At 45.0% G+C, this 57671-nt stretch carries 36 protein-coding genes and 3 pseudogenes (1 of these 39 running past the window's edge); 31 read left to right on the forward strand and 8 right to left on the reverse strand.

The window, feature by feature from the left end:
* From NDI34_RS16455 to NDI34_RS16505, 11 genes and pseudogenes are all read left to right on the forward strand, one after another.
* Window positions 1–192: pseudogene (locus NDI34_RS16455) on the forward strand (hypothetical protein); the annotation flags it as partial.
* A gap of 1200 nt (window positions 193–1392) precedes the next feature.
* A complete protein-coding gene (locus NDI34_RS16460; protein ID WP_348233188.1) occupies window positions 1393–2412 on the forward strand; it encodes a hypothetical protein in 1020 nt (339 codons plus the stop codon).
* A gap of 334 nt (window positions 2413–2746) precedes the next feature.
* Window positions 2747–3226 carry a chemotaxis protein CheW gene (locus NDI34_RS16465; RefSeq protein WP_348233189.1) on the forward strand — a complete coding sequence of 160 codons (480 nt, stop codon included), beginning with the start codon at window positions 2747–2749 and terminating at the stop codon, window positions 3224–3226.
* The gene (locus tag NDI34_RS16470; protein WP_348233190.1) at window positions 3204–4553 is read left to right on the forward strand and encodes a CheR family methyltransferase; all 1350 of its coding nucleotides are present in this window, start codon (window positions 3204–3206) and stop codon (window positions 4551–4553) included. Before NDI34_RS16465 ends, NDI34_RS16470 begins: the two co-directional genes overlap by 23 nt.
* Window positions 4543–6141, forward strand: a complete 1599-nt coding sequence (locus NDI34_RS16475) for a methyl-accepting chemotaxis protein (RefSeq protein ID WP_348233191.1) — start codon at window positions 4543–4545, stop codon at window positions 6139–6141. Before NDI34_RS16470 ends, NDI34_RS16475 begins: the two co-directional genes overlap by 11 nt.
* Before the next feature lie 24 nt (window positions 6142–6165).
* Window positions 6166–6915, forward strand: coding sequence for a chemotaxis protein CheW (locus tag NDI34_RS16480; protein WP_348233192.1), 750 nt, complete (start codon window positions 6166–6168; stop codon window positions 6913–6915).
* Between the two features lie 17 nt (window positions 6916–6932).
* Window positions 6933–10007, forward strand: coding sequence for a hybrid sensor histidine kinase/response regulator (locus tag NDI34_RS16485; RefSeq protein ID WP_348233193.1), 3075 nt, complete (start codon window positions 6933–6935; stop codon window positions 10005–10007).
* Window position 10008: 1 nt separating this feature from the next.
* Window positions 10009–11055, forward strand: a complete 1047-nt coding sequence (locus tag NDI34_RS16490; RefSeq protein WP_348233194.1) for a chemotaxis response regulator protein-glutamate methylesterase — start codon at window positions 10009–10011, stop codon at window positions 11053–11055.
* A 9-nt stretch (window positions 11056–11064) separates the two neighbouring features.
* Complete coding sequence (locus tag NDI34_RS16495) at window positions 11065–12591, forward strand: adenylate/guanylate cyclase domain-containing protein (protein ID WP_348233195.1); 1527 nt, start codon at window positions 11065–11067, stop codon at window positions 12589–12591.
* A 350-nt stretch (window positions 12592–12941) separates the two neighbouring features.
* Window positions 12942–16361 carry an amino acid adenylation domain-containing protein gene (locus NDI34_RS16500; protein WP_348233196.1) on the forward strand — a complete coding sequence of 1140 codons (3420 nt, stop codon included), beginning with the start codon at window positions 12942–12944 and terminating at the stop codon, window positions 16359–16361.
* Window positions 16358–21472: an amino acid adenylation domain-containing protein gene (locus tag NDI34_RS16505; protein WP_348233197.1), complete on the forward strand. Its 5115-nt coding sequence runs from the start codon at window positions 16358–16360 to the stop codon at window positions 21470–21472. Before NDI34_RS16500 ends, NDI34_RS16505 begins: the two co-directional genes overlap by 4 nt.
* A gap of 253 nt (window positions 21473–21725) precedes the next feature.
* Here the strand turns inward: NDI34_RS16505 and NDI34_RS16510 are convergent.
* Window positions 21726–21781: pseudogene (locus NDI34_RS16510) on the reverse strand (hypothetical protein); the annotation flags it as partial.
* A 374-nt stretch (window positions 21782–22155) separates the two neighbouring features.
* Here NDI34_RS16510 and NDI34_RS16515 point away from each other — a divergent pair.
* The 10 genes from NDI34_RS16515 (at window position 22156) to NDI34_RS16560 (ending at window position 38516) form a co-directional block, all read left to right on the forward strand.
* Window positions 22156–24417 (forward strand): NHLP family bacteriocin export ABC transporter peptidase/permease/ATPase subunit, encoded by a 2262-nt coding sequence (locus tag NDI34_RS16515; RefSeq protein WP_348233198.1) that lies wholly within the window; start codon window positions 22156–22158, stop codon window positions 24415–24417.
* Window positions 24407–27097: an NHLP bacteriocin export ABC transporter permease/ATPase subunit gene (locus NDI34_RS16520; RefSeq protein ID WP_348233199.1), complete on the forward strand. Its 2691-nt coding sequence runs from the start codon at window positions 24407–24409 to the stop codon at window positions 27095–27097. Before NDI34_RS16515 ends, NDI34_RS16520 begins: the two co-directional genes overlap by 11 nt.
* A gap of 358 nt (window positions 27098–27455) precedes the next feature.
* Window positions 27456–31241 (forward strand): amino acid adenylation domain-containing protein, encoded by a 3786-nt coding sequence (locus NDI34_RS16525; protein WP_348233200.1) that lies wholly within the window; start codon window positions 27456–27458, stop codon window positions 31239–31241.
* Between the two features lie 124 nt (window positions 31242–31365).
* Window positions 31366–32421, forward strand: coding sequence for a hypothetical protein (locus NDI34_RS16530; RefSeq protein WP_348233201.1), 1056 nt, complete (start codon window positions 31366–31368; stop codon window positions 32419–32421).
* Window positions 32422–32471: 50 nt separating this feature from the next.
* Window positions 32472–32849 (forward strand): ectoine synthase, encoded by a 378-nt coding sequence (locus NDI34_RS16535; protein WP_348233202.1) that lies wholly within the window; start codon window positions 32472–32474, stop codon window positions 32847–32849.
* A 78-nt stretch (window positions 32850–32927) separates the two neighbouring features.
* Window positions 32928–34097: a hypothetical protein gene (locus tag NDI34_RS16540; protein WP_348233203.1), complete on the forward strand. Its 1170-nt coding sequence runs from the start codon at window positions 32928–32930 to the stop codon at window positions 34095–34097.
* Between the two features lie 43 nt (window positions 34098–34140).
* Window positions 34141–35292 carry an ATP-grasp domain-containing protein gene (locus NDI34_RS16545; RefSeq protein ID WP_348233204.1) on the forward strand — a complete coding sequence of 384 codons (1152 nt, stop codon included), beginning with the start codon at window positions 34141–34143 and terminating at the stop codon, window positions 35290–35292.
* 126 nt (window positions 35293–35418) lie between these two features.
* Window positions 35419–36450, forward strand: a complete 1032-nt coding sequence (locus NDI34_RS16550) for a cyclic nucleotide-binding domain-containing protein (protein WP_348233205.1) — start codon at window positions 35419–35421, stop codon at window positions 36448–36450.
* Window positions 36451–36456: 6 nt separating this feature from the next.
* On the forward strand, window positions 36457–38076 hold the full coding sequence (locus tag NDI34_RS16555; protein ID WP_348233206.1) for an NHLP bacteriocin system secretion protein: 1620 nt from the start codon (window positions 36457–36459) through the stop codon (window positions 38074–38076).
* 212 nt (window positions 38077–38288) lie between these two features.
* The gene (locus tag NDI34_RS16560) at window positions 38289–38516 is read left to right on the forward strand and encodes a hypothetical protein (protein WP_348233207.1); all 228 of its coding nucleotides are present in this window, start codon (window positions 38289–38291) and stop codon (window positions 38514–38516) included.
* A 116-nt stretch (window positions 38517–38632) separates the two neighbouring features.
* On the opposite strand, the gene NDI34_RS16565 is transcribed toward NDI34_RS16560, so the two are convergent.
* The 4 genes from NDI34_RS16565 to NDI34_RS16580 all read right to left on the reverse strand — a co-directional run bounded on the left by NDI34_RS16565 (window position 38633) and on the right by NDI34_RS16580 (window position 43315).
* Window positions 38633–38947 carry a hypothetical protein gene (locus NDI34_RS16565; RefSeq protein WP_348233208.1) on the reverse strand — a complete coding sequence of 105 codons (315 nt, stop codon included), beginning with the start codon at window positions 38945–38947 and terminating at the stop codon, window positions 38633–38635.
* Between the two features lie 252 nt (window positions 38948–39199).
* A complete protein-coding gene (locus tag NDI34_RS16570) occupies window positions 39200–40066 on the reverse strand; it encodes a tyrosine-type recombinase/integrase (RefSeq protein ID WP_348233209.1) in 867 nt (288 codons plus the stop codon).
* Window positions 40067–40156: 90 nt separating this feature from the next.
* On the reverse strand, window positions 40157–41008 hold the full coding sequence (locus NDI34_RS16575) for a site-specific integrase (protein WP_348233210.1): 852 nt from the start codon (window positions 41006–41008) through the stop codon (window positions 40157–40159).
* A gap of 549 nt (window positions 41009–41557) precedes the next feature.
* The gene (locus tag NDI34_RS16580; protein WP_348233211.1) at window positions 41558–43315 is read right to left on the reverse strand and encodes a site-specific integrase; all 1758 of its coding nucleotides are present in this window, start codon (window positions 43313–43315) and stop codon (window positions 41558–41560) included.
* A gap of 795 nt (window positions 43316–44110) precedes the next feature.
* On the opposite strand from NDI34_RS16580, the gene NDI34_RS16585 reads away from it, so the two are divergent.
* The 6 genes from NDI34_RS16585 to NDI34_RS16610 all read left to right on the forward strand — a co-directional run bounded on the left by NDI34_RS16585 (window position 44111) and on the right by NDI34_RS16610 (window position 52429).
* Window positions 44111–44701: a ParA family protein gene (locus NDI34_RS16585; RefSeq protein WP_348233212.1), complete on the forward strand. Its 591-nt coding sequence runs from the start codon at window positions 44111–44113 to the stop codon at window positions 44699–44701.
* Entirely contained in the window at window positions 44698–44946 is a 249-nt protein-coding gene (locus tag NDI34_RS16590; protein ID WP_348233213.1) for a hypothetical protein, read from the forward strand. Before NDI34_RS16585 ends, NDI34_RS16590 begins: the two co-directional genes overlap by 4 nt.
* Before the next feature lie 833 nt (window positions 44947–45779).
* Window positions 45780–45878: a hypothetical protein gene (locus tag NDI34_RS16595; RefSeq protein WP_348233214.1), complete on the forward strand. Its 99-nt coding sequence runs from the start codon at window positions 45780–45782 to the stop codon at window positions 45876–45878.
* 156 nt (window positions 45879–46034) lie between these two features.
* Window positions 46035–47630, forward strand: a complete 1596-nt coding sequence (locus tag NDI34_RS16600) for a helix-turn-helix transcriptional regulator (protein WP_348233215.1) — start codon at window positions 46035–46037, stop codon at window positions 47628–47630.
* Between the two features lie 359 nt (window positions 47631–47989).
* Window positions 47990–48148 (forward strand): hypothetical protein, encoded by a 159-nt coding sequence (locus tag NDI34_RS16605; RefSeq protein WP_348233216.1) that lies wholly within the window; start codon window positions 47990–47992, stop codon window positions 48146–48148.
* A 492-nt stretch (window positions 48149–48640) separates the two neighbouring features.
* A complete protein-coding gene (locus NDI34_RS16610) occupies window positions 48641–52429 on the forward strand; it encodes a plasmid replication protein, CyRepA1 family (protein WP_348233217.1) in 3789 nt (1262 codons plus the stop codon).
* 114 nt (window positions 52430–52543) lie between these two features.
* Here NDI34_RS16610 and NDI34_RS16615 read toward each other — a convergent pair whose 3' ends face one another.
* Complete coding sequence (locus NDI34_RS16615; protein ID WP_348233218.1) at window positions 52544–52699, reverse strand: hypothetical protein; 156 nt, start codon at window positions 52697–52699, stop codon at window positions 52544–52546.
* A 10-nt stretch (window positions 52700–52709) separates the two neighbouring features.
* Window positions 52710–52895, reverse strand: coding sequence for a transposase family protein (locus tag NDI34_RS16620; protein ID WP_348233219.1), 186 nt, complete (start codon window positions 52893–52895; stop codon window positions 52710–52712).
* Window positions 52896–53102: 207 nt separating this feature from the next.
* Between NDI34_RS16620 and NDI34_RS16625 the strand changes: the two genes are divergently transcribed.
* The 4 genes from NDI34_RS16625 (at window position 53103) to NDI34_RS16640 (ending at window position 57181) form a co-directional block, all read left to right on the forward strand.
* Entirely contained in the window at window positions 53103–54071 is a 969-nt protein-coding gene (locus tag NDI34_RS16625; protein ID WP_348233220.1) for a site-specific integrase, read from the forward strand.
* Between the two features lie 76 nt (window positions 54072–54147).
* On the forward strand, window positions 54148–54357 hold the full coding sequence (locus tag NDI34_RS16630; protein ID WP_348233221.1) for a hypothetical protein: 210 nt from the start codon (window positions 54148–54150) through the stop codon (window positions 54355–54357).
* 205 nt (window positions 54358–54562) lie between these two features.
* A complete protein-coding gene (locus tag NDI34_RS16635; protein ID WP_348233222.1) occupies window positions 54563–55525 on the forward strand; it encodes a XamI family restriction endonuclease in 963 nt (320 codons plus the stop codon).
* Window positions 55526–55537: 12 nt separating this feature from the next.
* Window positions 55538–57181 carry an SAM-dependent DNA methyltransferase gene (locus tag NDI34_RS16640; RefSeq protein WP_348233223.1) on the forward strand — a complete coding sequence of 548 codons (1644 nt, stop codon included), beginning with the start codon at window positions 55538–55540 and terminating at the stop codon, window positions 57179–57181.
* 402 nt (window positions 57182–57583) lie between these two features.
* On the opposite strand, the pseudogene NDI34_RS16645 reads toward NDI34_RS16640, so the two are convergent.
* Window positions 57584–57671: pseudogene (locus NDI34_RS16645) on the reverse strand (group II intron maturase-specific domain-containing protein); its annotated part runs 533 nt beyond the window's last position; the annotation flags it as partial.

The following is a 57671-nucleotide window of genomic DNA, read 5'->3' on the forward strand; positions in this document are numbered from 1 at the left end:
AGCTACGACGAACGGCTAGAAAAAGGACATCATCGTATCGAAAAAAGACAAGTTTGGAGCGTCCCAGTTTCTCAACTACTACCTTTGCATCAAAAATCTGATTGGCTGGGTCTTCAGACCGTCGTCATGGTGGTGCGGGTTCCACAAGTGCCGAACCCGCACCACTCACTTGTGAAGTCCAGTTTTATTTGACCAGTTTGGAAAGTAACCCTTGTAAGCTGGGACAGGCTATTCGACGATTTTGGGGCGTTGAGAATGGCCTGCATTGGACAATGGATGTCACCTTCAGAGAAAATGCGCGCCCATGTCCGAACTGGACATGCACCTCATAATCTTGCATTATTACAACGGATTACCTGAACGCTCTAAACCGAAAGCAATCTTTTCGCCGTAGTAATCGCCAAAAATCTCATCGAGCCACAATGGATAATAATTACATGCTTACTATTCTTGCTGGAAGTTTATCCCAACATGATGATATCTCTAAATCCCCTTGTCAATAGCATTTGAGACGCGCTCACCCTGTGCAAATTGTCTGGTTGGTATTGTAAAGGCATCAACGACAGCAAGGTGTAGACTCGCTTGCTAGGCGTGGGCAAGAATTGTTTCCATTTTTCTTGCTTTTCTAAATGTTTTTCACGCCCTTTTCTCTCATTTTTTTGCTGTCAACGCAAATCCAAGAGAATTCCTATATTTAGCCTTGGGAGCATGTAGCTTGTCACTCCCCTAGCGCTCGCCTGGCTCTTTGACTATGTAATATCACTATTCACAATGGGATTTTGGCAACTTTTTCCTACTGAGAAGAATTTGGGGTTCGGTGTCATTTTCTTGCACCAATCATTTGTGCATTAGTAGTTTATCCTGATTGGTGCAAGATATGAGTTAATCCTACAATGACCAAAATGTTTCTGTGGCTTTACAAGGGTAGGCATTGGCTGCATAAAGGTAGTATGCTTCCGCCTGCTTATACTGATATTACGTTAATCTACGCATATCCTATTAAGTACCTATATCTCATTTCCGTATATATACGGTTTCTTTAGTAATTAGTAAATTTTACGCTGCTAAGAGAACACTTCTAGGTGGCTGTATAAAATTAATTTTTTGCTCTATTCCTTGAAATTATAATCTCTATAAAAAATCTTTCAGCCTACCCTGAAAAATTCTCCATAGATAAAAAAAGCTTTTGAAATTGCTTATTTATAAGTAATTCTAACCGTCATTAAGATTTTGTCAGTTAAGGCAGTCCAAGCATAACCTATTCCCCCTGTATCCGACGACACGGGAAGAAGTACATATAATTTGCTACATCTTGTTCTTGTTTGCAAGTTTATAAACAGGGAGCTGGTAATAAAATAATTTTTGCAAGCGTAGTTTTGGAGTTAACCTGACATGAGTTCGTTAAATTCTCAAAATTTGAAGTTGCCAGATCGTTCTGAGGAAAATCTTGAACAAGTTCCCAGTACATTTGCTTCGGCGATTGCCAGAGTCAAAGACTTTGCTCTTCAAGAGTTCGAGCGAGAAATTGCGCGCTCGCAGCTTTACTATCACACCTGCGAGCATATTAGTGGCGTACAGCGTCGAGCGAAGATTATTTTTCAAGCAATCCGCCCTGATTGGGAAGTCTCCATAAAAGACAATGCTGCGCCCGACTATATTGCACGAATGCAACTACTGCTAGATATCTGTGCAACTGCCCATGATATGCTGCAAATATTTGTTCATCAAACTCAACCTCACCAGTCCAGGCGACGTGAGACTGGTGTAAGTGAGACTGCAACAATTGAAAAGTTGTTTGAATACATTAACACCTTAAATCAACAGCAATGCGAACAGCATGTGAATAATCCTGCTCGGTTCACAGATGCAGATTTATTGGTTATTCGAGACGCAATTGAAGCCACAATCTGCATATACGAGCCATCTGAACAAACGATTTATCAACCTGCTCTTTATGACGCCAGCAAACCTATATCACCTATAGCTAGAATTATTGCCTTAGCGGATATTGGAGCATTGGGAATGGAAGGAGTAGCAGCTTATGAACAAGAAGGTAGTCTTTTGTTCTTAGAGGAAAATCCAGATGTCATCCCCATCTTATTCAATCAAGAAATTAAAACTTTGGCGTCGGATAATCCAGAACTTTATGAGAACATTCGGCAACGTCTTCTGAAGCGTGCTCGCTTCCAAGTTAGCTTCGCCAAGTCACGACTGAATCGATATACCTATGAGATTGAAGGTTTGCCAGGAGACACCAGTAAAGCTTTAATTTATAACACATTTAAATGTTTAAATATGACGACAATTCAAGAAATTGAATTAACAACTCCTACAGCCGAAAATACACCACTTGAAGTATTAATTGCTTTCTTCAAGCTGGAGCATTACATCAGTAGAATAATGGAGATGTAGAGTAAGGCTATCTGGCTTTTACTCTGCAAAACAGCCTAGCGAATAAATGTGTAAAGGTAGCGCCTAAAATTTTGTCTAAAATCAGTAAAGATTTCTAAAGGATGCGCTACCTCAATAGACGAGCGGGGAACCTTAAGAAAAGAAGTTACTCCAAGGAGATATGAGAACAACTTTTAGCAAGGGCATGAGGGGAGAGCGTTAGGATTATTTAATGTTTTTAGCAAAATTTGGGAAGTTTATGAACCTTCATCTCTTGCATTACTTTCCTGATTATCAGCCTAAGTGAAATTACTGACATTTATACCTAGTCTTTGAGGAATTAAAAGGCATCACCATGTTAATGTTACTCTTCTATATTGGAAAAAATTCGTATGCCATCGAGAGTTCTCGCGTGGTGGAAGTAATTCCTGGAGTTCCTCTGAGGAAAATTCATCATGTACCGGATTATGTAGCAGGGTTATTTAACTACCGGGGTAAAATCGCACCTGTTATTGACCTTTGTCATCTGATTCAGGGGAAACCAAGCCGCTTTCAATTGAGTACGCGGATTATTATGGTTAGTTCTTCGGGTAAGGATAATAGCCTACAATTCCTCGGCTTGATGGCGGAACGGGTTATCAAGACATTGGATAAGCCAGAAACTGAATTAGTAAATTCCGATGCTCGAATGAACGTAGCGCCTTATTTGGGCGGAATGATTTTAGATCAAAACGGGATGATTCAGCGAATTCATCTGGAGCAGCTATTCGCAGATGCAAGACGTGTTTATTTATCAGCAGCGGGAGCACCAAATGATGACATTAGCAAAAATTGAAGCCTTGTTGAGTAAAAAAATTGGGATTGCGGCTAATATCATCGGCGAGCGCAAAATTGCTAAAGCAGCTCAAAATCGTCAAATTGCTTGTGGTTTGGCCGATTTAGATACTTATTTCAAAATTTTACAAACTTCAAATCAGGAATTAGAAGAACTCATTGAACAAATTGTTGTTCCAGAAACCTGGTTTTTTCGCGATCGCAAACCCTTCGATCTGCTGATCAACTACGTCCAATCTGAGTGGTTAAAGAAATCAGGTTCAACTAAGCTGCGCCTGTTAAGCGTACCTTGCTCCAGTGGCGAAGAGCCTTATTCAATGGCGATCGCGCTAATCGAGGCAGGTTTGTCTGTAAATCGGTTCAGCATTGATGCAATCGATATTAGCAAACACGCGATCGCCAAAGCGCAGCGAGCGATTTATGGTAAGAACTCATTCCGAGGCGAGGACTGGATTCACCGGGATCGTTACTTTCAGCAAACTGTAGCGGGCTATGAAGTCATTGCACCCGTTCGGAGTACAGTGAATTTCCGGCAGGGCAATCTTTTAGATGTGTTTTCCGCTGCCCAAAGCAAGTATGACATTATCTTCTGTCGTAATCTATTAATTTATTTGGAACCCACTGCCTGTACTCAAGTTTTCAATACCCTGGATCGTCTCTTACTGCCTAACGGATTACTTTTCGTTGGAGCAGCTGAAACCGGAAAAGTCCCCAGCGATCGCTTTATGTCGATTCGGCAATCTTTTACATTTGCTTACCGCAAATCTGAAGCCATTCAATTGCAGCCGCCAGTGATAGAGACCTCAGTATCTACTGACTTAAAGCAAAGCTTACAATTCAACAAAAACCGTGTAACTCCAATTGAACAGCCCAACTCTTTAGTAGGAAACGCTACATTTACCAGGAGCGTTATCCGTCGCCCTGCTTCTCAATTGCCTTATAACCCAATTCAATCAACATCTGAAAAAAACCATATAAAAATTAATTCTGGGCTTGAATTGGCCAAACAGTTAGCCGATGTCGGACAAGTAGAAAAGGCGATTAACTATTGTCAAGACTATTTAACTCGCGACTTTACTAATAGTGAAGCATATACCTTACTAGGTACGTTATATCAAGCAAAAAGTGAAAACTTTCAAGCCGAACGATGTTTCCAGAAAGCACTTTACCTGAATCCTAATTGCTACGAAGCCCTAATGCATCTATCTCTTTTGAAAGAGCATCGCGGCGATATTACGGGTGCAGAAATACTTCAGCAGCGAATACAGAAAGTACAGCAAACTTCCCATTCATCCGAAAAACAAGGAGGCAGTCATTATGTTAAGTAATGTGTTCAAAGATCAATCTCTTCAAGGTCGCATTAAGACTGCTTTCAATTTCATGGGAGCATTGGTTCTTATCGTAGGGCTAGTTGGCTTAATTTCTACCTTCCGCTTAAGCGGCAACGTCGATACATTAAGCAATAATAGTTTGCCGAGCCTGGTTGGATTGTGGAAAGTAAACGAAGGACAAACCCAGGTTGAATCGTCAGAACGAGCTTTATTGGTTGCCGGATTAACAGCGCAGGAACGACAAGCTGAGTTAGAGCGAATCAAAAAAGCTTGGAGTCAAATCGATGAAGGGTTTAAGCAGTATGAAGCAACTCCTAGAACGGAAGAAGAGAATAGAAACTATAAAAAGCTTCAGAGCAACTGGGATAGATGGAAGAGCGATCATGAAGATTTTCTCAAGCTTAACCAGCAATTTGAAAGTTTAGGAATTCTGCATCCCTATGCCAGAGAAGTGGAGTTGTTCGGTCAAAATCAAACTAACTCTATAGAAATAGCAAATGCTCGAAAAGCTGCTGGTATTTTTGAGCAGCTACGTGATCGCGCCAAGGCAAATCGTGCCTCCTTTGAAACCGCAACAGCAGCACTTCTAGAAGCCCTGAGAATTAATGAAGATACTGCTATTGCAGCAGAAAAAAATGCAGCTCAAGCGATTAGCCAGTCGCAGTTTTGGACAACAGTCGCTATGCTGCTCGGGCCTGTGGTAGCAATTCTTTTAGGACGTTTTCTCAGTAATGCGTTAATTCATAGCTTGCAACAGTCAGTTGTGCAAATCACAACCTCAGCAACTCAAATTGCCGCATCTGGTAAAGAATTGGAAGCAACGGTTGCTGAACAGCTTGCTTCCACCAATGAAGTCACTGCCACTGCACAGGAAATTGCTGCAACCTCCAGAAATTTGGTAAAGACAATGGAGCAAGTTGCTGGTATGGCTCAAACAACTGCAACCTCTGCAAACGACAGTCAGGATGAGCTGGCAGAGATGGAAAATGTTATGAGGCAACTGGCAGATGCAACAACTTCTATCTCCTCAAAACTAGGAGTGATGAATAAAAAAGCCGGGAACATCAACAATGTCGTAACCACCATCACAAAGGTCGCAGACCAAACCAGCCTCCTGTCGCTGAATGCGGCGATTGAAGCAGAAAAAGCGGGAGAGTATGGTGCGGGCTTTGCAGTCGTTGCACGAGAAATTCGACGACTTGCCAATCAAACGGCAGTCGCCACGCTGGAAATTGAGCAAATTGTAAAAGATATGCAATCGGCAGTTACGGTTGGTGTGATGGAAATGGATAAATTCAATAACTCGGTAGGCAGTAGCGTAGATCGAGTCAGCAAAATTAGCGACCAAATTGCGAAAGTCATCAATCAAGTGCAAAGTTTGCCGCCTCGATTTGAACACGTCAGCCAAAGCATTGAAGACCAATCAGAGGGGGCGCAGCAAATTAGCGAGGCAATGGAGCAACTCGGTCAAGCTTCCCATCAAACAGTGGATGCTCTCCGCGAAACGAATAGTGCCTTGGAACAACTGGATGATGCAGCCCAAGGATTACGCAAAGAAATTTCCCGCTCTAAGGCGTATCGGTAAAGGCTATTGACCAACAAAACAGTTATGAATAACCCTTTAACCGAAGCATTAGCTGTAGAAAGCCTTTTAACTGACGAGCGTCCCGCCCTAAATGACTGCTGGAACCAAATTGGGGTCATGGGCGATCGCTCGTGCGGTCAACTGGCAACTGTAATGCATTGCTATGACTGCCCAGTTTATGCAGAAGCTGGCGATAGTTTGCTAGAACGCGAACCACCGCTGAATTATCTAGACGAGTGGCTCAATATTCTGGGAGAAATACCCGTCGAGCAAGAGGACGTAGAAGGCGATGGAATAGTCATCCGCACAGCAGAAGCTATTTCTGTGATGATCTTTCGCCTTGGGCATGAGCGATTAGCCCTTCCAGTCCGAATTCTGCAAGAAGTCACCCCTCCTTGTGTCATTCAACCCCTGCCCCATCGCAGTAACGAATTATTTTTGGGACTGGTAAATATTCGGGGGGAAACTTTGCTTTGCGCTTCCCTGAGCCATCTGTTGAATTTAGAACCGACTAAAGAGACTTCCTCCACTGCTACATCCATCAATGCAAAACGAATGATGATGGCGGGGCAGGGAAACGATAAGTGGGTCTTTCCGGTTGATGAAGTTCATGGAGTTTACCGCTTCCACCTAAATGAATTACGAGATGCCCCTGTTGTAATTACTAAAGCCACTGAAGCTTACACCCAAGGAATTATTCATTGGCAGGGCAATAAAGTCAATTATCTCGATTCTGAATTGTTGTTCTACACCCTCAATCACAAAATTTTGTAGCAGGTCATGGAGCGGATATGAGCGATCACTCCAAGTTGGAGCTATTTCGTCAGGAAGTTGAAACACAGGTCAGCATCCTCAAGGAAGTGCTTCCCATACTAAAAACGCAACCCTTGTCTATGCTCGAACTTGGGCAAGCAATTCAAGCAGTTCACTCGGTCTGGGGAACTGCCCGGATTGTAAAGATGGAGGCGACTTCCAATCTGGCACAACTCATTAAGGAGTGTTTAATTGCCGCTCAAAACAAGACCGTTACGCTTGGCGATGAGCAAATTGATGTCTTACTTCATGCTGGCGATTTGCTTTTGGGTATGAGCAGAGCGGTAGAGGGGGAGCTTGAGCGTTGGATGACAGAGCATTCCTGGGATTTGGCAACGACCCAAAAAACTATTTCGATCGTCTTGTCCTCTGGAGCTACCATGATGGCAGTTCCTCCAATTCAGGCGAGTGAAGTAAGTACTGAGGTGTCTTCATTTAGTCAAGAGACAATTGTGCAGGCGACATCTTCTGAGTCTGTGCCGAAGACAACTTTACTTGTCCCTTCTGATAAGGGAGGACACGAGGAGATCGCGATCGCTAATCCCTCCAACCCAACTATTACAACAACACCTACAGCACCCTCTGTTGTGACAGCGACGCTTAATACTGTTATCACAACAACACCTACAGCACCCTCTGTTGTGACAGCGACACTGAATGGCGATGACTCCATGATGGAGTTGTTTCGTCTGGAAGCAGAAGCACAAGTCGCTATCTTGAATGAGGGACTGCTGGCATTAGAAAGCAATTCTCAATCTACACAGGCATTGGAAACATTAATGCGGGCCGCCCACTCGATTAAGGGGGCTGCCCGCATTGTTGGGCTTGATGCGTTAGTCAATCTAGCTCATGTGATGGAGGACTGTTTTGTTGCAGCACAGAACAAGACAGTCGTACTGAGTCCCGATTGTGTGGATGTACTGCTTCAAGGCGTGGATTTGCTGCAAGGTATCGGTCAAGTAAGCGATGCAGAGTTACCTCGTTGGTTAGCAGAACATAATTCGGAATTTGAAATAACAATAGCGGCGATCACTGCTATTTTGACCCCTGGAGCTGCACCTAAACTTGGCAAGGGGGAAGTCATACAGGGAGAAGCCGAGAATGTAGTTTCTGTGCCCCGTGTTTCAGTCGTTCCCACAATCTCTGAATCATCCCTAGCAGAAATTCCTAACGGCTCTAGCATTCACCCAACCTCTGAGCCTACCGTTATTGTCGTAAATCAACCTGAATCATCGCCATCAGGTGTTATGGTGCAGGAACGTCCAGAGCGGATACCATCTTCTAGTTCTGCATCTGAACAGGCGACTACTCAAGATCGGGTAGTGCGCGTCAGTGCTGAGAACTTGAATCGAATTATGGGTCTAGCAGGGGAGTCACTCATTGAAGCAAACTGGCTACAACCCTATGCAGACTCCATGATGTCTTTAAAACGGCGTATGGTTGAGCTTTCTAGAACCCTAGAACAGTTGCAGGATTCCCTTGAACGCGGGGTCGTTTATCAGCAAGAAGGAAAAGAGTACCTGGAAGAGGCAAGAAACCAAGAACAGGAATGTCTTGATTTTCTAGGCGATCGCTTGGGAGAACTGGAGCTATATGCCCAACGGACTGCTAACCTTAGCGATCGCCTCTATCGCGAAGTTATTACCTCGCATATGCGTCCCTTTGCGGATGGCGTACAAGGCTTTCCGCGCATGATCCGTGACTTGGCACGCAAGTTGAATAAGCAAGTTAGGTTAGAAATTGTCGGTAAAGCAACATCGGTCGATCGCGACATTCTCAAAAAGCTGGAAGCTCCGCTGACTCATATCCTGCGAAATGCAACGGATCACGGAATCGAACTTCCAGACCAACGGACTGCTGCTGGAAAACCACCTGAAGGTATGATTCGGCTAGAGGCATTTCATCGGGGCGGAATGCTAGCGATTACCATTTCTGACGATGGGCGAGGGATAAATCCCGAGCAGTTGCGTCAAAAGGTGGTTAACAAAAACTTGGCAACTTCAGAAATGGCAGTGCAACTTACCGATGCTGAACTGATGGAGTTTCTGTTTTTACCTGGATTTTCAACGGCTAAACAGGTAACGGAAATTTCTGGGCGGGGTGTGGGTCTGGATATTGCTAAAAGTATGGCACAGGAAGTAGGCGGGACGGTGCGTGCTATGTCCCAACCAGGCAAAGGAACGAGTTTCCACTTCCAGCTTCCGCTCACGCTGTCGGTTGTTCGCACGCTGTTGGTGGAAATTTCTGGCAAGCCGTATGCGGTTCCCCTAGCCCGCATCGACCAGATCGTTACTGTGGAGCGATCTGATATTTCAGATGTGGAAAATCGCCAATACTTCACGATGAACCAGCAAAATATTGGTTTAATCACCGCCCATCAAGTTTTAGAATTACCTGAGCCACCGCCCAATCCAGGTTCGCTGTCTGTAGTTGTGATTAGCGATCAATCCAATCCGTATGGTTTAGTGGTGGACAAGTTTTTAGGCGAGCGCGATTTAGTAGTTCGACCGCTAGATCCCCGCTTAGGCAAAGTCCCCGATATCAGCGCCACATCTCTGATGGGAGATGGATCGCCGATTCTTATCGTTGATGTATCAGATATGGTGCGATCTATCGATGCTATCCTCAACGCCGGACGATTAGCAAAGGTTGGAGTTGATGCAGCGGAAGTTATCGCAGACAAGCGCAAGAAAGTTTTGGTTGTGGATGACTCGATCACCGTGCGGGAAATGGAACGTAAGCTGCTGGAAAATCGCGGCTATAGCGTGGATGTTGCTGTAAATGGGATGGAGGGATGGAATGCAGTTCGGACTAACCACTACGACTTAGTGATCAGCGACATTGATATGCCACGTATGAATGGCATTGAACTGGTGAAGCAAATGAAGAACCATCCCCGTTTGCATTCCACTCCTGTGATTATTGTGTCCTATCGCGATCGCGAGGAGGATCGGATTCAAGGCTTAGAAGCAGGTGCCGATTACTACCTAACGAAAAGTAGTTTTCATGATGCAACTCTAATTGATGCTGTCGTGAACTTAATTGGGCGTTGATATGAGAATTGCAATTGTTAATGATTTGGCGATCGCAACTGCTGCAATCCGACAAGTTTTGCAGGCTGTTCCTGACTACCAGGTGATTTGGACTGCGCGGGATGGCGCTCAAGCAGTTGCCAAGTGCGCTCAAGATACTCCGGATATCATCTTGATGGATATGCTCATGCCTGTAATGGATGGTGTGGAAGCAACCCGTCAGATTATGAAACACTCTCCCTGCGGGATTCTTATTGTTACAGCCAGCGCTGAGAAAAATGTCGCCAAAGTTTATGAAGCAATGGGACACGGTGCATTAGATGCGGTTGATACACCCGTTTTGAGTGGGGCAGACAGCGCTAAGACAGCAAACAATCTACTCGCTAAACTTGCCAGAATTCGCAAACTGTTAAAACAGCCTTCTTCAAGCATTCAGCCAAAAAACTCTACTTCGTTGTTCCAATTGGAGGGACGGAGTGGACTTTCATCTAGTGTATCTACTGTCCCGTTAGTGGCAATTGGCTCGTCTACAGGTGGCCCGAAAGCATTGGCAGCCATTCTTTCCCAGCTACCTGCTAGTTTTGGTGCAGCGATCGCCATCGTGCAACACGTAGATGCTCAGTTTTCTAGTGGATTCGTTGATTGGTTGAGACAACAAACAGTATTGCCCATAAGAATTGCGCTTGCGGGCGATCGCTTGGAAAAGGGAACAATTTTAGTTGCAGGTACCAACGATCATTTGTATTTAAAACCGGACTTGACTCTTGGCTACACTAAAGAGCCGATTGATTATTCTTATCGTCCATCAGTTGACGTATTTTTTAAGAGTCTTGCTGAACGTTGGACGCGCAAGGGAACTGCTGTGCTGCTGACTGGGATGGGTCGGGATGGTGCTGAAGGATTAAGTGCATTGAAACTTCGAGGTTGGCATACGATTGCCCAAGACAAGGATAGTTGTGTTGTATATGGAATGCCTAAAGCAGCAGTAGAGTTGAATGCTGCTGTAGAGGTTTTACCACCAGACGCGATCGCTACCAGCCTCCGCCAAAATATGACGCTGAATCGCTAATTCACACTTATGACAACTTTGAGCGACGAGCAAATAACGGTTTTATTAATTGACGATCAATCCATCATTGGCGAAGCCATTCGTCGGATGTTAGCGCCCGAACAAGACATTATATTCCACTACTGTAGCGATCCCACTCAAGCCTTTGATGTTGCCTCAGAGTGTCAGCCAACTGTCATCCTGCAAGACCTGGTTATGCCCCAGATGGACGGCTTGCTGTTAGTTCGGTTTCTACGTTCTAAAGACACTTCTACCTGCAATACTCCGCTAATTGTATTATCCAGTAAAGAAGACCCTATTATTAAAGCCAAGGCATTTGAACTGGGCGCAAATGACTACTTAGTGAAACTTCCAGATCGTATGGAATTGATAGCCCGCATTCGCTATCATTCAAAAGCTTATTTAAATTTCCTTAAGCGGCAGGAAGCTGAAGGACTTTTTAAAGCTGAGATTTTGCGTCAAGCAGCATACATTGAGCAGGTGGGTAAGGTGACAACTGCTGCTTCAGAGGTGGAGCGAGATGCTTTTCAAGCGGATGCACTAACAGAGGTTGCTAAACGTAGCGACGAATTAGGACAACTGGCACGAGTCTTTACTCATATGGTCAAAACCGTCAAAGCACGGGAGAAGGAATTGACTCAAGCAAATCAACAGTTGGAACAACTTCTGACAGCATATGGTCGCTTCGTTCCCCATGAATATTTGCGCTTTCTGCGGAAGAAAAGCATTACTGATGTGCAATTAGGAGATCACGTCAGTAAAGTTATGGCGGTGATGTTTTCTGACATCCGCTCTTTTACTACGCTGTCTGAAAAAATGACTCCTAAAGAAAATTTTGCGTTTGTCAATACTTATTTGCAGCAAGTTAGTCCAGAAATTCGTACCAATCATGGCTTGATTGTCAAATTTCTGGGAGACGGTATGATGGCAGTTTTCCCGGATGGAGCCGATGATGCTTTGGCAGCTGGTGTTGCTATGTTTAGAGTTGTTGAACAATTCAACAAGGGACGAAATCAGGTAGGAGAGCAACCAATTCAAATTGGCATCGGTATTCATGTTGGTCACATGATGCTAGGCATGGTCGGCGAAGAAGGTCGGATGCAGGGAGATGCTTTTTCCGACAATGTTAACTTAACGGCACGGTTGGAAGGGTTAACTAAGTTTTACGGTGTTTCTCTTCTGATTTCTCAGCAAGCGCTAGAACACTCAACGAACGCCGATGAATACAAATTGCGCTTTTTAGATCGGGCGATTGTGAAGGGACGAAATGAGCCGATTGCCGTTTATGAAGTGCTGGATGCAGAACATGAAGATGTCAGAATATTGAAGTTAAAAACAAAACTAGATTTTGAACAAGGAGTGGAATTATATCGCCAGAAAGATAAGCTAGAAGCTGCGAGAGACTGTTTTGAGAAGGTGATTGCCGTAAACCCTTCCGATAAAACTGCACTACTTTATTTGGAGAGAATTCAGCAATTGATGGCGCGGGGCGTTCCTGATAACTGGAATGGTGTTTGGAGTTTTACAGAAAAGTAATTTGTTTGGGTTAATTAGGTGTTATGTAAACTTTCTGTGAAGTTTGCCACCAAACTCGTAGAATTACGGGTGTCTTATCAGGTTTGAACATCCTATATTAAAAGTGCTTTACATCTATCTAAAGATATACTTTTTTGAAGTAACGGGACTGCTTGGTTAGAGCGAATGCATTGTAAAGGCTAAAAACACTACGTTTTAGCTCCCAAATCATTGATTGCTTTAATACCTTAAATTATGGCATTTATTTTTAGCGCAGCTGTATCAATCATCCTAAATTGAGGCGCTTCGCTTCAAACGTGGACGCTTTCAATAGCAACCCTCTTCTTAGAATCCAACTTTGAGTAAATTAAATGATTAAGCATTTTAATAATTCAAAAATCTCCGTTGCTAATTCAGAACAGCAATTTGACGGCAAACAGACTTCAACAGAGGCAGAACGGCATAAATTCTTAGTCGAGTGGAATCACACCACAAAAGAATATCCCCAGGATAAGTGTATCCATCAGTTATTTGAGGAACAGGTAGAGCTAACTCCTAATGCTGTAGTAGTGTTATTTGAAGGGGAACAACTGACCTATCGAGAACTGAACGCAAGGGCAAATCAGTTGGCACACTACCTCAAAACGTTGGGCGTTGGACCAGAAGTTTTGGTGGGAATTTGTGTGGAGCGCTCCATCGAGATGATCGTGGGACTTCTGGGTATCCTCAAAGCCGGTGGAGCCTACTTACCACTTGACGCAGAGTATCCCCAAGAACGTTTACAATTTATGCTCCAAGATGCTCAAGTTTCAGTGTTACTCACCCAGGAGCGACTGATTAACAAACTGCCTGAGCATCAAGCAAAGCTTGTTTATGTGGATACTGACTGGCATCTGATTGCGAAATCACGTCAGGATAATCCAATCACTGACACACAAACCACTAATTTAGCTTATGTCATTTATACGTCTGGCTCGACAGGGAAACCGAAAGGAGTTACTGTTCCCCACCGAGCAGTAACTCGCCTGGTACTCAATACAAATTACATTAACTTACAACCTCTAGATGTCGTTGCTTTTGCTTCAAACGTTTCATTTGATGCGGCTACATTTGAAATTTGGGGAACCTTACTTAATGGAGCCTCGCTCGCTGTCATTACCAAAGATGTAGCACTTTCTCCGTGTGATTTTGCGGCTCAAATCCACGAGCTAGGCATCACCGTCTTATTCTTAACGACTGCCTTGTTCAATTTGCTAGTCAGAGAAGTCCCATCGGCACTTCAATCGGTGCAACACCTTCTATTTGGAGGAGAAGCGCCCGATCCTAAATGGGTTAAACAGCTACTCAAAAAGGGTTCACCTCAGCGAGTGGTTCACGTTTATGGGCCTACCGAAAATACAACATTTACTACCTGGTATTTGGTACAGGATGTCCCAGAAGAAGCTACAACTATTCCTATCGGTCGTCCCATTGCTAACACCCAAGTTTACATCTTAGACGAGTATCTACAACCCGTACCCGTTGGTGCAACAGGAGAATTGCATATTGGGGGTGCAGGATTGGCGCGAGGCTACCTCAACTGCCCTGAGTTGACCAATGAGAAATTCATTCCGAATCCATTTGACAACTCAAAATTGTATAAAACAGGAGATTTAGCCCGTTATCTTCCAAATGGCAACATTGAATACCTCGGTCGCATTGACAACCAAGTAAAAATACGCGGTTTCCGTATCGAACTCGGCGAAATTGAGGCAGTGTTGAGACAACACCCAGCGGTTTTAGGAACTGTGGTTGTCATGCGACAAGATGTTTCAGACCGCAAATATTTGGTAGCTTACATTGTCCCCAAGGAATCCACGGCGATTACTCGCAGTGACCTGCGTGGTTTTCTCAAAGAGAAACTGCCCAATTACATGATTCCAGGAGTCTTCGTGATGTTAGATGCCCTGCCATTAACATCGAATGGCAAGGTAGACCGTCGGGCGCTACCTGAAGATGCTGAAAAGATGGCTCTAAAGGAATCAGAAATAGAACTATCTAATTTAAACATAGACATCCCCACTTACACTAAACAGGGAGATACAGTGTTAGAAAACACACGCTTGGAAAGCATTAGCTCAACCTTACGTTCTTTGATGGCAAAGTTGCTACAAATAGACATCAATGAAATAGATGCCTCTGCCACGTTTTTAGATCTAGGGACTGATTCACTCCTGCTTTTAGAAGCTGTGCGAAGCATTCAAAGCCACTTTGGAGTTCAGGTGAAAGTCCAACAGTTTTTTGAAGAGTTGGAAACTATTGATGCTTTGGCTACCTATATTGAGCAAAATATGTCCTTTGAACCGGAACAAAAAAACTATCAAGAAAACGAGTTATATCCGATTAGGGTAACCCCAGCAAATTTAGAATCTAGTAAAACGTCCCCAAAATTAGCTCAAACCAAAGTTTTGAATGTACCCATAGCTGTTCCCGAAGACAGAGCAATGAATAGGCTCAATGAGAACGTAGAGCCGGAGACGAGCGTAGAAAGAATTATCTCGCAGCAGCTTCAATTAATGTCTCAACAGCTAGAACTTTTACGCAATGAGCGGCCACGCAAGGAGCGATCGCATGACGAAAAAACTACAGTAACTGAGTTCGCCTCCCCCAAGTCATTCCATCAATCAGCCACGGTTACTCATTCATCTCCAGTGTGTTCTTACAATGAATGGGACCCACTTGAAGAGGTTATTGTTGGCATTGTCGATGGGGCGATGGTTCCCTCCTGGCATACCATCCATCGCGCTACTGTGCTTCCCGGTCAAGAGAAACAAATGGAGAGCTTAGCCAAGCGGACACAGAAACAGCCGCTTCCTTATCCAGAGTGGCTCGTTCAGGCTGCTAGCAAGTGTGTTGAGGAATTTGCTCATATTCTTGAATCGGAAGGAGTGATTGTCCGTCGTCCAGATATTGTTGATTACTCTGCCTCTTTTCGCACACCAGATTGGGAAGTCATGAATGGCTTTTGTTCAGCCAATCCCCGCGATGTTTTCTTAGTCATTGGTAATGAAATTATTGAGGCTCCAATGGCCGATCGCACTCGTTATTTCGAGTCGTGGGCTTATCGCTCTCTACTTAAAGAGTACCTAAAGGGAGGAGCCAAGTGGGTCGCAGCCCCCAAACCGCAGCTACTCGATGCCCAGTATGACCCAGATTATAAAGCTCCTGCTCCAGGTGAGGAAAGGCGCTTTGTAATCACTGAGTTTGAGCCAACGTTTGATGCCGCAGACTTCGTGCGTTTTGGACGGGATATTTTTGTTCAGAAAAGCCATGTCACCAATAGCTTTGGGATTGAATGGGTGCGGCGACATCTAGGCGATGAATACCGAGTTCACGAGGTTCAGTCACTCTGTCCGCAAGCCTTGCATATTGACACCACTCTAGTTCCTCTCGCTCCAGGGAAGGTGTTAGTAAATCCCCTGTTTATAGATGTCGATAGTTTGCCTGATTACTTCAAATCTTGGGATATTTTGCTTGCACCTAAACCCAATCGAACGCCGATGGCACTGTATGACACAAAGGTGATCAGTCAGTGGGTGAATATGAACGTACTCAGTCTCGATGAAGAACGAGTGATTGTCGAGAAGTCTCAAGAATACATGATTCAAGCATTAAAAGACTGGGGATTCAAACCCATTCCTTGTGAATTTGAAAGTTACTATCCTTTCATGGGTTCTTTCCATTGCGCGACACTGGATGTCCGCAGGCGTGGCGTACTCCGTTCCTATGAGATGGAGGAAGGCGCACTATGAACCTCAATCAATTTTTAGCTGAACTTGCCCAACGCGGTATCAAATTGTGGTTAGAGAACGATACATTGCGTTTTCGCGCTCCCAAAGGAGTAATGACATCGGAAGATCGGGATTTACTGGTATTACATAAAGCAAAAATTATCTCGTTGCTGTCTCAGAACAAGACAAGCGCAAAAGATACTGCCCAAACAATTGTAACTGTCTCAGAAAAACGGGAGATACCTCTGTCTTTTCCTCAAGAACAACTGTGGTTTTTGAGCCAGTTAGACCCAAATAACGTTTCTTACAACGAACTATTCGCTCTACGATTCTTGGGCGTACTGAACATCGTTACACTAGAGCAAAGCCTGAACAAAATCGTCGCTCGCCACGCAGCTTTACGAACCAACTTTGCGACGGTTAACGGGCAACCCGTTCAGGTCATTGCTGAAAGCTTGATTTTGACAGTGCCAGTCATAGACTTAAGCAATCTACCTGCTAGTAACAGAGAAATAGAAGTCCAGCGATTAGCAACGGAACAAGCCCAAAAACCCTTTAACTTAGTTAGCGACCCCTTAATCCAAGCGACTGTACTTAAGCTAACAGAAACAGAACATATATTCTTGCTGAGAACTCACCACATTGTCTGGGATGGTTGGTCATTAGGCATCATGTGGCGGGAGTTAGCAGCTTTCTACAATGACTTATCCCAAGAATTACCTCCACTGCCGGCTGAGTATCCAGACTTTGCGGTTTGGCAGAGGCAATACTTGACAGGTGAGGTGCTAGATTCCCTACAAACTTATTGGAAAGAACAACTATTAGATGCACCACCTCTATTAGAACTGCCCACTGATCGAGCGCGAGGGGTTACACAAACCTTTCGGGGAAAACATTATAGATTTGTTATTTCTAAGCCTCTTACGGAGGCTCTGATCGGTTTCAGCCGGCGGCAAAAAGTGACACTGTTTATGACGCTCTTATCCGCGTTTCAAACATTACTCTACCGTTATACAGGGCAAACCGATCTTTGTGTAGGTTCGCCCATTGCGAATCGCGATCGCGCCGAATTTAAGGATTTAATTGGATATTTTGTTAATACGCTAGTATTACGCACTTGTTTGGCAGGAAACCCAAGCTTTGAAGATTTACTGTCTAGGGTGCGAAGAGTAATGCTCGGAGCATACGCTAATCGTGAGCTACCGTTTGAGAAATTAGTAGAGATATTGCAGCCAGAACGCTCTTTGAGTTATACGCCACTATTCCAAGTGATGTTGATGCTGCTCAATGAGTTGCCCGATATCCAGATGGAAGGCTTAAAGGTAAGTCCATTAGCGGTAGAAACTGGCATAGTGCCGTTTGATTTAACTTTATGTATAGAGACCACCCCTTCTGGATTAATTGGGGAATGGGAATACAATACTGACCTGTTTGACGATACCACTATTGCTCGGATGGCTGGTCATTTCCAAACTTTGCTGGAGGGAATCATCGCTAACCCTCAAGCCCCAATTTCAGATTTACCATTGCTTACTCAACAAGAGCAATATCAACTGCTCTTTGAGTGGAACAATACTACAACAGAATATCCCCAGAATAAGTGCATCCATGAGTTGTTTGAGGGAGCTGTTGAGCGATCGCCTGACGCTGTGGCAGTGGTTTTTGAAGGGGAACGACTTACCTACAGGGAACTGAATGCAAGAGCGAATCATTTAGCGCACTACCTGCGATCGTTGGGAGTAGGGCCAGAAGTATTGGTAGGGATTTGTGTAGAGCGATCGCTCGAAATGGTAATCGGCTTGTTGGGCATCCTCAAAGCAGGCGGTGCTTACGTTCCACTCGACCCAGAGTATCCAAAAGAACGTTTGGCTTTTATGCTAGAAGACTCCTCAGTACCAGTGCTACTCACCCAACAGAAGCTGGTCGAGAAACTTCCTCCTAATTCGGCTCGTGTTATCTGCTTAGATTCTGATTGGGAAGAAATCTCTTTCCACAGCCAAAACAATCCTTTAAGCGAAGTGCAGCCGGAAAATTTAGCTTACGTTATCTATACATCAGGATCTACTGGAAAACCCAAAGGCGTTTTAATCGAACACAAATCGTTAGTTAATTACACGACGGTTGCGATCGCTGAGTATGAAATATCTAAACGCGATCGCATTCTCCAATTCTCTTCAATTAGTTTTGATGTTAGTGCTGAAGAAATCTATAGCAGCTTGACATCGGGGGCAACACTCGTGTTGCGTACCGATACGATGCTGGACTCTTTTGAGGTATTTTTGCACAAGTGCCAGAATTGGGAAATAACTGTACTTGCTGTGCCGACAGCCTACTGGCATGAATTGACCGCTTTCTTGAGCCAAAAAACTCTTGCATTACCCCCTTCTTTACGTTTGGTCATTATTGGGGGAGAAAAAGCACTGCCAGAACGACTGAAACCCTGGTTTGAATGTATAGCACAACAAGTACGTCTATTGAATAATTACGGCCCAACAGAAGCCTCTATAGGAGCGACGATATACGAGTTATTAGCAGACGATACGGCATTGAGGGAGTTGCCCATCGGTCGTCCTCTTGGGAATGTCCAAACCTACATCTTAGATCGGAACAAACAGCCCGTACCGATTGGCGTTCCAGGTGAGTTACATATCGGAGGTGTTGGTTTGGCACGGGGATACCTCAACCGTCCTGATTTGACCGCTGAGCGGTTCATTCGCAACCCCTTTAGTGACTCTCCCACTGAACGTCTCTATAAAACTGGAGATCGGGTTCGCTATCTGCCCGATGGCAACATCGAATACCTCGGTCGGATAGATGACCAAGTGAAGGTTCGCGGTTTTCGCATCGAACTCGGAGAAATTGAGGCTGTACTGGCAAAACATCCGAACGTGCGCTCAGTGACAGTCATTGACCGAGAAGATGCACCTGGGAACAAGCGCATAGTAGCTTATCTAGTCTCTAACCTTATTCCAGAACGTGTCCCTTATCACAGTGAATGCCAACTAGAACTAAACGGTAACGCCATCACAATCCACACACAGGATATCTCCACCGGCGGCGTTGGTTTGGTGGGGGTGCCGGCTATCGAGCAAGGTAAGAGCGTCCGCGTGCGTATGCAGCTACCTGGAGAGAGCGAATCGCGCTGGCTTTCTGGGACAGTAGTTTGGTCACATCCACCACAGGCTGGGATTCGCTTTCTTCTTACACCCAGCGAACAGGCTCAAATTGACCAAAGCGTAGATTATCAGTTGGACAATCAAGACTTGTGGAAAACTTTGCAGCGCACAGTGACTCGCAACCTGCGGCACTACCTGAAACAAAAACTACCTGATTACATGATACCGAGCGCGTTTGTGCTGATCAAAGCGTTGCCGGTGACACCCAACGGCAAAATAGACCGTCGCGCCTTACCCGCACTAGATAACTTTCACAACGAACAGGAAGACCAATTTGTCGCCCCTGGCACCCCGACTGAAGCAAAAATGGCTGCTATCTGGGCTGAAGTCCTGGGATTAAAAAGGGTCGGCATCAACGACAACTTCTTTGAATTGGGTGGACACTCCCTGCTAGCTACTCAAATTATCTCGCGCATCGGACAAGTTTTTGCGATCGAACTTCCCCTACGCCATTTATTTGAAGCACCTACCATCGCATCCCTGTGCAACATACTAGAAACTGAGTATGCTACGACATTACAAGAGCTATCGGACTATAGCATTGCGTCCCAGAGCTTACCACCTCTTGTCCCTACAACGCGAAAAGGACATCTGCCACTCTCTATCCAACAAGAGTATATCTGGCACGTTCAGCAATTAAATCCTCACAATTGTAGCTGCAACAGTGGTGTTGCTTTACGGTTGACTTTCAAAGTTTCTTCAGAAGCATTGGAAAAAAGCATCAACGAAATTATCTGCCGCCACGAAAGCTTGCGGACTACCTTTCCCGTGGTGGACGGTCAACCTGTGCAGGCGATTGCCCCAGAACTGACTTTACCTCTAAAGATAGTAGACTTACAAAATATACCTTCGGCAAAGCGAGAAGCTGAAGCTCTTCATTTCTCCGAACGAGAGATGAACTACCACTTTGACTTAGCGAATGGCCCATTAATTAAGGCAACCTTGGTGCGGTTGTCTTCAGAAGAGCATTGGTTACTCATACCAATGCACCATATCATCACGGATGGCTGGTCAATCGGCATCTTTGTGCAAGAGTTAGAAACAATTTATAACGCTTTCTCAAATAACTTACCTTCACCGTTGCCTGAGTTGCCATTGCAATACGCCGACTTTACTCTCTGGCAACGTCAACGATTTAATGAAGAAGTCTTGGCTCGGCAACTTGACTATTGGGTACAAAAACTAGCTGCTCCTTTACAACAATCAGGATACCAGCAAGATCGAGAATCAAAGATTAATTCTAATAGCGATCGCGCCTCTTCTTACTCTCTAGTCTTGGAAGGAAATATTGTCGCATCTCTCGAAGACTTAAGCCGCTTCCACAACGTTACTATCTCCACTATCATCATTGCAGCGCTGAAGCTTCTCTTGTTCAAATGGAGCGGGCAAAGCGAAATTATGATACTGGCGACCATTGGCAATCGCAGCACTCCAGAAATTGAAAAGATGCTCGGTTGCTTTATAAATGATGTGATTTTGCGATCGCAGCTTAACGACGAACAAACAGGAATAACTCTTTTAGAGCAGGTTCAAGAAGCACTTAATGAAGCGATTGAAAACAAGGCGATTCCTTTGCAAAAAGTCATTGAAGTTGTTCAACGCCAAAGAAAACTGATTGTTTCAGCAAGCGTTACAATCGTGCCTCCTGTAGAGGGCTCCAACCAAATGCCTGTATCAGAACTTGTACTAGGTTCGGACAAAGACAAATTATGGGATGAGGAAATTCCTCTAGAGCTTTATATTTCTTCGGCTTCGGAAAAATCTAAAAGTATTGAAATTCATGCTCTTTACAGTAGAGATTTGTTTGCGCGTGAAACTATCGAACGCTTGTTTAGTTACTATCAGGAAGTTTTGCAAAACCTTGCATCATCACCACAAATGAAGATTGCAGAGTTTGAGCAGTTTCAAAAAGAAATAGAGAAGGAAGCGAATGAAAAATTTCCCTGCCTTCCGTAAAATGCGCGTTTTTCTTATTGTCTGGTTTGGACAACTAATATCCCTTATCGGGTCGAGTCTAACGAGCTTTACATTGGGCGTGTGGGTGTACCCAGGCGAGAATGTAAGCGACGATAAAAAGCACCCAAAGCAGAGTTGCTCTTGCCTGCTGTTTGTGCTGCCATTCGGAAAGCATTGGCAGCAGGGTTGACCACAAGGTGCGGAAAGAGAACTTTTAACTTTACCACCAGTGATGCGATTGCAAGGGCAAACACTAAGCCAAGAAGTAAAGTGTTTAACGGTTGGAAATCGGCTAGGCTCTAAACTGATACTAAGTAAGCACGTACTGGGTTTTTATCAGTTTTAGAGAAAAATTAAATTGATATCAAAATAACTGATTTAAGAAAGTGGTGAAGTAGACGTATCCGCAAATTAACATACAAGCCTTATAAATCAAAAAGCAAAACTTAATTTACGGATACGTCTAATACTTCATAAATTTCTCTAACGATATAAAAATAACTTTGCACAAAGAAAATTTTTAGGCTGCTTGCGTTAGCTCTTGAGAATTCTAGGGAAGACTAACAATAGGTATAAAAAAGACTGGCTTAGGCCAAAATGCTTGTATCAGTATAATTTAGCACTATACCAGATGCAGGAGTTCGGAGAAAGGCAGGTAGGTTAGGTTTCAGAGGAGTAACGCAGTGTTTAAACAGTGGCTCAGTCAAATATTTAAACAGCAGCCCAGAAAGCGTGTTAAAACGCCTACCGTATTGCAAATGGAAGAAGTAGAGTGTGGGGCAGCAGCACTGGGCATCATGCTAGCTTATTACGGACTCTTTGTACCTCTAGCCAAACTGCGGCAGGAATGTGGCGTTTCTCGCGATGGCAGCCAACCTGCCAGTATCGTTAAAGCTGCCAGACAATATGGACTGCGAGCAAAAGCTTTTAAAAAGCAAACTTCCCAGCTAGCTTTGATGCGGCTACCAGCGATCGCTTTCTGGAATTTCAGCCACTTGTTAATAGTCGAAGGCTTTGAAAAAGACCGAGTTTACATCAACGACCCAGCAACCGGGCCACGCACGGTTTCATTACATGAATTTGACGAGGCATATATCGGGTTTATCCTAGCGATGGAACCGGGACCAGAGTTCAATCGCGGGGGACAACCACCTAGCGTATTGCGATCGCTCCTAGAACGATTGCAAAGCTCGACGGGAGTAGTTTCGCTCAGCGTCTTGTTGGGCTTTTTGCTAGTGGTGCCGGGGCTGGCACTGCCTGTTTTTAGTCAAGTATTCGTAGATCAAATCCTCGTTGAAGACCGCACCGACTGGCTGCGTCCATTGCTCCTGGGAATGCTCCTCACCACTTTAATTCAAGCCTTTCTATTCTCCCAACAGCGACGTTATTTAAGACAGTTGCAAATCAAATTAGCTGCCAGTATGTCCAGTCAATTTTTTTGGCATATGTTGAAGCTCCCTGTGGGATTTTATACCCAACGGTTCCCCGGTGAAATTGGAGGAAGGGTGAAGCTTAATGACAAAGTGGCGCAGGCAATTTCCGGCAGTATGGCAGAGACGATCATCAATATAGTGATGACAATGATCTACCTACTGATGATGTTTGCTTATAACCCAATACTTGCAGGAGTTGCTCTGACGTTAGCCGTTGTAAATGTTATGGCGTTGCTCGGCGTACAAGGCTGGTTAGAAGAACGCTTCATGGAAATAGATAAGGATGATGGCAAGTTAGAAGGCATAGGCATTGCCGGAATTCAGAGCATGGAAACGCTCAAAGCTTCGGCACTAGAATCAGACTTTTTTGCCCGATGGTCTGGGTATTTTGCTAAGTCTGCTAATAATTATCGCAGCATTGCAGTAGTGTTTGAAACCCTGATAGTTGTGCCAGTTCTGCTAACTGGATTGACAACGACGATCGTGCTAGCGGTTGGGGGTTGGCAGGTTATGGATGGGAAGATGACAATTGGGATGTTGGTCGCCTTTCAAGCCTTGCTGACAAGCTTCCAAATGCCGATCGAGCAATTAATGGGGTTTGCTGTCACACTGCCAACCTTAGCAGGCAATTTGATGCGTTTAGATGACGTATTGGACAATGATACCGATCCATTACTAGCCAAAGATGGTAAGGAGAAAAAGGCAGAAGGCAGAAGGCAGAAGGCAGAAACTAGTACTCAAAACTCTTCTCTTGATACGCCTAAAATTCATCTGCAAGGACACATAGAACTGCGTAACGTGACGTTTGGATATGCCAAAGTTAATAAACCGCTAATTGAAAACTTTAGCTGTACAATCCAACCTGGACAACGGGTTGCTTTGGTAGGAGGGAGTGGATCGGGAAAATCGACGGTTGCTAAGTTGGTAGCGGGACTTTATGAACCTTGGGCGGGCGAGATTTTATTTGATGGTATACCGAGAAATGATATTTCGCGTTCAGTTTTAGTAACCTCTATTGCTACGGTTGAACAAGAAGTATTTCTGTTTTCCGGAACTGTCCGCGATAACTTAACGTTATGGGATACAACAGTTTCTGATTCCCAACTTCGTCGCGCCTGTATTGATGCCAGAATTCAAGATGTGATTTTGGCGATACCCGGTGGTTACAACGGCGAACTGCTGGAAGGGGGTGCAAACTTAAGCGGCGGACAACGCCAACGGTTAGAAATTGCGCGATCGCTTGTTCACAATCCCACCATTTTGATTCTGGATGAAGCAACCAGTGCTCTAGATGGAGAGACGGAACAGTTTATTTACAATAACCTGCGACAACGGGGCTGTAGTTGCATAATCGTCGCACACCGCCTTAGTTCTATTAACGACTGCGATGAAATTATCGTATTAGATCGAGGAGTCGTGGTGCAGCGAGGAACGCATGACCAATTAATGCAGATGGGTGGATTCTACTCGGAATTGGTTCACAGTGAGGAAGCTGAAGGAAATGAAGAATAACTATAAGTATACGGTTTTGAATTCCACTAAATTTGTTCGCCAAGGCGAGGTATTGCTACTCGATGAGCCGCAACAGGTATGGATGATTGAATCCGGTGCAGTAGCAGTATTCCTCAGCCAGAACCAAAATGGCAGTTTGCAAGGCTCTCGACGTTATTTGTTTACAGCCGAAGTGGGTGAACCACTGTTTGGATTTTCCACATACCAGAATTTTAATAACTTATCTATTCTGGCAGTTCCTATTACGGATTCAACGTTACTGCACTTTCATCGCTCAGAATTAGATAGCGATATTCTATTTAGTAATAATCTCCTATCAACTTGGTTTAAACAGTTAAGTTCAGTTTTTAACATCAGTGGAATTGTACTACCAGCACCGGAACTTTCCAGCCATACTCCCTGCCAAACTCAACTCACTATTTTAGATAATTTTCATCAAGAATTTCTTTCTTGTTTGCAAGAACTAGAACAGCAGTCTCAATTAGAGACGCTGGCGCGATTTCAAGAACGGGAACGCCTGAACCAAGCTGCAACGGTAGGTGTGATCGCAGATTTTGTTTCCTTAATTAAACCCAAACAAGTCACTGCTGCTTTTGTTAGCGATCCACTTCTAGCTGCTGCTGGTGCTGTGGGACACGCGATGGGGATTCAGATTCAACCCCCTGGAAAGTCAGAAAACATGCAGCGGGTGAAGGAACCCCTGGAAGCGATCGCTCGTGCTTCCCGAATGAGAATTCGGCGGGTGTTACTCTCAGAACGCTGGTGGCGGGTAGATTGTGGCTCAATCCTTGCTTATCTCCAAGCAGATAATACCCCGGTAGCATTACTGCTAAACGGCAAGATGAACTATGAAATTTATAACCCAGTGAGTGGGAAGCGAATTCCGGTGAACGATCGCACCGCTAAACTGCTGTCTCCGAACGGTTATATGTTTTATCCACCCTTTCCGGAAAAAAAGGTGGATCTGCTGACGCTGTTGCAGTATTCGCTAAGGGGTAGAGGACGGGAAATTCTGAACCTTGTAGTGTTGGGAATAGCGGCGGCCTTAACAGGTATGGTAGTTCCCCAAGCTATGGGTATCTTGATTGATACTGCCATTCCCGATGGCGATCACGGATTACTACTGCAATTGACTTTAGGGTTATTAGCAGCTAGTTTCGGTGTAGCCATTTTCCGAGTAACTCAGGGAATTAACCTGAATCGGATCGAGATGTATTCCTACTTCAACATCCAGAGTGCTGTATGGGATCGGCTACTCAGACTTCGGCTGACGTTCTTTCGGCAGTATTCTTCTGGAGAAATGCTCTCCCGTGTGAATGCAATCAATCAGATTCGCGGCAAGCTGGGTGCTGATAAGCTAGATATCCTGTTCAAAAGTTTATTTTCCCTGTTGAATTTGGGATTGCTGTTTATGTACAGCCCTCCCCTAGCATCAGTTGCGGCTGTAATTGTACTCCTTACTGTTATTGTTACGAGTATTGCAGGTCACTTTAAACGCCAAAAAACTGCCCAGATGGAAGAATTGGAAGGTGAAATTGGCGGGCTTACCCTTCAGCTCGTCGGCGGTATTTCCAAACTACGAACTACAGGTGCGGAAGGACGGGCTTTTGCTTTTTGGGCGAAGTACTATCAGCAACAACTCAAGCTGATGCGAGATAACCAAAGCATTGAAGATTTAATTGCTACTTTTAATATTTTGCAGTCTAATTTAACTCCGATTGTGATTTTCTGGATGACGGCTAACTTGTTGAATCAGGCGCAAACAGGTAGTTTATCGACCGGAACTTTTTTGGCTTTTAATACAGCGTTTGCTGTCTTTATCACGGGGGTAACAACTCTCAGCAACAATCTGATCGATCTATTGGAAATTGGGGTGTTATGGGAACACGCCAAACCGATTGTTGATGAATTGCCAGAGGTGGATTTAAATAAAGCCGATCCGGGGCGGCTGTCTGGATACGTGAAGTTAGACCATGTTACTTTTCGTTATCGGGAAGATGGACCATTGAATCTTGATGATGTGACCATTGAAGCGAAGCCTGGTGAGTTTATTGCGTTTGTGGGACCTTCTGGTAGCGGTAAGTCTACTACACTGCGAATGTTGTTGGGCTTCGATGTCCCAGAACAGGGTACGGTTTATTACGACGGACAAGATTTATCTGGGTTAGATGTTTCGGCAGTGCGTCGTCAACTGGGTGTAGTGCTACAAAATGGGCGTATCAATAGCGAAAGCGTCTTTGAAAATATCAGCGGTGGCGCATTAATCAGCATGGAAGAAGCTTGGGATGCGGCACGGATGGCAGGGTTTGGAGAGGATATTGAAAATATGCCAATGGGGATGCACACTGTCATCTCAGAAGGGGGGGCAAATTTATCGGGTGGACAGCGACAACGGTTACTGATTGCGCGAGCGTTGGTGTTAAAGCCGCGAATTATTTTTTTTGATGAGGCAACTAGTGCCTTAGATAACCGGACGCAGGCGATCGTTAGTGAAAGCTTGGAGAAGCTGAAGGTGACGCGAATTGCGATCGCGCACCGTCTCAGTACCATTCGCAATGCCGATCGCATTTATGTGATTGAAGCGGGGCGAGTAGTGCAGCAAGGGACTTTTGAGGAGTTATCCTCTCAGGATGGACTTTTTACCAAATTGATGGCAAAGCAGAGGAAAGTGAAAAGCTAAATTTCGGAAAATACGCAATTTAAAGAGTTAATACTGCACTTCAAACCGTAATATCTCGGATGCCAGAGGCTGAGATCAATTTAGATACTGTTATAAGCATAAATTGCCATCTACCTAAAGATAGACTAAACCTCTTTTAATCCAGGTGAATTTGGGGTTAAACCTGGGAAATGATAGAGGCTGTGGTCTATTGTCTCGTTATCGTCTGCCATAGCAACATTTCCTAGCAGTTGAGATTCACCATTATGAAATTACGGATGAGCAGAGTCAAATTTCATAATGAGTGGATCTCACTTAAGCAAAGCATGGTTAGCCTACGTTCAACAGCTTTTGTAGAAAATTATTGTAATTAACAATAATGGCAAATAATATTGATTCATCAACGCCTCAACTACTGTGCATTCCTCAGTTATTTGAGTTTCAAGTAGAACAAACCCCTGACAGCATCGCCGTGATTTTTGAGGGGGAAAGCCTCACTTATCGGGAATTAAACCATCGAGCCAACAAGGTAGCGCATTACCTAATTTCTTTAGGAGTGGAACCAGAAGTTCTAGTTGGGATTGGTGTGGAATGCTCCTTAGAAATGGCGATCGCACTGCTGGGTATTCTCAAAGCAGGTGGTGCCTACGTCCCCCTAGATCCAACCTATCCGCAACAGCGGCTGTCCTTGATGCTAGAGGATGCTCAGCCACCAGTGCTGTTAACTCAAAAACGGTGGTTAGAAAACCTTCCCCCACACGAAGCAAAAGTAGTCTGTTTAGATGCTGATTGGGAGGAGATTGCCCAATACAGCGAGCAGAACCCTGACACCCGCATGACATGTGACAATCTAGCTTATGTCATCTATACCTCTGGGTCTACAGGACAGCCGAAAGGAGTTCTGATTCCGCATCGGGGTTTAGCCAATCACAGTGTTTCCATTGCCAAGCACTATAATTTGCAGACAACCGATCGGATTTTACAGTTTGCTTCGATTAGTTTCGATGTTGCAGCAGAAGAGTTATTCCCTACCTGGTTAAGCGGGGGTACTGTCGTTCTCCGTCCTGGTTCTGTGACTCCAACTGTTGCAGAGTTTCAAGCACTGATAGAGCGAAAAAAGCTGACTGTTCTCAACCTGCCTGCATCTTACTGGCATGAATGGGTATCTGCTCTATCTAGTTCACAGGCGCAATTACCTTCCACGCTGCGCTTGGTTGTAGTTGGCAATGAGAAGGTTTTGCCAGAGCGATTGATGAGTTGGCAGAAAATAGCGGGTAATCGCGTCCGCTGGCTCAATGCCTATGGACTGACTGAAACCACTATTACATCGACGCTCTACGAACCAGATATCTGGAAAGAATTGCCGGATGTCAACTCTGTACCTATAGGTTGTCCCATTGCCAACACCCAGATTTATTTGTTGGATGAAAACAAAAAGCCTGTGCCTAAAGGGATGACGGGTGAATTATATATTGGCGGTCTTGGTTTAGCAAGAGGCTATCTCAATCGTCCCGAATTGACGGCGGCGCGGTTTATCCGCAATCCTTTTAGTGATGAAGCCAATTCTCGCCTCTACAAGACTGGAGACTTAGCCCGTATCGGGAGCGACGGTAACATCGAAATCCTAGGACGCATTGATAACCAGGTGAAAGTACGCGGCTTCCGCATTCAAACGGAGGAAATTGAAGCAACTCTCAATCAGCACCCACTGGTGCAAGACAGTGTGGTAGTGGCTCACGAAGAAAAATCAGGCAAGCAACGCCTCGTCGCCTATGTCGTTCCCAAACCAAAAAACACTCAGGTAGAACTCTGGCCCTGTCCGGGAGACTACCGAGTTTATGATGCCATCCTGTACTATGCCATGACTTATGACCATGTGAGAAATCATAGTTATGAGGTGGCACTTAAAAAATTTGTTAAGGACAAAGTTGTTGTAGATATTGGCACGGGTAAGGATGTTGTTTGGGCGAAATTCTGTGCCGAACATGGCGCTAAAAAAGTTTACGCCATTGAGATGCAACTTGAAGCTTACGAACAGGCAACGAGTTATGTGAAATCTCTGGGGTTGTCAGACAAAATATCGGTAATTCATGGGGATGCCACCCAAGTGCAACTCCCTGAAAAAGTCGATCTGTGTGTTTCAGAACTCATTGGCGTAATCGGCAATTCAGAAGGGGCGGTTTCGATTCTCAATGATGCCAGAAGGTTTCTCAAGGAAGATGGAATGATGATTCCCCAGCGCTGCGTGACTAACATCGCTGCTGTTTATCTTCCTGAAACGTTTGCCAGTCAGCCTCACTTTTCGGAACTATCGGGTTATTACACTCAGCAGATTTTCAACCAGATCGGAGGGGAAATTCCCTTAAGGGTATCTTTCCGAAATTTTCCTCAGTCAAACATCATCTCCACTGTAGATGTTTTTGAAGACTTAAATTTCAATCAAGTCTCTAATCCCGAATATGACCGACAGATAAGTCTTAGCATCACTCAAAGTGGCAAAATTGATGGATTTTTGTTATGGCTTAATTTACACACAGTTGAGAATGAAGTCATTGACAGTCTAGCTTATGTCGGCAGCTGGCTACCTGTTTATTTTCCAGTGTTTAATCCGGGGATTGAAGTGGCGGCAGGAGACAAAATTGAAGCCGTTTGTAGCGCTCAGTTGAGTGAAGACCAGTTAAGTCCTGACTATCACATTCAAGGCTATTTGCTCAAACAGAGTGGAGAACGCATTGAATTTGAATACGATTCTTTTCTCTACAAAACTCCCTCAAAAAACAACTTATTTTACGATCGCCTATTCGCGCAAGAGGTAGTGTTAAACGAGCAACCGATTCCCGGAGAGCTATGCGATAAAAGCCTGAGCGCCTACTTAAAAGAGCGCTTACCAGCTTATATGCTTCCTGGAGGGTTTGCGTTCTTGAAGTCTCTGCCGCTGAATCCTAACGGGAAAGTTGACCGCAAAGCACTACCCACTCCAAGAGACAGCAGACGCATTGAACCAACTGCATTTATAACTCCCCGTGACACTTGGGAACTTCAGTTGACTCATATTTGGGAAAACGTGCTGGGTATTCACCCCATCAGTGTGAAAGACGACTTCTTTAACCTGGGCGGTGACTCTCTATCGGCAGTACGCCTGATGCTGGAGATTGAGCAGCATTTTGGACAGAAGTTATCGCTAGCGACGCTTTTTCCCAGTTCGACGATTGAGCATCTGGCGAGCATTCTGCGTCAGGCGACGGGTTCTCGCTTGAGTTCTCCTTTAGTAGCGATTCAGCCAGGTGGTACAAAGCCTCCATTTTTCTGCGTTCATCCCATCGGGGGCAATGTGCTTTGTTACCTGGATTTAGCTCGTCATCTGGGTGAAGACCAGCCCTTTTACGGTTTGCAAGCGTCGGGGATTGATGGGGAAGGAGAGCCAAACAGCCGGATCGAAGATACGGCTAGGTATTATATCGAGGCAATCCGCGAGATTCAACCGCAAGGTCCGTATTTGCTGGGAGGCTGGTCATTTGGTGGAGTGGTAGCGTTTGAGATGGCTCAACAGTTGCACTCATCTGGTGAACAAGTGGCGCTGCTTGCTTTGATAGATAGTTCAGCACCCCACCACAACAGTCAAGCGATGGAGGTTGATACTGCTGCCACACTAGCTTGGTTTGCTAAGGATTTGGGCAGTTATTTTGGGAAAAAGCTTACTGTATCGGTTAGCGCTCTCCAATCGCTTGCACCGGATGAGCAGTTGAGCTACGTGCTTAGACGGGCGAGGGTGGCTAACGTTGTGCTTCCTGATGCTGGAGTGGTTGAAATTGGACGTTTGCTAGAGGTTGTCTTGGCAAATCGTCAGGCTGAACGCATCTACACGCCCGTTGTTTATCCAAACCAGATCACTGTCTTTCGTGCGGAGGAATTGATTGAGCCAGGAATTTCAGACCCCACAAGGGGCTGGAGGCAGTTAACCGACAGTGGAGTAGAGATTCACACAATTTCTGGCGATCACTACACCATTGTCAAGGAGCCTCATGTACGAGTTTTAGCGGAACGGCTAAGGAATTCTCTCGAGCAGGCACAGAGCAATCTCTCCTTGACCCATTTTCCTCATACTCGTCCTCGCGCAACAGGTTTAGGGATAGCTGCACTATCTTCTTGCAGTCCCTCTATCTGACTGAAAGGCGATCGCCCTTCTCTGAGATGATGACACTTAAAAATCAGAGAGGCGATCGCAATCACTCAAAACAAACCTAAGCTTTTACGCTACTTGTACCAAACTGACACTCTAGGAAATTGACATGAAAGTTTGTGTTCTGCAACCTGACTATTCTAAGTCGGTATTGACAGTAGATTATATGATAGAAGCCGATTATAAAAACTCTGAACCGCCACGAAATCTTTCTCATCTATTACCACAAGATCAGGTAGACCACGTATTTCTTAATAAAGCGACAACCTATCGTCAGCTAAAAGAGTTAAAGAAGCAAGATTACGATATTTTTGTGAATCTCTGTACTGGATGTTTGGACTGGGACGTTCCCTCTATTGATGTAATCGTTGCTTTGGAGCAACTTAATTTACCTTACACTGGTCCGACTTTCGACCTCTACGATCCTGGCAAGGAGTTAATGAAATATATTGCTGACATTGCAGGGGTACGTAGACCAGGATTTGTGAGAGTTGAAACCTTAGCTGATGTCAAGAACGCTCGTCAAAGTCTAGAATTTCCTCTTTTCGTTAAGCCAGAAGCAGCATTAGATAGTTTAGGTATCGATCGTCAATCTTATGTAACAACAGAAGAGGCATTACAGAGCAAAGTAGCCGAACTTATCATTTATTTTGATCGAATTCTGATTGAAGAGTATATATCTGGCAGGGAGTTTACAGTTCTTCTAGCTGCTAATCCTGAAAATAGCCACGATCCAATCATTTACCGCCCGCTAGAATTTGTCTTCCCAAAAGGAGAACAGTTTAAAACTTATGATTTGAAGGTGCATCAGCATCACCCGGAATGTAATATTTTATGTTCTGACTTAGAACTTGATATTCGCTTGAGAGGTGCTGCTAAGAAAATATTTTTAGCTTTCAAGGGGGTTGGATATGCTCGTCTTGATTTTAGAGTGAATGAGCAAAAAGAGATTTTTTTTCTTGAAATAAATTTTAGCCCTTTGATTTTTATGAAAGAAGGGGAAGAAGCTTCTGCTGATTACATTTTGAAAGATGAGGAAGAAGGAACATCAAGATTCTTGAAATATATTATTAATGAGGGCATTGCTCGTCATAAATTTCGCAATGAAAGCTTTAGTTTTTCCAAAACTAGCCTTAAGCAATTGGCTGGCTGTTTACAGACCTAAACTAAGCATAAAGTCGCAATCATGAAATTAGTTAACGAGAGGAACAAAAAATGATTATTAGAACATTGAACGAAATTATTAACACGGAACGGGATATTGAGTGGGGAAATGGACAAAGTAGAAGATTTTTGTTAGCTCGTGATGGCATGAAATTTTCTCTTACCGATACGCTCATTGAAGCGAACACAGAATCATTACTTGAATACAGAAATCACATGGAAGCTTGTTACTGTGTTGAAGGCGAAGGAGAAGTAGAAGTAGATGGAAAAATTTACCCTATTCAGCCTGGTACTATGTATGCCTTAGATAAAAATGACAAACATTATTTACGTGCTAAAACAACGTTACGGCTGATTTGCGTCTTTACACCATCTCTGCAAGGACATGAATCTCACCAACTGAGTAACAGCAAAAGTTCTTGTTATTAGGTTTGACGTACCACATTGGCATTCAATTAATCACGTTCCATAAAGATAACTTAAGCTAATAAAGGAGTCATAATAGCAGTGAATATTGGGCAGGGATTTTCACTACGTAGTAGTAAGCTATTTGTTTGGGCATTTATTCCCTACCGCGTCACGGAACAAGGGATGATTAGCGAATTCTACGACCATTCTGCTTATCGTCAGGAACTGGCAGATGTCTTTGCAGAGCTTGGTATAGCGTGGAAATGGCAACCGATCGCCTTGGAGAATATGCACGCACTTGTTGAAGAGGTGGCGGCTTCTAGTAAAGAGTACATTCCATTAGTCTTAAACTACTGCGATGGATTTGAAGAACTTGATGGCTATCCAGGCTTTTCTCTGGTGAAACTCTTGGAAGAAAAAGACATTATTTTTACAGGAGCAGATGCTAACTTTTGCCATCGGTGTGATAACAAAATTTTAATGAAGCGTGATTTGGTCGATGCAGGGGTGGCTACTGCTCTCTATGAAGTCATTGCTGACATCAACCACATAGAAGGAATCTGTGAGCGACTTGGCACTCCTCTAATTGTGAAACCTGCAACCTCTTATGGGAGTCATGGAATTTCCTTAAGTTCAGTAGTTTTCAGCGATGAGCAGATGAGAGTACAAGTTCAACGCTTGCTCTGTGGACAGCACGGGATGCATTTTCCGCTGGACAGCATCTTTGTGGAACGGTTTGTCAATGGTTCTGAGTTTACAGTTTTCATTGTCGGTTCGGCTCAGAAACCAGAACACATCAAAGTCTATCCACCGATGGAACGAGTATTTCACTCCAGCTTGCCTGAAACCGAACAATTTTTGGCTTACGACAGAGAAAAAGATGAACAAGAAAGTTCTCTTTCACCTCAAGAACCACTCTGTCACTACCAATTGGTTGCTTCAGAATTGCAAGAAAGACTTTGCGAATTAAGCAAGCGTGCCTACTGTGCTGTTGGTGGCAATGGATATGGACGAGTTGATGTGCGAATGGATAAAGTTTCCCAAGAACTGTTTGTTCTTGAGGTGAATCCTAACTGTGCTTTATCTTCTTTTCCTATTTCTGAAGAATATGACTCTAGAGAAGCTGAAAATGAAAAACCTTACGAGACCTCTGTTGGAACTATCTTGCATTTTTCTGGTATCCCGTTTGCTCAAGTGATGTCAGAAATTATCGCAGAGGCTTTTACTAGGCATTTTACCAAGTCGCCTTTGGTGAGCAAAGCAGCGTGAACTTGTACCGATATTTACTGTCAATACTGGAGCTACTAAAACAATGACAATCTCTCAGAAATTGCCTGTACCTACAAGTAAGCTGTTTGTCTGGGTGTTTATTCCCTACTGCATTAAAGGACAAGAGTTGCTTAGCGAGGAATATGATAATCCTGGCACTCGCCAAGAACTAGCAGATGTGTTTGTAGAACTTGGCTTGAAGTGGAAGTGGCAACCGATCACCTTAGAGAATATGCACACAGTTATAGAGGAGGTATCTGCTTCTAGAAATGAATACGTTCCAATAGTGTTAAACTTTTGTGCTGGGGATGAAGATCCTAACTACCCCGGCACTTGCGTTATTAAACTACTGGAAGCAAAAGGCCTCCTCTTTACGGGTGCAGATTCTACCTTTGATTATCTCTGCTCATCTAAACTTAGAATGAAGCGTGCTTTTGTGGATGCAGATGTAGCTACTGCTCCCTATGAAGTTGTAGATAGCGATCAGTCTATTCAGGGAGTTTGCGATCGCCTTAGTACTCCACTCATTGTTAAACCTGCCATGTCTATGGGAGCCAGGGGGCTATCTTTACAGTCGGTGGTTTACAGTGATGATCAGATACGTCAACAAATACAATGGCTAGTTCACGGAACGCATGATATTCAATTCACCCAAGAAAATATCTTTGTAGAACGATTTATCAATGGTCGTGAATTTACAGTTTTTCTCATCGGTTCTGCCAGCCATTCAGAGAATATTAAAATTTATCCGGCTTTAGAGAAGTGGTTCAACTCTAACTTACCTGAAACCGAGCGTTTTTTTACTTATGATCTAGACCATTTGAGGAGTGGTGGAAGACAAACTACGCTCTTAGCAGAAGAGCTACTTTTTGAAGGTCGCTTAGTCAATCCCGAGTTGTGTAATAGACTTAGCGATTTAGCTAAACATGCCTATTGCTCACTTGGCGGAAATGGATATGGAAGAGTTGACATCCGAATGGATAAGAATTCTCAAGACCTTTTCGTTCTTGAGGTGAATCCTAATTGCGGCATATCCTCTATATCCTTACCTAAATCTTTTGATGAAGGTGCAACATCAGTTGGTACTATCTTGCATCTTGCTGGCATACCGTTTGTACATCTGATGTCAGAAATCATCGCAGAGGCTTTTGCTAGACAGTCTACTACACCAGATTTAGTTAATAGCTCAGTCTGAAATTGGTAACTCAATGACAGCCTTTGACCGAATAGCGATCGCCCCACCCCAAACAACCTTCTCGTTAGTTTCAACCCCTATCTGGGTACTCTAACAATAAGAACCCTTGGTAAGCTCGATTCAACCATGCTACCCGTCCTGACGCAACTCAACAATTTAAAAGTTCTCGAACCACCAGATATAGAGTGGATGGCTCAAACTGGCACTCATCAAGAAGTGTCTGTTGATACAGTGCTGATTGAAGAAGGTCAGCACTCAGACTCTATTTACTTCATCCTCGACGGTAGTGTAGCAGTCTTGATTTCGCAGAACAATTCCGAAGACGAGCAAGAAATTGCTCGTTGCAGTAAAGGTGAAGTAGTTGGAGAGATGTCCTTTATAGACGACCGCCTCCCCTCTGCAACTGTCAAAACGATAGAACCTTCGCTGGTATTAGCTTTATCTAAACGACAGTTGCTTCTGAAAATGGAGCGAGATCCAGATTTTGGGGCTAGATTTTACCAGGAACTCACTGCCATCTTATCTTCCCGCCTGCGAAGCCTCTCCAAATTACTAGCGCAGAACAAAATTGTCCCCGGACAAGCGTTGCGAAAAGTCCTGTTTCTCTTTGCCATTCTTAATGACAACGATATCGACTGGATGGTAACTCGCGGTAGAAAAGAAAATAGTGCCGCCGGAACCGTATTAATTCAACAAGATCAAGCCGTAGAAGCTTTGTACTTTTTATTACAAGGGAATTTAGCCGTTATATTCTCCATGATGGTAGACGGAAAACCTGTGGAAAAAGAATTAGCACGACGAGCGAGTGGAGAAATTGTTGGTGAAATGTCCTTTGTCGAAGCCGGGAACGCATCTGCAAGTATTAAATGTGCTGAGAATTCATTGGTATTAGCCGTACCCCAACAGATGTTAAGAGAGAAAATACAACGCGATCGCGGTTTTGCCACTCGCTTTTATCGCGCTATTTCCCTCGTTTTAATCGACCGCTTGCGCGAAGGTTTAGTGCAGCGTGGTTTTGGTCAAAAAGCTTACAGTCAAGACCAACAGCTAGCAGATGACATTGAGTATGAAGATGAAATTCCTCTCGACGTGCTGGAATCAACCCTACTGGCAGGTACTCGGTTTAAGTGGATGATGAATCGGCTACAAGGGAATTAATATTTTATGACTACTTCAGATATAAATGACACGCCAGATAAACAGCAATCTCTAGAATCTGTTGCTTCTCCAGAACGCCTTGACCAACTCATGCAAGTGGTCAAGCCCAAAGACTTTATCCCAGCTATAGCCGTGGGGGGATTTACGGTGATGGCGCTAGCTTGGAGTGTTGTTGGTAGAATTCCTATCACCGTGACGGGACAAGGAGTATTGATTTCACCACAACGAGTTGTAGAATTACAATCACCACTTAGCGGACAGTTAGAATCTTTACTAATTAAAGATAATCAATGCGTTAAAAAAGGGGAAGTCTTAGCGACGATTAAACCGACTGAGTTACAGGAACAACTGAAACTCCAACAAGCTAAACGGCAGCAATTAATTGTACAAGCTACCAATACTAATTCGCTTCAAACCCAGCGTACCCAACTGGAACGAGAAGCGATCGCGGCAACTAGAGCAAATCTGACTCAACGGCTGCAAGATATTCAAGCCATGTCTGGGATTCTGAAGGAGCGAGCTTTAGCGACTATTGGGCAGCAACGCCAAACTCTGCAACAACGGCTTCAGGACACGCAGGCATTAGCGTCTGTTTCCAAGGAACGAGAGTTAGGCACTATTCAACAGCAACGTATTTCTCTTGAGGAACGTCTTCAGGACGTTTCTGAGATAAATCCAATGCTGAAAAAGAGGTTAGAGACTCGAAAGCAGCTTCAAACTGTAGGCGCGATCGCAGCGGATACAGTTTTGGAGGCGGAAAATGCTTATCGAGAAAACCGTACTCAAACTTCTAGTATTCAAGCTCAGTTAAAAGAATTAAGTAGTAAAGAAATAGGAATTGATAAATCTTTTCGAGAAAATCGCAACCAGATTTCTGACATTCAAACTCAATTGCAGCAACTCAATAGCCAGGAACTTACGGTTGAAGAGTCCTTTCGAGAAAATCGCAGCCAAATTTCTGAGATTCAAGCACAGTTACAAGAGTTGGACACCCGTAGCAAACGGCTGGAACAAGACAATTTACAAGCATCCAATGCTCGGAAAAACGAAATTGCGGAGAGCGATCGCACTATTGCCCAACTGGAACAGCAAATTAAGGATCGTAGTTTAATTCAAAGTCCTCAAGATGGGTGCATTCTAGAAGTTAGTACTGTAACGGGACAAGTGATGAGTCCGGGAATGCGTTTTGGTACCCTGCAAACTCAAGAGCAAGGGAAGATTCAACTTACTAGCATTGCTTACTTTGATGTCAAAGATGGCAAACAAATTAAGCCAGGGATGACCATTCAAATTACACCAGATACTGTCAAGCGGGAGCGATTTGGGGGCGTTGTAGCAAAGGTAAAATCTGTGTCTGCGTATCCGGTTACATCAACCAGCGCTGGTTCAAAATTGGGTAATGCTGAATTGGCAGATACGCTCACCGGCAAAACCGCTAAGGTGGAGGTGATTGCAGAGTTAATGCCAGAACCTAGTAATTTCAGCAGCTACAAGTGGTCGTCATCGAAGGGACCGGATATGAAGCTAACACCGGGAACTACGACAGCGTTGCGGGTGAAGGTGGAAGAACGAGCGCCGATTACATTTTTGCTACCGTTCTTACGCGAGTGGAGCGGAATTCAATAGAGCTATCTCTTATATGTAATCTTCAATTTTAACTTACTATTAATAGAATACCACCGTATACTTCTGATAATAAGTTATTCTAGAAAACTATTTTCTCACGGAATTATCCCAAGCGAACTAATCTTTGAGCAGGGCTATTTGATTCTAATCGAGTAGTTGATTAGAATCAAATAGCCCTGCCAGACCAATGTCACCCCAGACCAGAAGTCGAGGTGGAACGCACATTCACTCAGGAAGAGATTCAAGACGGCGCAAACTTGCTGATGATGGCGGATACTTCAGAGCTAACACTCGCAGTATTTGACATCCTCCGGGGTTTTGGCCAGCGGGCAATACAAGCGGTCTGGAATCTTATCCCCCGTGACAAGAGGGCGGAACTCTGGCGGCTGGTGGGGTTGCGATCGCATGACCCGTTAGTATCTGGCTCGAAGGACGCATAACTCCAAAAGCTAGAGCGCGAGTTACCAAAAATAGAACGTATTTTCCTCATCGCTACCAAGATTGGTGGCAGATGGCACAAGTGCAAATTGTCACCTCTTTACTTATTTAAATAAGCTTAATTAGATTTAAGCAAACTCTCTAAAGCAGAAATTAATTCTTTTACTCGCACTACTTCGTGCCCAGAGTGTTTATAAAGATGGAGCAACGCTGATAGAGGCAGGCGCTTCTTTTTTATTTGTTGCTCCACACTCAAAGACTTAGGGTCAATTACAATCACATCATCCAGCCCTTCGTCCAACTTCTTGGCTACTTCCAGTAGTACTGGAGCAAAATCTTCAGGGACTCGTATAGTTTTGGTTGGCGTATGCTGCCACTCTGAAGGACGACCCCCACCCGCTCTAGCACCGCCTCGACCAGAACTTTTCATCATTTCACCTCTGGGTTTTGTGTCAAAATGCACCTTGTCATAAATATTTCTGCGCTTGTCACAAAAGTCATTGTTTTTGTCTAAAAACTAAATTGACCGAGGGGTAATGTTTTTGGATTTGACACAGAACTATTAATTTTATTTACAATTTAGTCTCAAAATTGAAATCCTTACAGAACAAGCGTTTCAGCTTGGTGTTCTTAGAAATCACCGAAGAGCTAGTCATTGACAATCAAGTTTATTTGTGATAAAGATTTACCCCAAAACATTAATGGCGGCCCGTGTTTGGTCGGGAGAAACTTCCAGATATCTCTGCAAAGCTCCTAAGTCCTTATGTCCGCTGATTTCTTGCAGCACTCGAAGGATGACTCCTTCGCCGTGCATGATGGTGAGCGATGTCCGCCGACAGCTGTGAGAGGAAGCGCCAGAAATGTCCAGTTTGTCAAAAGCCATCTCAAAAACGTTGATAGCCTTTCTGAGGCTAAGACATCCCTTCCCTTGCCATCCTGGAAACAAAAATGGATTGTTGGGTTCGGCGAATAAAAATCCGTAATTTAGTGTGCTAATGACTCCTAAAGGGTCATACTCTATGGTTGGCGGAATGTTGGCATCAAGTTGACATTTGATGAGTTTTGATTCATGAAAATAACGGTCGCAATTTTTACAGAGGTAAACTTGTTCTTTATCTCTATACCAGCCTTGCTTACTAAAATGCTTAGCTTCGCAAACCGGACATTGAAGTAGATTGTTCAAAACCAGCTTTCCTTCTGAATTTAAGTTCCTGTGGCTCCATCTTCCAAATAGTTCTCGCAGTCGCAATAATTCTAAAGAATCTTGGCGATACTGCTGGAGAATCAGTTTAAAGTGAGGGTGGGTAGGAATTGTCCGAGTTGCTTGTTTTCCTTTGGTATTCGCTTTACGAATGATAATGTCATCTCGCACGGTTTCTTGATGAAAAGCGTCAACAAAATGCATTTGTCGGGCTTCGGAAACTCGACAAGCTGTATAAAAGCAGGTGGCAAATAAAGCTTTATCTCTCGCTAATCTAAACCCTTGCTTAAATAGCTGTTGAATTTCTCTATGGCTGAGAACTTTAGCTTGACCATTTCTGTCAATCAACATAAGTTTATGGCTCCTTGATTCCTAAAAAATTGGGGGTAATTTTACAGAGCTTTTAATGGCACAATTACTTCATTGAACCCAAGCATCAGGTTAAGGTAAAACAAGCACAGCCTGTTCAATTTCTTCTCTAGAAACTTCTAAATATTTTTGGAGATGGGTGAGCCGGGTATGTCCAGAAATATTTTGAATCACTCTGAGAGGCACCCCAGCTTTATTTATCTCTGTTAGTGCTGTCCGTCGCCAACTATGAGTAGAAGCTCCAACTACATTCACTCGCTTACAACCATTCATGAAGATTTCACTGGCTGTCTTCAAAGCGAGACACCCTTTTCCTTCTGCGCCAGGGAATAAATAAGGGTTGTTAGGGTTCATGAAAAGAAAACCGTAACTCATTGAGTTATAAACTCCCAGACGAATTATGGTATCTCTCAATTCAGGATGATCCACAAAAGCTGTTTTTGTTTGAAAGCGATATAAACAGCTTTTACATTTATACATTTGTTTATCCCGACCCATTCCAGCAGTTGTAATGTCGTAAGCAGCACATTTAGGACAAATAATTTTATGCTCGCTGTCAAAAACTTGACCACAATGCAAGCTCTTGTAATCCCATTGTCCGATAATCTGTTTAATCTTTATAAGTTCTCTAGAGTCTTGGATGTATTTTTCTAAAGATGGGACCAGCTTCGGATGAGTGGGAATGCAGCGAGTAGCCTGTTTGCCTTTAGTGATGCATTTCCTGATGACGATAGTGTCTCGAACTTTATCTCCATCAAAGATATCTGTGTACCGAGCTTGTCGGGCTTCCGAAATCCGACAAGCTGTGTAATAACAAAGTTCATTCAGAGCGCGGTCTCTTTGAGAGAGAAAACCTTGAGTCAGCAAAAGTTCTCTTTCTTGCGGTGTAAGAATTTTTGCTTGTCCATTTCTATTTACTTTCATTGTTCTCATCCCAACTATAAATTGAATAGAGTTGTGAATTAGGGAGTAAACCTTTAACTAGAACTTTCCGAAACACAGCTTTTTGTTCAACACGCACTAGAAAATTAATGACCAACCATAAGAGTTAGTCACTCAGGAACATCTTCCCCAGTCGCGATAAAATCCTAAAAAGGCTCACTAAAATAGTATAAATTAAATCCTAAAAACTTACACTAAAATTCTTAGCGGAGGAATCAGGGATTTTAACCCACAGAGTGGGCGGTTAGACTTGAGCTAACGGGATTTAGATAAAAACCAAGGCAAAAATAGCTTAAAACCTAAACGGAGAAGGACTTTCAGCTCGAATATGCATAAATCTTGTATTCACAAGGGTTTCAGGCGTTTTTAGGTCATCAACCTCTTTCCCTTGTCCAAAAAGCTTTTCAGCCCCTTTAGAGCCTTGAAATTTGTTTAAGTTCCGTTAACCCAGAGAGTGGGGCGGTTAGACTTGAGCTAACGACGTGTCTGTGCAAGAAGTTCCTGCATTCAATGAGGAATGACTTGCACAGTTTAAGGCTCTGAAAAATCTTCAGGGGAGTCTTCTGGCTCCGACTGTTCAGCAAGCTGAAACTGTTCAGTGATGTGTTTAATGGAGCCGATATTAGTATCAGTCTGTTCTGGAGATGTCAACGCTCCCAGCAACGGGTCAGGCTGATTAATTGGGTTATTGGGCAGTGTCAACGCTCCCAGTAACGGATCAGGCTGATTAATTGGACGCTTGGGAGATTGCCCAAGTTGAGCAATCTGTGCTGCCGGACTGTCATACCTCTGGGGAGGTGACGACCATTGAGGAATTTGTCCCTGGCTAACTCTAGTTGCGTAATCTGGTGTTGAACATCCGCTTTGTTCTAAGTAAGCGAGGGCCGCGTGTCGAAAAGTTCGCGGTGTAACTTGCTTGGGAGTACCAAACAACACTGAGGTAGCTTTGTAGATGGCTGTGGAAACCAGCTCAGAAATGTCGCGGGTACTAAGGGGTTGACCTAGGGTTTCGGGTGTGCGATTAGAACCAAGCCGTACAAAGACTAAATTATGATCCGTGGGAATCTTGTCACGCCACTGCTGCTTCCAGGTATCCAATTCTTGAGCCAGATGCTTAGGCAATCGAAACTCGCGGGGCGCTAAAGTTTTTCTCCCCCTTTCCGACTTCAGGTCAGATTGAACCCGGTAGCCATTTTTTTCACGAACTAGCGTGCGCTGCCACTCCAACTGAGAAATTTCTGTTTGGCGAATCGGCGAATAAACTAGAAGAGCGGTAATTAGGTAACGTTGCCAGGATTTCAAGATTGCTGCTTCTGAGCGTGGTGCTCCTGACTGATGTCGTGGTGCACAGCACTGGCGTAAATACTCGACAATCTGCTCCCCTTCTTCCAGGGTTAGCTCTGCTTTGCCCTGGTTCTGTTGTGAGGACTCGTGTTCGTAATTAGTTCTGAGGGTATGTAGGTAATCCTGTAGCGCTTTAACAGCAGGAATTTCTGAGTTGGGCTGCTTCTGGGAGTCTAGCCATTTAGCAACAGATAGAGATGCCTGAACCATATTGAGCGCCCAGCCGTAGCTGTTGCCCTTTTGCTCAAGACCCCAGTTGATGAAAACTTGGAGCTGCCATAGCTCGACCACTTGCTCAATTGTGAGCTGTTCGGAAGAGTATCCCTGAATATTGTGCAGCCATCCCAAAATGCACAGAAGATTACTTCTATAAGTTTCAAAGGTGTCGAGCGCGATCGCTTTTCCTTTTCTTCCCCGTACTCGAGATTTAGTCCAGAAGTCGCCCAGTTGTTCAAGCTGCTGCTCTAGCTTATGGGTAAGCTCTTCCTCTTTAAGGGCATAGGGTTCTACCTGACGCGGTCTCGCTTTGGGCTGTGTTTTGGACAACATTTGACCGCTGTACATCTGAGGTGCATACTCCCCGATCCGACTGCTTGGGGTAGGGTCATCGCCAGCTTGTGTGTACATCCAGCTCAAAAATCTCTGCAAAGCTGAGCGGTAGTTGTTGAGAGTTCCACGGGAAACTTTTCGCGCTTTTGAATCCAGATTTGAGCCAGTATTCAGGGTTTCCAGGAGTTGTCTTGCGTTTCCTAAAAACTGTGACAGCGGAATTTTTGCCAGACACTCATCTAGATGACTTCGTAGTTCAGCTTCCGCAAACCCATAGTTTGGCAAAATATACCGTCTCAGTGCTGTCTGAAGATTACTGACGAGTCGGGGGTTAGCCTGAGCTGCCTTAGTCTTGGTAAATTGCTCTAATGCTTCACTGACTGTCTTTGGTTGCATGGTTGCCTAATCCCAGCTACTGCCCCAACGGCTTGCATATCGCTTCCGTGTTGAGCTTACCGCCATTATGTGTGGCAGCAGTCAGCTCGCGGCTTTTTGCTTTTGCAGAAAGGGTAGTTACTGCCCTCTTATACTATCTCAGGAGCAATTTGTGAAGTCTTTGAAACTGTTTCTGGTTCGTTTATTTCACACCTTTGATTGTGGAATTTGGGATGCCACAAGTTTAAATAGGAAGGTTTATATGAAGTTTTGTGACTAATCGTTACTCCGAAAAGTTGCTTTGAGTTGGCAATAAGGACTTTAGCTCTTGCTGTGGCAGCGGTGGGAGACAACGAAATAGAAAGCAGCTAGATGACCCCAGTAAGCTTTCTAGTCTTCTGTCTGAGCATATTTCAGAAGGCTTTGACGAGGAAGGTGCCCGATGTACTTGGCTATAGATGGTTCGAGACTGGATGAGAAATGGTTCATCTTTAAGAAGTGGTTTAAAGTTCAGAGTCAAGTGTCTTGAAGTGCGAATTGAAGCGGCAGTCTCGGCGGCTATCTTGCCGTGCGATCGCTTCCTGCTGAGACCTGAGATAGTCATGGGCAGCTCAACATCTAAACATTCAAACATCTAAACGTTTAGATGCTTGAATGCTTGAACTACGATAGAATCTGTCCATCAGGACTCATTAGCGCATCCCATGATTGTGACAGTTGCTCTAAGCATTTAAACATTCAAGCATCTAAACGTTTAGATGCTTGAATGCTTGAACTACGATAGAATCTGTCCATCAGGACTCATTAGCGCATCCCATGATTGTGACGGTTGCTTCATTTAAAGGAGGGGTGGGGAAAACAACCACGGCCTTACATTTGGCTGCCTACCTCCAACAGCATGCTCCAACTCTTGTGGTAGATGGGGATCTTAACCGCAGTGCTAGTGAGTGGGCTAGTCGAGAGAAATTGCCGTTTAAGGTTGTGGATGAAAAGCAGGCAATCCGCTTTGCCAAACAGTACGAACATATTGTGATTGATACACCCGCCCGACCTGCTCCAGAGGAACTCAAAACCTTGGCTGAGGGCTGCGACCTACTGGTCTTGCCCACTTCGCCTGATGCGCTGGCTCTCAGTGCCATGCTGCAAATGGTGGCGGCGCTGCATGCCCTTACTTCCAACTACCGAATTTTGCTAACTCTGATTCCTCCTCATCCCAGCAAAGTTGGACTAGAAACGAGAGCTACGATTGAAAATGCCTCTCTACCTATCTTTAAATCGGAAATTCGACGGCTAGCAGTCTTCCAACGAGCTGCTTTAGAAGGGGTTCCAGTCTGCGATGTGAAAGATCCCTATGCTAAAAATGCTTGGCGCTGCTATACCGCGGTTGGGGAGGAGATACTGCCATGAGCCGTTTTGACGAGCTATTCAATGCCGCTAAAAAGGTACCTGCGCCTGAGACCGAGCCGACCAAAAGTACCAAACTATCTAAAAGTAAAGACCCCAACTATATCCGCACGACTGTTTACCTTCCCAAGGAATTACATCGACAACTGAAGTCCGTCGCGGTGTCGGATGAGCAGGAGATGAGCCAGATTGTTGAAGAGTCTCTTGCCCAGTATCTGAAATCTCGATCGACTCATCTAGATATTTAAATTCTTGTGCGATCTCGCCACTACGTCCTGATAGCGGCGATCGTAGCTACCAGCGCCTATTTTTCTGCCTCATCTCCCCGAAACAGCTATTTAGCCAATTGGTATATTAATGTTCTACTAGCTGGATTTCGGACTTTTCCTGGTGAATCAGTAGTAGTGGGAGCGCTACAGATAGGCTATAGGCAAATTTGGGGAAGCAAGCACGGAACAAACATATCTCCTTTGAAGGCAGATAGCTCAGTTCTGAGTGGTCATTAGACTTCTTGCACGAATTAGGTAGAAAATGACTTTCATTAGATCAGAGTGAGGAATCACCCATGACCTACGAACACCTCAAAGACCTAAAGCATAGTGCCTTCAAGCGACGAAGTAGCATTAATGAATCCAGCAATGATTGACCCACTAGCTCTCCCCTCACTACCACTGCTTGAACATCGTCATCTACCCAAGTGTCCAGCTATTTACTTTGCTCTGAAAGGCAATAAAATTCTATCGCTCTTGTGTCACTTTCGGGAAATTAGACGAGTTTACGCTGTATCAGCCCACGAAAAATCAAGGTTTCATCCCAGTTTGACAGAAAAGCGCTATACATTGGCAGAGCTAACAATCTCTATCGCCGCTGGCTAGCTCATCATCGTTGAAATCAATTTCAGAGTCTAATAATTACTGAAAACATTCAAATAGCATGGCTGGAGTGGGATGACACCAACTTACTACCGGAGATTGAGCAGGCGTTGATTAGGTATTTTTAGCCACGCATTAACGGCGCAAAAAATCGCCTAATGCGTCGAAATTCCAATACCTCATATGTTTGTACATACATAACCCATGAAATGAAAAAAGAGTTGGAAGAATGGGCAAAAGAGGAAAAACGCTCTATGTCTTGGCTTGTTGCCAAATTGATTGAGGAAGCGCTTCTTAGGCGTCGGTAACAGAAGCGCCAACAATCATCGAGACAAAATGAGAAGTAGCGGATGTCTGTGACCCGAACTACGCACTCCTGGCCCAACCTAGGCAGAACGTAAGCAGGTTTTCAAAAGAACTGTCCAGCACAAATTAGATGTAGTTTAGTAAAAAACTGGATATAAATGTTAAGAAGCAGACGCACTCAGATTAAAAACTCTGCTAAACAACTCCAACAAGAAAGCGAGTTGCAATCCCCGGCTTTATTAGAACTAGCTAGAATTCTTTATGCTCGTTTAAACGAGCAAGGATTTGAATTTCCCAATGAAATCAAAAAAAATTATCCAGAATTAGAAAAGTTTTTAACCACTAAGCTAGCAACATTCGCCGCCGAAGCCTTACTGGAGCAGATTAATTTTAAGAACCTACCTGTAGAGGATATAACTGCTCTACTAGGAATTCAAAAACAACCCATACCCGTCACAGAACCCAAGCTGTCAACCTTAGAAGAGATTCCTTCCTCATCTCCCTTCAGAGCAGGAGTAGAATCTTGCTACCGAACTGATAAATGGAAAAATAGCCCTGACAACTGGGGAGTTTTTGAATCTCCTTGCAAAAATAAACCTAGCAATAGTGTAGAAGTTTATATATCAGGGGGGAATGATGGCGAAATATTAGCGCTTGAAGCCGCCTTGCAAATCATCGATCTAATTGGCATAGATGCAGCAAAACTTCAGTTAGTTTTTGCTTCGCATCTACTTAATCAGCCTAATCCTTGTCTTGCTAAGTTTTCTCTGAAAGGAACCGAAGTTATCAAACAAATAGGCTGGGATAAAAAACATCGGTTAACCGTTTCTGAAAAGCTAGCCCAACTTGCCAGCATTTCCTTTCATTTAGGAAGAATGCTGATGAGCTGTACGTGGGTTGAAGGAAAGCCCAAAGGCAATAAAGTTAATGCCAGTGTTAGCGTCTCTCCTCTGTGGGTTGTTAAAACAGATGTGATAGGGCAAAAAAACTTACTTACAGGGAAAGTAGAGCAGCCTGATGAGGTTTATATCACTGTCAGCCCTGGCCCTTGGGTTGATAGCTGGTTAAACCGTGTTGGAGCAAGAGCTGGTACGGCGTTATGTCAGTTTGGCTGGCTAGCTACGAACATCTTGAAAATTGACCCCTACCACGATGAACTTGCTCTCAAGCTGGCAATTCACCTGACCATGTTAAGCCGGATCAAGGCTAGGGATATAAAACCCTACGGACATAAAGTAGGTGAGCTTTTAGAGGCGGTAGAACTGGAATCCCAAATTAATGCAGCTCGTTCTGATAGGGATAAAGCTCGCGACCTAAAGAATGACTGGAATAAGGCGGTGAGCCTGTTGACGAGTTTGGGTTGGCGAGTCATCTTTGACGATGCCACCTACCCAGAATGGTTAAGGCCCAATAGCAAATCTGAAAAACCCTCTGGCTGGAAAGACAAGAAAATCATTGATTGGCTCTGGGAAGCCAAATTAACGATTATTCCACCAGAACCAATTCCAGCTCTGCTAGCCACTAAAACGGAGCCTAAGCAACTAAAGCCAGCCCTCAAGCTCGAAAAGGTATCACCTCTCACACCATCTCAAGTGCGACAAGCGCGGCAGGCCAAAGGATGGAGCCAAGCTGAACTAGCGGGATTTCTGGGAATGTCGCAATCGCTAGTAACCAAGATTGAACGCAGCGAGCGGCCAATAAATCCAGAACTAGAGACTAAACTGCGAAAACTATTGGACATTCTGCAAGACTAGGAAGCGTTTCAGAACTTAAAACCAGCCCACGAAAGGGCTGGTTTTTTTTCTAGAGGTTAATACAAACTTGTACTAGAAAAAATTACCTAGAAAAATTGGCTTTAAACCTTTACACTACAAGGCTTTCAGCTTTAGTACAAAAATGCCCCATCGTCCCACCAAAACGCCCCATCGTCCCACCAAAACGCCCCATCGTCCCACAACGTTTTTTTGAAACAATTGCCCTGTAAACTTTTCAGCGTTTTAGTACATCCCGATAACTTTGAGAAGTTTGATGGGCGTACAGCCCTCCTTAAATCCGGGCTGGCATAATTGGGAAAAGAAAAAACAGCGCCGCGCCGCTTAAAAAACCACCTCCGATGGCAAGGCACAAAAACCGCCAAAAATCAGCCGATGGCAAGGCTAAACAGTGGCAAATGACGACTTGGGGAAACCCAAGAAGCCAGCTAACCCTTGACGCAGAACTTAGCCCATTGCTAGTCAATGTGCTGGAAGACTCCCTAACCCAAAAGCATTAGGCGATCGCCTAGTTGCCCTAAAGTAAAAACACACCTATTTAGAGGATTGTTTATGAGGTTGCGAAAAAAGCAGCCATAGTCAAAACCCTAAAACAACAACACCCCCACTCAAACGAGTAGGGGTATCGTGCAGACCTGTTGGTCTGTGGTCATCTTAATAAACGGAGCGAAGTCGCTCAGACAGTCCAATTAGGGAACGCTTTTTATCTTGGCGGATACTCGTTCTCTATCGCACTGGCTGGAACGCGGTTTTGGTGGTCTTCGATGCCTTGTAGCTATAAATTGGCATTCGTAGCTACAAATTGGCTTTGGGTAATTATCATCTAGCTTATCTCGAAATCCAAAGCCAGCGCAACACGCACGCGCCACCAAAAACCACACGACTTTGACTCCTACAAACCATTCCCTGTAAGGAGTTTAGCTCGTGCCACTACAAATATTGGAGTTATTAAAGCGCGTGTGCCGCTGTCAACCTCACTTAGAGGTGGCAGCATGAGTCAATTCAAACTCTTTAAGCGCAGTAGCTGCCCCATCTGTAACGGTCTTCGGAAAGACTGCCGTGAGAACGCCCACACCCAGATCGTCCACTGTCGAGCTGATGTTGTTTCAGCGCCCCTTTACCGCTTCATCAAGCAAGACACCTGGGGCTTTAATATGTGGGCTGTTGACCGGGGACAAGATTCTTGGAACGAGCAAGAGTGGGAAACCCACCGTCGTCAGATAGCAGCCGAACGAGAGCGACGACTGCAACAAGAAGCCAAACACTTTGCCTCTCTGCTTAATGTTGAAGAGCGAGATCGCCAAATCCGCAAGCTTCATCAACAGCTAGGGCTGAGTACAAAACATCGGCAGAAATTACACGACCGAGGACTAACAGATGCCCAAATTGACGCGGGGTTGTTCTTCAGCATTGCACTTTGGCAAGAAATCAGCGGCATTAATGCAAGACTCGCCGGGGTAGATTTGTGGGGTAAAAAGCTGCTAATTCCTGCTTCTGGCATTGGATGCCCCGTAAAGGATGAATTAGGGCGTTTAATCGGCTTCCAGACCCGCTTTGACGATGCCACTGATAGCAAGTACAAGTGGCCCACCAGCCGCACAGCCAAGCGCCCAAACGGTGCCACCTCCCACCTGCCAACCGGGGAGTTGCCCATCAGCTGTTGCCGTCCCGCCACGACGGGCGAGATGGGCAGAAGTTACCTCACCACCTCATCCCCCTGCTCAACTCAAAGCATCGGTTTAGCCGAAGGCTTCCTCAAATCCTACATTGCTGCCCAAAAGCTCGACTCTGTAGTCATCGGTGCTGCTGGGGGGAACTTTACCGCCAGCCGTCAACAACTCAAGACATATCTGGAGGTGCTATCGGCTGAACTCAGCACTCACACAGTTAACTTGTACCCAGACGCGGGAGCCGTTGCCAACCCCTCTGTGATGCGGCAATATCAGCTGACGATTGAGTTAGTGCAGGGGTGGGGGTACGAAGTCCAGGTAGCTTGGTGGGGTCAGCTGACCAAAGAATCCCCTGACATTGACGAGCTAGAAGACCTGGGAGCGATCGCTATCATTACCCCAGAGGAATTTTTAGCTAAAAGCCAATACCAGACACAATCCAGCATAAATCTTCCATTGGAAAACGCTCCAGAGCGCGAACCCGACTCTGAAGAATACGCCGCCTATGTGCAGCGGAAAGCGGAACAGGAAGCCCTAGAAACCGCACAAGAAGCCGAAGGAGAACAGCAGAGGAAGGAGCAGTACGAGCAGCAGGTAGCAGCCGTACAAGCCCAACTCAGCGCTCTATCTTATCCACCGACGCTTTCCCTCAACCAGCGTTACTTAGGGAAAGACATTTGGAACAAGTTACCCAACCTCAAAGGTGCTATCTGTGGCATTAAGAGTCCCAAAAACACTGGGAAAACTTGGACATTAATCGCGCTTGTAGAAGCCGCCAAGAGAAGAGAACAGAAAGTCTTGTTGATTTACCATCGGCGGATTTTAGGGCGCGAGGGCTGCTTGAAAGTTGGTGCGGACTACATTGACGACATCGGTGTAGCTGGCAATTATGCGCTGTCTATTGAGATGTTGGGACATAATCCCACCTTGGGGCTTTGCTTTGATTCCCTGTGGAAATTGAATCCCTCTGACTGGGAAGGGGCAATTCTAATTCTTGATGAAGTCGAGCAATCCTTAAACCATCTGATGATGTCTACTACCTGTGAAGAGAAGCGGGGACTACTTCAACTGAAATTTGCCAAAATCATCGAAACCGTACTGTCCACCAGAGGACAAATCATCGCCTTAGATGCCGATTTAACCGATTTGTCCCTCAACTACATCAAAGCCTTTGCTCCGGATACTACACCAGTGCATTTAGTTTTAAATACTGTACTCGCTCCATCTTGGAAGGTGCGATTCTCTACGAATGCTATGAAATCAGGCACCGAAGCCGCAATCATTCGCCATGTGTCCGCAGGTGAGAAAATTGCTGTAGCGGTGGATTCCCAAAAAGAAGCGGAAGCATTAGAGCGCGACATTCTTAATTCTTACCCTAACGTGAAAGTGCTGCGGATTGACCGCAAGACATCAGAACAGGAATTAATCAAGGATTTTGTCAAGCGTCCTAACAAGGGCTTGCAGGCGCTTGAGCCACAGGTCTTAATCTACACTCCCACAATGGGAACTGGTGTCAGCATCGACATTCCCTATTTTGATGTAATGGTGGGAATGTTCTTCGGACGCATCACCGACACCGAAGCACGGCAGATGCTGGGACGAGTGCGATCACCTATCCCGCGGCTGGTATGGTGTAAGAAGTTTGCCTCTGACTCTGGCGTGAGTACATCGCTACTTCCCAATGTAGTTAAGCGTACCTGCCACCAGTTCCACAAAAGCACCTCCCGGATAGTCAATTTGGCAACTGCACTAATTGAAGCTGAGGTTGACGCTGTTGAATTGTTTGAAACAGCGGCAGCACTCCTGAAAGGGAATAACTTCAATTGCTCTCATTTTGATATGTGGGCATCTTTGCAAGCGCGGCGTAATGGCTCTTTGAAGAATCTTCAAGAGAGGTTAATCGCAGGGCTAAAAGCCGAAGGGCATGATGTTGAAGTGGTTAATATCGGTCAATCGAAGGAAACAGCTCATACCATCAAAGGGATTAAGGAGGAATTAGAGTGGGAAGAGGCGACAGCACTCGCCACTGCCAAGGACATTCCCTTAGAGGAAGCCAAGCGAATTCTTAAGACTGACCGCTCTACTGAGGAGCAACGCTTTCAGGCTCGTAAAGCTGTCTTGAAAGACAGATTACCAGGAATTGAGCTGACACCGGAGTTTGTTTACAAAGCAGCGATCGCCGAACATGGTCAATGGCTGCGTCAAATCAAGCTCTACTGGAGTTGTCTCAATCCCGATAAAGTGGCTCTGTTGGACAAAAAGACTTGGTTTTATCATTTAGCGAAGATTCTACCCTTCCTGCCAGACATCCGTACTTACAGCTTGCAAGTGAAGGTATTGCGAGATTTGGGACTTTTAGAGTTAATCGAAACTGGGGAGGTGTTTTCAAATTCTCATCCCCAGGTGCAAGCAATCGCACAAAGGGCATTTAAAGACAGACGCCGAATCAAAACTGCCCTCAACCTGACAATCAAGCTGAGAAAGCCAGGAGACACTAGGAGTAAAGGGCTGACTCCTATGCAAATCGTCAGCCGCTTGCTAGAAAAGCTTGGGGTGGAACTTGAGCAACTGGGGTACGACCACGAGCAGGAAGAATGGCTTTATGGGATTAATGAGGAATTTTGGCACGACAGCGACCGTAATGGGGTGTTACGGTCGCTGGATGAGAAATACGCAGACTTAACGGCTCAAGTGCCTGCTGCGTCTAATCTTCGGGCGGAGGAGCCTTCTTCAAGCGATCGCTCGGCGCTTTATATAAATAATATGGAACGAGGCGATCTACCACAAAGCCATATAGAGCAGGCAGTACAGACCTCAGACAATGCAGTTTTTGTTTCGATGAGAGCGGTTGAGGAATTTGACCAATTTGAGCCAGAAGACGGATATCACATCTCGATTAAAACCTGTGTTCAATTGCTTCAGGATGCTGTTGGGAAAGGCATTGATGCCATCAAATCCCTACTTAAGCCCTGGCGCACAGAGAGACGGTGGGGGGCTGTGCTGTTGCTGGAAAGGCTTTCAGAGGAAGCTTTTAGGCGGTTAGAGCAGATATTCCCGGATTTCTATAAATGGCTCGAAGAGTCTTTTATGCCGCACTCAGGGGTGGGATAGCGATCTACGGAACGGAGTAACCCACCCCAATAATAGACATCTTGCATGAATCAATCTTCATCCCCAAATTTGATGGGGCTTTCCGAGTAACCATCTGTGTAAATCTCGTGTACCCTACTGTTGGCTTACGCCTACATCTGTGTAATAACCTCGCTGTTTTTTTTGGCGCTCGATTGGACTTTCAGTTACATCGACGACCACGACGCTCCAAGTGTAAGCATTTTGGTACAGTTGCTTTTTACCAGGCAGCCGGAACTTGCCAGATTGCATTAATAAGGTTTCAACCTTCTTTCCTCAAGCGACATACCGCAGATTCGCTGATTCCCCAACTGGTTGCAATGTGAAATTGAGTACGATACTCCCGCCAATACTCCAACACTAGAAGTAATTGGTCTTCGACACTCAACTTTGCCTGCCCACCTCGTTTGTCCGTGCGGTCTAACTGAGGGTGCAACACTTCTACCATTTGCTCAAACGTTTCACGCTCTCACGCCACACCTGCGTTTGAAAGCACTAGGTTTAAGGAATTTGAGTTGCTCGTAGGTCATTGCTAATCCTCCTTCACCCACTTCTAACTGTCTTTTTCCTATTCACGCAAGAGGTCTATTGGCTTGAATGCACCGCCTGACGGACAATTAGAAGTATTATCAAGAACAATTGTTCTAATAAATTTATGCCCCGGATTGTCTCTTGGGACACCTCTGAGTTGATACTGACCGAGCCGCTGCCTCTGACGCTTCACCCAGCAGCGGTGTACCTTTCTCTTTTGGCACCCGGCTCTCGACCGACGATGCGTCAGTCCCTCGATGCGATCGCGTCTCTGCTCACAAACGGTCAGTGCGACGCGATGACGCTCAATTGGGCAGCGTTGCGCTATCAGCACGCGGCAGCGGTGCAGGGAGCGTTACTGGCCTCGCGAAAGCCGGAGACGGTCAGAAAGATGATATGTGCCTTGAGACGGGTACTTAAAGAAGCGCTGCGGCTGGATTTGATGGATGCGACTGCTTATGCCAAGGCAATTGATTTACCTCAGATTCGGAGCAATCCGGAACTCAGGGGCCGTGCCTTAAGCGAGGATGAAATTGCGGCGTTATTTGAGGCGTGCCATAATGACTCGACGCCTGCGGGTGTTAGAGATGCGGCTTTGATTGCGATTCTTCGGGTGGGGTTGCGTCGGGCTGAGGTGGTGTTTTTAGAGTTAAAAGATTTTAAGGCGAGTACGGGGGAAGTGAAGGTACGGGGGGGTAAGGGGGGAAAAAACCGCACGGTGTACCTTCCAAGCGATGCCATTGTACTGGTGGAAGATTGGTTGAAGGTCAGGGGACGTTCTCCAGGTGCGCTGTTGTGTCCTACTTGGAAACGGGGTCGAATCCATATTAGACCTCTAACGCCCCAAGCGGTGCTGATGATTCTTCGCAAACGGGCACTGGAAGCTGAGGTCGATCTGTTTTCTCCTCACGATTTTCGGCGGACGTTTTGCTCAGATTTACTGGATGCCGGAGTTGATATTGTGACGGTGGCTTCTTTAGCGGGACACTCTTCGCCGGAGGTGGTGGCTAAATATGACCGTCGGGGAGAGGAAACTAAACGAAAAGCTGTGGAGAAGTTATCAATTCCTAGCAAAGGGCGAACTACTCAATAGCGTAGTAGCATGAATCAGTAGTTATATCTTCGCGAATAGAGTCTTTACAGAGCTTGAAGAAATTGCAAGTGAAGCATTGGCTCAGGCAGGACGCTTTACAGAAGCATTCACCACTTTTAGCCCGCAACAGCTGAATGAATTTTTATGTGTTCTGTCCAGATGGGCACTTGCTTTTGAGAGGATTGAGCGAGGGCTATCGGTAGCAGTTCGGAGAGAGGCACTTCGCATTGCTGGGTGGGTGCATCCGATATGGCAGGGAATTTATGATGAGGTGTTCCATACCTGAATTTTGGCTGAACATGAGAGAGTCGCGATCTCCCCTCCCCATCAAAACTCGCCAGCTGAAAGCGCGAGTGCATTCTGCAAACAGCAGATGGAGCGTTGCTTCAGGACAAGCAGATAGCAGTGATTGTGACCTCTAAATAGACAATATGGACTGAAATGAGGCGACAATCAAGGGTTGTCTCACTCAGGTCATACAGAGGAACGCAGTGCCAGTAAATGCCGACAAACCCCACTTGTGGAAGCCAGATATTGCCCAGTCGGTAGACTTCTACAATAGTTGGTTCATGCAGTTCGCGCCCCAAGCGTACCGCGACACTCGCATTGCCACCACTATCTCTGTCGAATCCGCCTTAGCCCGGACAGCCAATCTCACCAACATCACACCCGCTGTATTGCGGCAACATCCCTCTGTTCTGCCCATCCTACGCATGGCGACAGCACCGCCTATCGCCCGCGATCGCCTGATTGGTCTAGCGGGAGTTCCGCCCAACCTTGTCAAAAACATGGAAGAGAAACAGCGAATTCCACCCCGGATGAGCAGTACATTAGTTGATGCTGAACTTCATAAAATTAGTCAAATCATTGCAAGACTGGCAGACAAAGACATCTTTTCATGGTTGGACACGGGGCAGGAACCGACCGATACACAAGTTCACCGAGCAGCGACAATTGTTGCAGATCGTCTATGTGGTGCGCTTGCTGACCCCATTGTTCGCAATGCCCAAGAGCGCAGACAGCTGGCTACAATTAGGCAGTGGCTGGAACAGCATGGCTATTCATACATTAGGGGAGGAGCTGGGTTAAGCTTTCAGACGATGCAGCCTGGAACTTTCTCGTTTCGCCTCAATATTCCGGTGAGCTTACAGGGAGGCATTAAACAGGTTAATATCCCGATTGACACTGTAATTAAGCCGCTTCAGTCCAGCCCTAGTGACTTACCGTTACTGATTGAAGCAAAATCCGCTGGGGACTATACCAATCCCAACAAGCGACGCAAAGAAGAAGCCATTAAAGTCGCTCAATTAAGACTCAACTACGGCAATAATATTCGTTTTATTCTGTTCCTTTGCGGTTACTTTGATAGTGGCTATTTGGGCTATGAAGCAGCTGAAGGAATTGACTGGGTGTGGGAACATCGCATTGATGACTTGGCGTTGTTTGGAGTTTAAAACATAAGCGGAATGTCAACGACTGAATTAACACGAGCATTGCTAAATAAGCAACTTGATTCTGCCAAAACCCAAACTGAGCGAAATCAGCTTGGTCAGTTTGCCACATCAACGGCACTGGCAACAGACATTCTGGAATATGCCAGAGGGCTATTACCATCAAACTTCAAGATTCGTTTTCTTGACCCGGCTTTTGGTACTGGTTCTTTCTACTCCGCATTATTGCAGCGATTTTCGTTATCACAAATTGTTTCGGCAGTAGGTTACGAAATTGATTCACACTACGGGGATGAAGCGATTAAGCTTTGGGGTGACACGCCGCTACAACTCTCTATCGCTGACTTCACCCAAGCTAAACCTCCCAACTGTGACGAAGCTCTAGCTAACTTGCTCATTTGCAACCCGCCGTATGTCCGACATCATCATTTGACCAAGCTTGAGAAGCTGCGGCTCAAAAGGGCAACGGAGCAGACATCCGGTATAAAGCTGAGCGGGTTAGCCGGACTCTACTGCCACTTCCTCTGTCTTTCAGATCCCTGGATGGCTTCTGATGCTCTGGCTGGGTGGCTAATCCCCAGCGGGTTTATGGATGTGAATTATGGACAGCAAGTAAAAGAGTACCTGCTCAATCGCGTTACGTTGCTGCGCGTTCATCGTTTTTATCCTGATGATGTGCAGTTTGAAGATGCACTGGTGTCTAGTGCAGTTGTTTGGTTCAGGAAGGCTTTGCCACCAGTAAATCATGCTGTTGAGTTCACTTATGGCGGGAGTCTGACAGCACCAAAAGTGAGAGAGTTGGTTTCAGTGGAGGTGCTACGCCATACGGTCAAGTGGACTAAGTTTGGGCTGGGGTATCGTAGCAGGAATTCCAATGGTCAGCAGTTGAAGCTTAAGGACACCGCCTCTACTGAGGGAATGCCGCTTTCCTCTGAGGGCAGAAATTCCGAATTTCTGTCGTTGAAATTGTCAGACTTATTCACAATTAAACGGGGTTTGGCGACTGGAGCTAACCATTTCTTCGTGCTGACACCAGAGCAAGTTTCTACTCACCAACTGCCCCTTGAGTTCTTAAAGCCGATTCTACCGAGTCCCCGGTTTTTATCAGTTGATGAGATTGAAGCTGATAGTGTTGGTAATCCAATGAAGGAAAACAAGCTATTCCTGCTGACGTGCAACTTGCCTTTATACGAGGTGAAAGCCAAGTATCCGTCGCTTTGGAAATATCTCCAGATGGGAGTAGAGAATGGAATTAGCGATCGCTATCTGTGCAAGCATCGCTCTCCCTGGTATTCACAGGAAAAGCGTCCTCCCGCCCCTTTCCTCTGCACCTATATGGGGCGTCAGAACACCAGTAGAGGTAGACCCTTCCGATTTATCCTGAATCACTCACTGGCGACGGCAACCAATGTCTACTTGATGTTGTATCCCAAACCAGCTCTGGAGAAGGCACTCTTGAAGAAGCCTGAGTTGCTACGGTTGGTGTGGCAGGCTCTCAATCAGATGGATGATGAGACACTGATGGGTGAGGGTCGAGTGTATGGGGGTGGACTGTATAAGCTGGAGCCGAAGGAACTGGGTAACGCGAGTGCACAGAAGATTCTTGAGGTTTTACCAATCCGACCTCACAAACTGGTTTGTCAAAGACTCTCGGATTGAGATATAAGAAAGGATTGGTGCTGGGTTGTAAGCGTCCAAATGCCACCCTAATTAGCCCATCATTTTCTTCGCAAGGATCTTCACAAAACTCGATGACTTCCGCCATCAACATTTTTAGAGACTGGTAATCAGACTGCATTTCAGAGCGGGCGTAGAATTGAACAAGTTTACGCCAGGTTGACGCCTTTATCTCCTAGCCATCAGGTAGCCCGCACCAGAAAAACTTTGAATCGCCGCTTCAATTTCCGGCTCTAAAAGAGCGATCGCTCCTCACTCTACGACTGGTCTCTCTTTCGGTTCCTTTGGCTTGTTAGAGTCGAGAGGGGATATTATTCCCCGTCCCTCTCTGTTAAATTTGGGCGTGCAACTTTCATCGCACCCAGCTTCCGATATTCTTAAGGTTTAAACCCGTTGCTTCATGTGAATATAATCATGACAAGATTCATGAATTGCAACTAGATTTCTAGTTTTCCAGTTGCTATGATTCCCG

The sequence above is a fragment of the Trichocoleus sp. DQ-U1 genome, assembly GCF_039961925.1.
Taxonomy (GTDB): Bacteria; Cyanobacteriota; Cyanobacteriia; order Cyanobacteriales; family FACHB-T130; genus FACHB-T130.

Coding starts and splice junctions, on each gene's coding strand:
- NDI34_RS16600 (WP_348233215.1), top strand. CDS start 46,035: ATGTTAAGAAGCAGACGCACTCAGATTAAAAACTCTGCTAAACAACTC.
- NDI34_RS16545 (WP_348233204.1), top strand. CDS start 34,141: ATGACAATCTCTCAGAAATTGCCTGTACCTACAAGTAAGCTGTTTGTC.
- NDI34_RS16465 (WP_348233189.1), top strand. CDS start 2,747: ATGTTAATGTTACTCTTCTATATTGGAAAAAATTCGTATGCCATCGAG.
- NDI34_RS16590 (WP_348233213.1), top strand. CDS start 44,698: ATGAGCCGTTTTGACGAGCTATTCAATGCCGCTAAAAAGGTACCTGCG.
- NDI34_RS16470 (WP_348233190.1), top strand. CDS start 3,204: ATGATGACATTAGCAAAAATTGAAGCCTTGTTGAGTAAAAAAATTGGG.
- NDI34_RS16625 (WP_348233220.1), top strand. CDS start 53,103: ATGCCCCGGATTGTCTCTTGGGACACCTCTGAGTTGATACTGACCGAG.
- NDI34_RS16595 (WP_348233214.1), top strand. CDS start 45,780: ATGAAAAAAGAGTTGGAAGAATGGGCAAAAGAGGAAAAACGCTCTATG.
- NDI34_RS16620 (WP_348233219.1), bottom strand. CDS start 52,895: ATGGTAGAAGTGTTGCACCCTCAGTTAGACCGCACGGACAAACGAGGT.
- NDI34_RS16460 (WP_348233188.1), top strand. CDS start 1,393: ATGAGTTCGTTAAATTCTCAAAATTTGAAGTTGCCAGATCGTTCTGAG.
- NDI34_RS16605 (WP_348233216.1), top strand. CDS start 47,990: ATGGCAAGGCACAAAAACCGCCAAAAATCAGCCGATGGCAAGGCTAAA.
- NDI34_RS16525 (WP_348233200.1), top strand. CDS start 27,456: ATGGCAAATAATATTGATTCATCAACGCCTCAACTACTGTGCATTCCT.
- NDI34_RS16520 (WP_348233199.1), top strand. CDS start 24,407: ATGAAGAATAACTATAAGTATACGGTTTTGAATTCCACTAAATTTGTT.
- NDI34_RS16585 (WP_348233212.1), top strand. CDS start 44,111: ATGATTGTGACGGTTGCTTCATTTAAAGGAGGGGTGGGGAAAACAACC.
- NDI34_RS16485 (WP_348233193.1), top strand. CDS start 6,933: ATGAGCGATCACTCCAAGTTGGAGCTATTTCGTCAGGAAGTTGAAACA.
- NDI34_RS16490 (WP_348233194.1), top strand. CDS start 10,009: ATGAGAATTGCAATTGTTAATGATTTGGCGATCGCAACTGCTGCAATC.
- NDI34_RS16615 (WP_348233218.1), bottom strand. CDS start 52,699: ATGCAATCTGGCAAGTTCCGGCTGCCTGGTAAAAAGCAACTGTACCAA.
- NDI34_RS16535 (WP_348233202.1), top strand. CDS start 32,472: ATGATTATTAGAACATTGAACGAAATTATTAACACGGAACGGGATATT.
- NDI34_RS16550 (WP_348233205.1), top strand. CDS start 35,419: ATGCTACCCGTCCTGACGCAACTCAACAATTTAAAAGTTCTCGAACCA.
- NDI34_RS16570 (WP_348233209.1), bottom strand. CDS start 40,066: ATGTTGATTGACAGAAATGGTCAAGCTAAAGTTCTCAGCCATAGAGAA.
- NDI34_RS16610 (WP_348233217.1), top strand. CDS start 48,641: ATGAGTCAATTCAAACTCTTTAAGCGCAGTAGCTGCCCCATCTGTAAC.
- NDI34_RS16475 (WP_348233191.1), top strand. CDS start 4,543: ATGTTAAGTAATGTGTTCAAAGATCAATCTCTTCAAGGTCGCATTAAG.
- NDI34_RS16480 (WP_348233192.1), top strand. CDS start 6,166: ATGAATAACCCTTTAACCGAAGCATTAGCTGTAGAAAGCCTTTTAACT.
- NDI34_RS16575 (WP_348233210.1), bottom strand. CDS start 41,008: ATGAAAGTAAATAGAAATGGACAAGCAAAAATTCTTACACCGCAAGAA.
- NDI34_RS16530 (WP_348233201.1), top strand. CDS start 31,366: ATGAAAGTTTGTGTTCTGCAACCTGACTATTCTAAGTCGGTATTGACA.
- NDI34_RS16565 (WP_348233208.1), bottom strand. CDS start 38,947: ATGATGAAAAGTTCTGGTCGAGGCGGTGCTAGAGCGGGTGGGGGTCGT.
- NDI34_RS16640 (WP_348233223.1), top strand. CDS start 55,538: ATGTCAACGACTGAATTAACACGAGCATTGCTAAATAAGCAACTTGAT.
- NDI34_RS16555 (WP_348233206.1), top strand. CDS start 36,457: ATGACTACTTCAGATATAAATGACACGCCAGATAAACAGCAATCTCTA.
- NDI34_RS16495 (WP_348233195.1), top strand. CDS start 11,065: ATGACAACTTTGAGCGACGAGCAAATAACGGTTTTATTAATTGACGAT.
- NDI34_RS16505 (WP_348233197.1), top strand. CDS start 16,358: ATGAACCTCAATCAATTTTTAGCTGAACTTGCCCAACGCGGTATCAAA.
- NDI34_RS16500 (WP_348233196.1), top strand. CDS start 12,942: ATGATTAAGCATTTTAATAATTCAAAAATCTCCGTTGCTAATTCAGAA.
- NDI34_RS16580 (WP_348233211.1), bottom strand. CDS start 43,315: ATGCAACCAAAGACAGTCAGTGAAGCATTAGAGCAATTTACCAAGACT.